This is a genomic window from Dokdonia genika (assembly GCF_042652845.1).
GTDB classification, from domain to species: Bacteria; Bacteroidota; Bacteroidia; order Flavobacteriales; family Flavobacteriaceae; genus Dokdonia; species Dokdonia donghaensis.
Window position 1 is genome coordinate 403,701 of the sequence record NZ_JBHSHB010000008.1, and the last position, 57,671, is coordinate 461,371.

Genomic DNA, 57,671 nt, shown 5'->3' on the forward strand with positions numbered 1-57,671 from the left:
TGATACGTTTTAACAGCAAAATCACTGTGGTGTCTAACAAGGGTTGGCAGAAAACACTCCAACTGGTCATTCCAGCAGAAAAAGACCTAAAACAGGACAAAATATCTATCCTGACGCCTATGGGTTCTGCCCTGATGGGCTACTCGGAGTCAGATATTATCAATTGGACACTCCCTAGTGGTATGCAAGAGCTTACAATAAAGGAAGTAAAGCAAGACGAACAACTGGAGAAAATTGAAGTACCCATTTAAAACTAGAAATTATGGAAACGGTAAACATAGAAATTTTTGCTCACGATAGTGAGGTAGAAGTAGCGCATAAAATCAATACAATGGAGTTGCACAACTGGATAAACCATCTTACGTATGTGCGTAAGGAGCTTAATAACCTCATAGGTTTTTACAACGCACAGCCTTTAGAAAAAAGGCTTGAGCAGGAAATGACAGCTCAAAAATTTGAAATGAAGCAAGTGGATAATGATGTAATCTTGAGCGAACTTATGAAGTTTAAGAACTCAAGAGGAACGATTGCTGAATGTCAAGATATGCATTGTGATATGACCTTTATACAGGAGCACGAAAAATGTAGAAGAATGTATCTCTTCCATATAGACAAATACAGAAAACTTAAGGATTCATTCTTTGCAGACCTACGGGGAAAAATGAATCTAGAAGTTAAGTCTGCCTAATTAAATTTAATGATGATGACTGCACTCAAAACTTTAAAATCAGAAGCTCAAGAATATCTAGATTCCAGTATGAGTCATATGTCCACGAGTGACCGAGTGGCGGCTTCTCGCGAGGGAAAGAGGCTCATTCTTGCCATTAATGAAATATTTAAAAAAACCGAAAACGAGGTATTGATGGATTTGATGAAGGAGCTCACGGCAAAGAAAAAAAAGATTGAGGTACGTCTAAAAGGGCGACCATAATTGCCAGTGCCCCTATTAAAATTGAAAAGTTTATATAAAAAAGAGAAGTAATAATCTCATAACACCAGAGACCATTGAATACGGCAAGAGCTTATGATACTGAGCGCTACAGAAGACTAGCTATAAAAAAAGACCTCATAGAGTTGAATCAATGGATGGAAGCCGTAGAGGATATTAATGAGGACTTAGCGCAGTTTAAAATCATAGAGCACCAGCTCGTGCAGAATAGTAGTATTGCAAGTGGAATTTTAGGCTTTCGCAGGAAGAATACGTTAGTTATGGGCTTGTTGTGTAAGTATGAGCAAGACTTGAAAAAAGAATATGAATATGGCAAAAGGGAATACGATTTACCAAGAGCCAAAGAACACGAGAAGTATAGAGATTATTTTAATGAGCTCACAATGGAATTTAAACAGTTAAAAAAGGCAATATATAGTAACCTCTGCAAATACAAGCGCAGATAAAATGTAAGTTATGAAAAGGATTCTGATACCCGTAGATAGTAGTTATAATAGTAGTAACGCCATAGATTTTGCCATTAAATTCTTTAAACGTGAGGCTTGCGAATTCTACTTTTTGAATACCTACTCCTACGATGTTAGAGGTATGGATGCGCTCAGTCTCCTTCAGTCAGATGACGACTGGTTTGAGCTTCCCAAATTAGAAAGTCAGAAAATACTAGGCTTTTTGGTAAAGAAATACACCAAAGACAATAAAAACGAGATGCATTCGTATACTGCCATCTCTGAATGTGCAGACTTAGTAGATGGCATACAAAAATCCATCGAGGAATTAAAAATTGACTTTCTTCTTTTCTCAGGAAAAAAGAAAGACGAAACTTCATCAGATAGATACAGTAGGAACACCGAACTTATAATAAAAGGTATTAGAGAATGCCCAGTAATCATTGTACCCGAGAATGCTCATTTAAAAAAGAATCAAGAGTTTGTTCTTGCATCAAGTTTTGAAGTTGGCTTACCCATAAAAGAGCTTAAAAATTGGGGGAAATTACTTCGCTTAGTTAAAGGAAAAGGAAGGATTATTGCTTTTAATAAATCTAGCGATATGACTTCTGTTCAAAAGATAAATCTTAGTCAAACGTTAATGAGACTGTATAATATAAGTGGTTCCGTATTACCCATACACTATCTAAATTCTGAAGAGGAGATAAAGCAATTTACTCAAAGGCATTCGGATTGCATTATATCTATAGCCGATAAAAAGCCAGACATCTGGAGGAAGCTAGGAATTAAAAATTCTGAGATTGTTAATCTTGGTCCGTTACATTATACACCGTTGATTGCTTTGCACTCATAAACAAAAACATCAATTCTTTTTTTTTTTTTTTGAGGCTCGAGACCTTGGCGTTCTTAGCAATATTTGCTCTGCTAAGTTGGCTAATCTTGAGCCTTTTTTTGTTTGAAAAGTATATTTTCAAAACATTTAGCACATTGCATTTTATCTCGTGAAAGTTACATTACAGACAAGAAGTTTCATTGACATTATATTGGACAAAATTCACTTCTTCTAATTGATGAATTACAATATATATCTAGTCTTAAACTTCAATTCTCGCAATTAGGTTAAAAAAGTGGTGAATTATGCCCAAGAAAGGGGATTATTATCATACAATATACCCGCAATTTAAACTCGTAAAATACTTCCATCAAAAGACTACGGCATAAAGCCAATGCTCCTTCCTACGCTTATTTATTCCGTTTCCTTTTGAGCCAAGATTTTATCTTCCGTTTGGTTTCTGCTCAAATATTGTTTAATCAAAAATTTGAGTATTATGACAACAAAAGCGAGTACCACAAAGAAGCGTAGTAGAAGAAAAGTAGCTGCCAAAAAAGAAGTGAATGGAAAGAAAGTATCAGCACTTCAGATTGAGAGTTTGCCAATTAGCAAAATTAAACCTGACCCAGAACAGCCAAGAAAGACTTTTAATGAGGATGCATTACAGCAACTTTCTAAGAGCATCGAAAATCACGGCGTATTACAGCCAATCACGGTAAGGCAACTAAATGGTCATTATGTCATCGTGATGGGCGAACGCCGATATCGTGCGAGCAAGCTGGCTGGAAAAAAGACTATACCCAGTATTGTGAGGACTTATGAAAACAATAATGTTCTTGAAGTTCAAATTGTTGAGAACCTGCAAAGACAGGATGTAGAACCTACCGAGGAAGCTGAGGCAATTGCCTATCTAAGCGAGAAATATGCACCAACAGAAATCGCAAAACGATTGGGTAGAACGGATAACTTCATCAGACAACGCCTAAAATTAGCAGGTTTGATAGAAGGTTTTAAACACTTCGTCCGTAAGGGTGAAATGACGATTTCGTTAGGTGTGGGTGTTGCACTTTTTGAACCGGAAGAACAGCAGATGATGTTAGAAACGATGGGCGAAGATTTTAATGCCCATCAAATAAATAGGATGATTAAAGACCAGACCTACGACTTGGAAAAAGCATCTTTTGATGTGAACGATAAGAAATTGGTGCCGAAATCAGGCTCTTGTGTAGAATGTCCGTTCAATGCGGCCAATCAAGGCAATTTGTTCGGCGAGGATAAAATGGTTTGTACAAAATCAGCTTGTTATGAAACGAAGAAAAGCAAGTCGTTTTTGAACCTGATTGAAAAATCCCAGAAAGAAAATATCTTGTTGATTCCCGAGATTAGACAGTATTGGGCAGATGAAGACAAAAATCAGCTCATTATTTCACAATTGGAAAAGAACGGCTTGAAAGTCTATCTTCTCGATGATGTAGAAATAATCGAAGAACCGACCAAGCCAACAATTGAGGCCATTGAAATAGAATATCAACATTACGATTATTCTGAAGATGAACTGAAGGCAGAATGGGAAGAAGCGATACAGAGCTTTAACGAAGAACAGGAACGGTTTAATACTGCAAGTGACAATGGATTTGTAAATGGTATCCTATTCAATTCTGATACCTACCAAAACAAAGAAGTATTTATCAAGATAATCGAGAAATCAAAAGATAAATCGAGTGAGTATTCAGCACCTTTGGAAAACAGAAAAATGGCTGATTGTACACCTGAAGAACAAATCATCAAAATCAACGAAAGGGAAATCCGCAAGAAGCAGATTGATAACAACAAGCAATTTGAAGAAGTTGTGGAAATGATTAGAGAGACCAAATACATTGATACCAAGAAAACACTTTCGGTTGATGAAATGGTCGCGTTCTCATTGACGTTATATGAAAACAATGTAGATTATGTTGGACGACAAAGATTTTTTTCAAAACTATTGGGCAATACGTCCAAGATAACAGATGTGGGAATTGTCGAGAATTTCAAAAAGAAGTTCAAAAAAGAAATCTTTCATAAGTTGATACGGTATATCCTAACAAAACAAGTCCATTTTGGCGAAAGCAATCACGTAAATAATCTAACGAACATTTCATTCTACACTGCGATGCAAGGTTATTACAAATCTAAGATTGCTGAGGTTGAGGTAACATACGCTGAAAAAAGAAACAAGCGTGAAGCACGTTTGAAAGAGCGAATAGCAGTTCTTGAAAAGAAAATTCAAGAACTCAACGAGTAGCTTTTGTTGTTTGAAGAAGGCTCGGCATTCGTGCTGGCTCTTCTTCTTTTTTATTCTAACTTTTAAAAGGGCTAAAAATAATGAGTGCATAATAATCAATCAATAGTAGAGCAAAGGTAAACTCGTAAAATACACCCATCAAAAGACTACGGCATAAAGCCAATGCTTCTTCCCCTACTCATTTATTCCGTTTCCTTTTGAGCTGAGATTTTAGCTTCCGTTTGGGTTCTGCTCAAATATTGTTTAACTAAAATTTCAGCATTATGAAACAAGTATCTCAAATTCCCAACATTGCCCTTCAAGAAGCAGAAGAACACTATCAGTCAAGTAGAGAGAATTACACCATTGAAGGTGCAGAAAGCCACCTGGCTTATTACAGAGACAAGCATCCAGTCTACTACGCTGTATTGTCACAAAATGTTTAATCTAAATTCAAAAGCTATGTATTTACAAAATTTACAGCAGGATAAAATCTTTGTTCCATCAGAAATGAAATCCTTAAAAACTTTGACACAGATGGAATCCCGACGAGGGCTTGAAAATGCCATAATTTCAAATGGGAAAATCGTAAATGTCGTATCGAACAGCTACGGACACATTCCGAATCAACTATTCTTCAAGAAAGCTGAAGAAATGTTAACAGATGCACAACTGAACTTTCATAAACGCACCATCAACAAAAATGACAGGTCGTTTATTACTGACTTTATCATCGACGATAAAAGTCACTTTACTGTAAAAAACGATAAGGACTTGATACTGCCAATGCTTCGGTTCAAAAATTCTTATGACGGTAGTGAAAAGACTTCTGGACACTTTGGTTTTTATAGACAGGTTTGTTCAAACGGACTACACGTTTCTCAGGCAGAAATTGAGTTTTCAATCAAGCATAGTAAGAATAATACACACTTGATTATGCCGAGACTGAACAACTTGTTCGATAAGTTTCTGGACAATGAATTCTATACTATAACCAAGAAATTCGATAAGATGAAAGAGTTTAAAATCATCGATACACAAGAGTTCGTAAAAGCAATTCTCGATAAGACAAAACTCTTTAAATATGAATGTAGCGACAAGAACAGCGACCCTTCGAAGAAATCTCGTGAAGTAATCGAAATCTTAAACTATGAAGCTTTGCTACTAAATGAAGAACCAAATCTTTGGTTAGGTTATAACGCCTTCAATGCAGTATTACACAATACGTTGAAAAAGAGCTTTGGCCAACAGGAACGATTGGATAAAAAGCTATTCGACGAAGTCTATGAAATGGCTTAGAATCTAAAGGTTTATCCAGTACCTTAAACTGGATTTTTTTACACAAGTAACTGGTTTGTAAAATTAAAGTTTCAATACCACTCAGCACATTCCCCTACATTCCACGCTTACCTGCCGAAAAAAGCAGGGAACCACTACATTACGTGAAAAGAGCTTCCTTATACATATCTTGGACACAATCCTCAATTTCAGCTTTCCATACCGTTAACCCTTCCCGATACTCTGGGAAGGAACACTTCATTCCTTAGCCAAAATTGTGAATCAAGTCCGCCTGAGTAAAAAATCAGATTGGACATTAAAACAATTTTTTCACAACAAATTAGGAAAATAATATTATATTATTTACTGCATAATAATTTAACAGCAAGCACTTAAATCAATGCAAGAGATGAGGGACAAAATCATCGAGAAATCAACAGAAATGTTCCTAATACGAGGTTCAAAGGGATTAACTATGGATACAATTGCTTATGAAATGGGGATTTCTAAAAAAACCATATATAAATACTTCAATACTAAGAGAGAACTTGTAGAAGCTGGGTCAGAATATTTATTTCATAAAATCACAGATGGCATTGATAAAATTATAGAATTGAATGAAAACCCAATTAAGGAAATGTTTCTTATCAGAGATTTCGTTTTTTATGTTTTGAAAAGCGAAAACACTTCACCATACCATCAATTCAAAAAATATTTTCCCGAAATATACCAATCTTTGATGACTCGCCAATTTGCTGAAATGGACAGGTGTATTACCAAAAACCTAAAGAAAGGAATGGAACAAGGATTGTATTGCAACGAAATTAATATTAAACTGATAAGCCGTTTCTTTTTTATTGGAGTAAACAATATTAAAGACCAGAACATATTCAATCTAAAACATTTTACAGCTCTTGAAATCAATGAGGCTTATTTAAACTTCTATTTAAGAGCCATCTGTACCCAAAAAGGATTAGACTATTTAAACAATCATAAAAATTTATGAAAATGATTCAAAAAAATAAAGAATTTCTAAAAGAAACAATTGAAGAAAAAATACCAATCCACAAGTTTCTTGGGTTAAAGTTATTGGTTCTTGAAAAAGGATTTGTAAAAGTAAGTGTTCCTTTTAGAGATGAAGTCGTAGGAGATATTAGAAGAAATAGATGGCACGGTGGTATCATTGCCACAATAATGGATTCTGTAGGAGGGATAGCAGGCGGCACCCATTTTACATCTTTTGAGGATAAATTAGCAACAATTGATTTAAGAATAGATTATCTAAAAGGAGCAGAAGCATTACCAATAATTGTCGAAGGAAAAATTGTTAGATTAGGCAATAGAATACTTGTAACAAAAATGAAAGCATATCAAAATGAAGAATTAATTGCTGAGGGAAAAGGTGTATATAATTTTATACGAATAGATAATTCAGATAGTAGTTACTCTTAAAATAGATGAAAAGATTGACCAATTAGAAAAACTTCTTCAAATAAGTCAAATCAACAATATAACCCACTCAGCACATTCCCCTGCATTTCGCGAAAAGCTACATTCCGGAAAAAGAGCTTCACTACACAAGTCTTGGACACAATCCCCAATTTTAGCTTTCCATTCCGCTAACCCTTTCCGCTTTGCTGAAAGGAACACTTCATTCCTTTGCCAAAATTGTGAATCAAGTCCGCTTTCTCATCGGAAAGCCATCACTTCGATTTTCTTAACAGGATTTTCGGCGCGGTCTTCTTGAGCCCTCACTCGAAAATCCTTAAAAACCGAACCGCTGCCTTACACATTTTAAGGGGTTTATAATGGATAATGCCTTTGTTGTTTTTCGGGGCGTCGAAAAACAGGCAGTACATAACCAATTCTAAATTAAACCCAGCCACTCATTTCGCTTAACTGATGGTACGCTCAAATCGCAACTGGCTTTAAAAGAATAGCTAATGCCCTAATGGAACTTGTCAAGACCATAGCAAGTTTTAGTGAAAAATAAGGTTTCTACTTCCTTGAAAACCCAAGGGTTTTACTACGTCGCAAACACACCTAATTTGTTCCCGAAAAGTCTTGACAAAACCCACTCTATCCATTGTGCGGTGCACAGAAGAAAAGAACAAACACCCCTTAAAATTTAATCTGTTTTAAATCAATAGGGGAAATATAAATCACTTAAATATTTTATTATGAGTACTATTAAAAATCACGTACAGTTAATTGGAAACGTTGGACAAGAGCCAACCATTACAAACCTTGAAAGCGGAAAAAAAGTAGCACGCTTTTCACTCGCCACCAATGAGTATTACAAAGATGCCAAAGGCGAAAAACAAACTGACACTAATTGGCATACGGTCGTTGCTTGGGGCAAGACTGCCGAAATTGTAGAGAAGTATGTTGTTAAAGGCAAAGAAGTTGGAATATCGGGAAAACTAAAGACCCGAAGCTACACAACTGATGCAGACGAACAACGCTATGTTACGGAAGTTGTAGCTGATGAAATTCTTTTACTTGGAAGCAAAGACGACAAGTAAATCTTAAAATGAAAGAGGGCGTAACAGTCGAAAGATGCGCCCTCTTTTTCATTATTCACACTTTAAATAATATGTACAATGAAAGCACAAGTTAACGAAATCAAAGAAGGATTGCAACATTTTCACGGAACGGAAATGTTCTATCAAATCCCATTATTAAGAACACGTTTTACAGACGGTTTAAAATACCTTGCTAACGTGGCAGATTGTTTTTGGCTCATTACAGACACGTCCGTAATCGCAAAAAGCCTGATGAACCGAAGCGAATTTATCACAATCGATTTTAAAAGATTGCCCGAAGAAAAACAAGATTTTTCGGGTTACGAAGCCGAGATAATTTACAGCGATGGCAATGACAATATTTTGGAAAAACAAGGGTATCGAGCAACCGATTTTCCGCTCGATGAACTTCGGTTATTTTTTGTGAATGATACGCTGATGTTACCAAGCGAATATTAAAATTTTGAAGCTATGGTATATATCAATTTTACAGACTTGAGCGAAGAAGCTCAAAATTGACTTTTGGAAAATTCCAAGGAAGATGTGAAACGAAAATTTGGGGATAGTATTCGCAAATACGTACAAGAAAATTATGGCTGTTATGAAACAATGATTGAAGAAGAAGCACTTCGGAATTTGTATTCTTACACCTATGTGTTTAACATATGAATTTCAAAATTAATTAGACGGACACCTCTAAAGTTTAGGGGTGTTTTTTTATGCGATTAATTCCATATCAAGAAAAAAACCGTATCTTTATTTCGCTGAAATTCAGCATTCAAATTAAAGTAGGGTTATCCACTTTTCGACTTTCGCCGATAGCCTTACACATCGAAAAATAACATATCGGAAAATTATTTTCCTAAAATGGCAATCGGTTTTTTCAACCGGATTGTATGGATTTTTGTCACGCTTGCGCGTGACGAAAAGGAATAGCAAGAGGGTAACACGCTGCGCGATGTTTCGGATTCCTTTTCGTTTTCAAATAGCTGATTATCAGCGATTTGAATATATTATAATTTCTTGACAATCAACGATTTGCGACAAACGGGCTGTTAACGCCCATTTTTAGGGATGATTTTGCGACAAATCGGCGAAATATGGACTCATTTATTGGAATTAGATTCAAAAAGGAAACTGCAAAACGTTTCCAAACGTTCTCACGCACTTACTTCAAATCGCACACCGAGGCGATGGCTACAATGCTCGATTTTTTCTTCTACAACGAAATCTCGCCAAAGGAAAAATTAGGACCGACTGGTCGAACTATCGAAGCCAAACTTTTAAAAAGAATCAATGCGGTTATTGCCATAATGCGAGACGTAGAAAAGACACAAACCAAACCTACGGTGGCTATGATTCAATCACTTTTTGAAACAGAAGAACCAGAAAAAAAACCGCTGATATTGGAAAAGAAATATGCGGAAGAAAAGAAAGAAGTGCGCTTTCGCGAAAAGCGAAACTTAAAGAACGAACTCTAATTTTTGAGCTATGTATATTACAATCACACCCCAAAAATTAGGGCCAAATTATTCTCAGAGTTCAGCCGATTTTGTTGGCTATTTAGAGAAAGAAAACGAAGGTTTAGAACAACAGGATATGGAACACTTTTTCAATCAATATGGCGACGAGATTTCCTCTGAAGAAGTGGTAAAAGAAATTGATGGAAACACAGCAAAATTGAAAAAGAAAGAACCTAAATTTTATTCGATAACGGTTAGTCCATCCAAATACGAATTGAGAAAATTACAGAACAATAGCCAAGATTTAAAAACATATACTCGTGAGCTAATGAAAAATTATGTTGCCAGTTTCAATCGAGAAATCAATGGGCGACTTATAACCATAGATGACATAAAGTATTACGCCAAAATTGAACATCAAAGAACTTTTAAGGGTACGGATTTTCAGATAAAAGAAAACCAACCATTTGCTTCAAAAATATTACAACTCAAAACGGATATTCGAAATATTCAAGAAGGACGAGCTGAAGGGAATATCAAAAAAGTAGAAAAGGAAATTGCCAAACTGGAACGCCAAGCGCCACATCAACAAAATGGAAAACGGATAGTTCAGGGAATGCCAAAGGCAGGAAACCAAAGCCACATTCATATCATCGTGAGCAGAAAAGATGCTTCAAATTCGGTCAGTCTTTCCCCAGGAAGTAAACACAAAGCTTCGGAAGTTGAGATGCACGGAAAAAAAATAAAGCGTGGTTTTGATAGAGATACCTTTTTCGCGAAAGCGGAAAAAACATTTGATAAGACGTTTGGATATAAGCGCAATTACGCAGAGACCTACAAAGCTAAAAAGACCTTTGTAAAGAACCCAAACCTATATTTTTCAGCCTTGATGAAGCTGCCAGCCAATGAAAAAGCATTAGCTTTTAAAATAATTACCAAATCAGGATTGCCCATAGTGCCAACCATTCCCGTAAGTCAGGCACAAATAGCACTTCGTGTTTTTAAGCGATTGAGACGTGGCGCAGAAGTGGCCATAAAATCGAGTTCCATCGGAATCTAATGATTATGCAGATAGATAATCTTATAACGATACTTTCAATTATTGGTCTAGCCAGTATGGTTTGCTATGTGATGTTTCGGATAAGTCGATATGCTTTCCTCATTAATTTTCTCGTGCTTTGTGCGGTGGTGTTTTATTTAAACAAGGACAACGCATTGACTCTTATTGCCCTCTATTTAGTTTGTCCTCTCATATTAATTAATATAGGAATGTATGTGTTCTTGCACAAAACAGATAATCCAAGAAATGGCGATAGCGAATACCAAGTCAACTTTGCCACCACCAAAGGTATTTTTAGATTGGATAATATTAAACGTGGTGCATCCATCATCGGTTCTGCAGGAAGTGGAAAAACAGAAAGTGTAGTTTATGGATTTTTGAAACACTTTCGTGAAAACAAATTCTGCGGAATCATACACGATTACAAAGACTTTGAGCTGACCGAAATGGCATATCCACTTTTTAGGGAAAGCGATATACCGTTTAAGGTCATTTCCTTCGACAAAATCATCCATAGGGTAAATCCTATTGCGCCTCGCTATTTAGAGAATGAGGAAAGCGTAAACGAGGTGTCGAGGGTATTGATTGAAAATCTTTTAGAACAAAGAGAAAGCGGAACCACCGGAACGACAAAATTCTTTAACGACGCAGCCGAAGGATTAATTGGCGGATTGATTTGGAAACTGAAAACAGATTATCCGGAATTTTGCACCTTGCCACATCTCATTGCGATTTATCAATTTCTTGATACCAAAAGCTTGATTCAGTTTCTGGAAAGCAATACGACATCAAGGGCAATGGCGGATGCTTTTATAAGCGGAAAGGATTCCGATAGACAAACCGCAGGTGTAAAAAGCACCTTGGCAAATGCGCTGAAACGAATTAGTACACAACGTATATTTATGGCTTTGTCCGCAGACGAAGTACCGCTAAATATAAATAGTGCTGAAAATCCCTGCGTAATTTCGATTGTGAACAACCCAAAATTCGAAACTTCGTATTCACCAGTAATCGCTACAATTATACACACTATTACAAAGCAAATGAGCGTGCGTAATTCAAAACCATCATTCTTGCTTATGGAAGAAGCACCAACCATTCGTTTATTGAATATGCATCGAATTCCTGCAACATTGAGAAGCTATAATATTTCTACGATTTATGTGATGCAGGATAAAATTCAGAATGATATGATGTATGGCGATAAGGCAAGCAAGGCGATATTGAGCAATCTGTCTTACCAATTCTTCGGAAAGGTAAACGACCCAGATACTGCTAAATATTACGAACGTTTTTTTGAAATCATCAAAGACCCGACAAAAAGTATAAGTCGAGGACATAACCTTGATTTTGATACTCGCATTACTACGGGCGAAAAAGAAATTCCAAAGATTCGGGCGGATGTGTTTTTCAGGTTGAAACAGGGCGAGTTTATTACGTATGCAGATGGGAAGGATAAGAAAGTGCAGTTTAAGTTAGCCGACATTCAAAGGGAACTTCCTAATGGAACCAATCAATTTTCTCAGGTTGATTTAACCGCTAATTTTGAGAGGGTTTATGAGGAAGCGAGGTCGATATTTAATTAGTATTGAGGTGGTACAATAGGTAGTGTAATGGGTGGTGTAATAGATTTTGAAAAAGAACTTTATTTCAAAAATCGGTTTTTGATTTAATAACAAAACCTAGTTTACATAGCGAATCCATAAATATGGAAATATTCCATATAATAGTAAAACTTCAATTATCAAAATCTCAAAATCATTTGTACCTTTGGAATTAATTTAGTATGTAACTAATTATCAGATATTTTGGACAACTTTCGATATGATTGATTTTGATATAATAGAAAATTTAGGCTTGGACAAGGCCATATCTGTTACTTCGGAATCTAATCAAATTTCTGAAAGTCAGTTAGTTGTAATCAATCAAGTAAAAGATTTTGGTATTGATGAAATTTATTTCAGTACCGATGAAAACCATAACAGTTACCCTGCGGTTTTTCTAAAAAGAGTTCAAAAATTTGATGACAGAGCTCTTCATCAAGTGGCACTTGCCCAAAAAAAAATCTGGAACTTCAAAAAGGTAATTTTTTTATACGTTTATTCGGAAACTGAAATTCGTATTTACAATTGTGCAGAGAAACCTCTTTTGATTAAATCAGATGATTTTGATTATAAGAAGGAGCTTAAAACACTTGAAATTGAGTCTTATAAGTTCACGGATAAACCAAACTCAAACAACTTCAAAATCTTTTTTCTACCATTGCTATTGATACAGGCATCATATGGACATTAGAAGAAGCGTTTGAGATTAGAAAGAAGATAAGCCTTCAACGAAGGGTCGATAAATATCTCGTGGAGAGCCTTACTTATACTGCCAAACAATTACAGGCAGAAGGATTAGAAATAAATCTTATCCATAAAATAATTATGCGTTCTCTATTTCTTTTGTATTTAGAAGATAGGGGTGCAACTGATGAAAAATTCTATTCTGAAATAAAAAACGGTGCAAAGTCTTATTTCGACATTTTGGACGATGCAGATAAAACATATTCCCTTTTTCAGAAACTGGAAGAATATTTCAACGGTAATGTTTTTACCGTAGACAGCAATGAATCAATCTCTAGAGAGCATCTACAAATCATTCGAAAGTGTTTTATTAACGGCAATGATAACTCATTTCAGCAGAATCTTTTTGAAGATTTACGTCTGTTCGATTTCAGCATTATTCAAATAGAATTGTTGAGTGAAATCTATGAAAATTTCCTTGCCGAAATAAATCCTACTTTAAAACAAGATACAGGTACATACTACACACCGCCTTCTTTAGTTGAACTCATATTAAACGAAAAATTACCAATATCTAGGACAGAAAAGAATTCTAATGTTAAGATATTAGACCCAACTTGTGGCTCGGGTATTTTTTTGGTGGAAAGTTTTAAACGTTTGGTCAAGCGTCACGAAAATGCCAACTCAGAAAAACTTACGGACTTTAATAAACTGAAGAAGTTACTAACGGATAATATATTTGGCGTAGAGATACACCCTCAATCCATAAAGGTAGCAGCATTTAGTCTTTATTTAGCTTTGGTAGACAACTTAAATCCTAAAACGATTTGGCAGAATAAGGACTATCGTTTACCTTATTTGATAAACGACCCTTCGGACGATACTTTAGTAGAACAGGGTAATAATTTATTCCGTAGCGATACCATTCAGGAAAATCCAGAGGTAGAACAAATCGATTTTGATTTGGTGGTAGGAAACCCACCTTTTGGTACAAAAAATTTATCGCAAACTATTCGGGATTACAGCGATAAACACGGTTTCGCTAAGGAGATGGTTCTTCCATTTCTACATAAGGCCACAAAATTCTCTGAAAATGGAGAAATTGCGTTGATTTTCAATACCAAAATACTCACAAATACCAAAATAACATATCAGAATTTTAGAAAGTGGCTTTTTAATGAATGCTATGTAGTGAAGATATATAATTTCTCGATTTTAAGAAATGCCCCTAAAAATTTTGGAGGTCAATTGTTTGGTTCGGCTACTGGTCCAATAAGTGTTGTTTTTTATCAAAAAAAATCACCCAAAAAGAAATCAAACACCATTGTTTATTATGCGCCTAAAACCTTTATCAAATCAAATGTAATTGAAGGAGTAAGCATCGATAGCTCAGATTTAAAGTTTCTACCACGCGAAGAATGTGAAAAGCAAGATACCAAAATTTGGAAAGTGGCAATGTGGGGCGGGTTGTCTGACTTTAGACTGATAGAAAAATTGAATTCTAAAAACTACCAGACTATTGAGCAATTTAACAAAACACATAGTATTGAATCAGGCGTTGGCTTTCAACTTTTAACCCAAAAGAAAGATGAACCCAGGCATTCTGATGTATTATCTGAGTTACCTTATTTAGACGCTAGTTCAATAGAAAGATTTTATACGCAAAGTTCGAGGTTGAAAGGCATAAAAGATTCAGTTAAAACACCCAAATCAAAATCTTTTTATAAAGCGTTTTACAATGTAAATGATATTAATGAGATAGAAAAATTTTCCCATTTCAGGCGTCTAGGAGATATTCAGGCATTTGTAAATACCCATATAGTTGTTAAAAAAGGATTAGAAAAGAATAGTGTTTGCTCATCATTAATCGATGTAGATTGTTCCTTTAGAGATGGGGTTTATGGTTTTTATTCGAGCAAAAATGACAATTCCATTCTCAAAGTCTTAAACTCATATTTCAATTCCAAGTTGAGTAGTTATTTCTTGTTTATGACTATTTCTTCTTATGGTATAGAAAGAGAGCAGATTATGAAGAACGAATACCTTTCAATTCCTATTAGTTTGAAGGAATCTGAGATTTCTAAAATTCTGAAGTTGTCTGAAAATTTTATCAAGAAAATTAAAGGTTTGGATTTTTGGAATATTGAAGAAAAGCGAAACCAATTGATAACTACTTTCAGCGAATCTGTTGAGGGAATTATTAATAAAAGCTTTGGATTGAATGAAGATGAGATTAATCTATTAAATGATGGATTAGAGTACAGTTTGGATTTATTCCATTCAAAAGCTAAATCAGAGGCTTTGAATCCCGTTCGCAATATTGAAGATTATTCTAAAAAGATTAGTGGCAAGTTGAATCAATTTTTAAATGGTCAAAATCTATTTGCAAATGCCACGGTATTTGAGACAAGTCATTTTTCGCCTCTATTGTTAATGAAAATTTCATTCGAAGAAAGTGAAAAAGAAGTTTTAAAATCTCAAGAGGATGTAACCCAAGAATTACAAAAACTAGATAAGCATTTATGGACAAAAAAAAGTACGAACATCTATTTCAGAAAAAAATTAAATTATAAAACAGGCAACGAGATTTTTATTGTTCGTCCCAATCAGAAGAGATTCTGGACTCAATCGATGGCGATTGAAGATGCATCAGAATTAATTCTGGAAATCCTTAATGAAGTATAGTAAATGGGATTAAACAAAGTAATAGTTGCCAGCTTCAAAAGAGGCTTTGAAGAAAAATGTTTTAAACTGATAACAGAATCTTATGTTTCGGCTATGGAAACCAAGGTCATCAAACTAAACTGGGATGAAAATGACATCACCTCAGAATTGCACGAACACATTAAGGAAAACCCCCTAAGATTAAAGTGGAGCATAGTTACGAATGTTGAGCAACATTTACCAAAAGATGATGTAGTAAAGGAAAAAGGCTTTGCGGCGAAACTACCAAGAATAGACCTTCGATTGGTAACCATAAGCTCATCCTTAGAGTATGAATATCATATGGAAGCCAAAAACCTCAAGGAAAAAGATTCTGGTTTAAAGCGACGTTATATTGATACTGGAATTAACAACTTTATGTCAAAGAAATATGAGAACGGATGCCTGCTAGGTTATAATCTAGAAGGCGCCTTACATAAGACAGTTTACGGAATAAATAAATTATTAAAGAAAGATAAAAGAGAAACAGAGTATCTAAAAGAACAGGAAAATCATTTACACAATAAGTACTACGAATCGAAGCATCCAGATGATTTTACTATTAAACACTTTATGTTTGATTTTACTTCTTTGAATAGTGCATAAAAAAGTTTAGAAGTTCCACATATTTTGGAACACTAATGGTAAAGAGAGTTTTAGTTTTTCAGATAAATTCCTTAGAATGACTTTTACTGCTAAAGAAACTACTGTTGAAGAAGGTGGTCAAATAGGTGGTGTAATGGGTGGTCTAAAAGGTGGTCAAATGGGTGGTCAAATCGAAAAAACTATAGATGCTATTTCGGAATTAACCCTTAGACAAAAGCAAGTACTGAAATTAATAGCCGCAGATAACCGTATAAGCCGCTCAGGAATAGCAGAAGTCCTGCATATCAATGAATCCGCAATTCAAAAGCATCTAAATAACTTAAAAGATGCTGGATACATCAAGCGTCAAGGGGGTACAAGAGGTTATTGGGAAGTTAACCTTGATGAAAATTAAAAACCATTCTAAAAAGGTCCTTTATCACGGGGCCCATTGTGAGTAACCTTCCAGACATTATTTTCTTTTATAAGCTTGAAAATACTTGGTTTAGCGTCATATGTTGTTGTGTATTTTATCCAAACGATTTCACCAACAACGGCTTCATCTATGACTTTAAAATCTGAGGGTGAGTTCTTGTCCTCTTGAAGAAGCTCTTGAATACTTGCAAGATTTGTATATCCTTCGGCAGTAGTATATTTTTTAAGCGTATGCATATCTCCGTGATAAAAGCTTTCGGCTACGACTTTTGCAGTCTCAGCTGGGGAGAGTGTCTCAGTCTCAGTGCAGGATATGAGGAGTAATACGATGGATATAGTGGCGAGTGTTTTCATAATGTCTTAGTTAGGATTATTTATAAATCTGTGTGATATGTTGAGTTCTATATTTCGTTCTCCATTACTTTCGTTTAGTTCTAAAATTGCCCGTTTATCATCACTTATCGAAAATTTTGGGATAACATAAGCGAGCTGAGCTGTTTCTCCTGCTCTAATTCTGGATGGTATTTTATACTTGAAAATAGGTTCTAACTGTATTTTTTGCAATGACTTTTTCTTTCCTTTCTGTCTTGTTTTTATGGAGAATCTTAAGAAGTTTAAGTCATAATCTAAACTGGATTTATTTTCAATGTTTATGATTAAGTAAAGTTCATCTTTGTTAAATACAATATTTTCTACGCGCAGCTCAATATTTTCAAAGCGTGATTTTATTCTGCCTATTTTCTGATTTCTCCCTAAAAGATAAGAGCAGAATTTTTTATAGTAAAATATATTAGTGTCAACCTCAATTTCAGAATGAGATTTATCTGCAATTTTAGTTGTCGCCGGTTTCTCATTACCTATACTTTCTGAAATAGGTACAAAATAATTGAGCTTATCAAGGTTGACCTTATACTTTACAATATACGAAAAAACTGAGCCATTACTATTGATAATCAGTAGATTACTCTCTTTTCCAGGCTTTGCTTGTAGTAAGCCAAAGTACTGCTCTTTCTCACGATTATAGGTAAATACAAAATTATCTGAACCTGTAATTCCCTGACGTATAGGCTTGGGAAAAAAGAGAGCGACATTCTTAAATTCATTAGCATAAATGGTATCTAGTGGTTGGGCTGGTTGCGCTTTCGCGAAAGCGTAAAAGCCAAGAAGCAAAATGAGTATCGTGGTTTTCATATGGTGGGTTTTAGAATTAGTTTGTAATTGTTGAGTACTATGATTTTTACATTTCGATTCTTCTGCTTTAACAGGTTGGTAATGCCACCCACTTGTGGAACGGACGGGATATTAATATCCTGTAAAACATCATCTACTACCTCGTTTGTCACCTCTGCGCGGAAATTATTTTCTACATAAATGCCTTCACTACCATCTTGCAGGTCATAAGCTTTTAAACTAGTAGGGGTGTGATTTATATTTTCAATTGTAATAAGCGCTCTATTGGGTTGAAAGCTAATGAATCCATAAATGGATGTGTTTTTTGCTATGGCCTTGTTATTAATAGTAGCTTCTTTAGTGAGCCGCATACGTAATCGAGAGTTAGGTTTTACAACTTGATTACCATCTACAGTCACGTAGATGTTTGAATCTGTGTGGCCCAGATTCTTTAAATCGTTAGGCATAGGAGCAGCGGCAAAAAAGAGTTGGTGTTCTAGCCCAAGTTCTTTAGCTTCAATTTTTAGTTCTCTTTTAAATTCTGAACTGTCAATCATTGGATTAATGGTAGGTTTTATACTACTCTTAAGATTATGATAGGATTTGTCCGAATATGTGATGCGACCAGCATTATAAATACTATCTACAATACGCTCTTTTTCCTTTTCTGGAAGATCTGGGTCATAGAACCCTAAAGAGTCAATAAGTTTCTCATCATAAATACTTGGAGCGTTGTTCTCTCGCACTTTTTTTAAATCATTAATAGCGTCCAGCTTAGAAGTGTATTCTTTTTGATCATCGCTTATAGCGGGCACAAGGTATTGGTCAAGATTCTCTGCATCAGTATCATCATCTCCCATTAATAGCATTGAGTACGAGATAAGAAATATGAAGATGACGGCAAGCACTGAAGCAAATACGATTTTGTTCTTTTCAATTTTCATCATTTATCTTTTTTAGAGTGTTTTCAAAGTAGTCAGTAATCAGAAGTCCGTGAGGATTGTTTGGAAAATTGCGATTTACAACAATGAGGGACCCAGTGGTTGAGAGTTCATAGGTATCTACAATGGTTCCGCGATTAATTTCAAAGATGGTAGTGGTAATAAATGAATAATAGCCTTCGCGCTCTTTAAGTTGAGAATCAATGCTTAATACTTTTTGAACTAAGGAATATTGTAGCAATCTGTTATAAACGCCGTCAGATTTCTTTTGCCTGTAAACGTTATCTACTGAACTATTTCCTAGCCACAAGGCCTTTTCTAAATTGGTCTCATAATTACTAGCGTCTATGTTATAGAAGTAGCGATGAAAGAGTTCTAAGTGCGCCAGAGCTTCATCTTGAAAGTTTGCTTTTTGGGTAACTAGTTTGAGTGGTATGATGCTCCCATCTGTATTAATAGCAAATGCATTGTTGAGTGCTTTCTCATTTGTGTTGTACGCCATCCATAACGAAAAGGAGCTTGATGCTAGTGAACAAATGATGACGCTCAAAACAATTATACGATTGAGTTTTAATACTGTAGTTATATTCTTATAGGGTGTTTTCATAGTTGAATAGATTTAATTGCTGAATAGCCTGAGAGTAAAAGAAGTGGCGCGCTTATACAGCTTGAATTTTAGAAAAACAATAAATCCAACAGATCCTAATTGAACAACCGGAGCAAAGAAGCCCTGACCCGCATCTGTACCAAATAGATTACTCCAGAAATTTGTATTGATTTCTGTATAAATAGCATTCACAAAAACATTTACTAGGAAGAAAGCAGGAACGAGCATATAGACTGCGGCATAGAGTTTAAAAAAATTATAAGCGAGGGATCTGAACTTTTCAAAAACAGCAAGACTTATGACCAATGGAAAAAAAGCCTGCATTATGCCTAAAAGAAAAAAGCGTTCTGCAAGAAATAATGGATATATAAAAATATCAATTATCCATAAAATCATACCGCCGATGAACGCTAACATCTTAAATCCGTAAAGCGGAGTTACTAGAAGCTCATAGAGCAGTGTCATTGCATTTTTTGCGGCATCAATTAAACTTATATCTTCTTCTATAGGAATTTCTTGCATTTGTAATGGGAGCAAGGCTGGAGCTGTACTGCGGTATTGTCCTTCTACAGCCACGAGTATGGAATCAAAGAACCCTAGTACTTGCGTCGAAAATATTACCAAAATGACAATAGCAAAATTCTTAGCTAGCTCTCCTGGGCTTAATCCCCACGAATACCCATCCTTGTCAGCAATACCTTCATTATACTTCTTTAAAATATTCACTAGAAAGAAAAGTACAGCAAGCGTTTTCATCCCTGCAATAGTGTATTGCGAGAAGCTACTATTTTGAATGGTTTGAAAAACTGCATCCACATATTCTAGCCCGAAACCTAAAAGAAGTATAGTGGTCATATTAATATCCTGTTTCGCGATTATTAATTTTGTCCTGCATCTTTCTAAAGGAAATGATATCTTGATAGCGTTTGGTTTTTACTGTAATGTTAGAGACCATTTCCTTAGATTCAATTTCTTTTTGTTTAAGAATCTCAGCTCGGTCGGCATCAGTCATTTTTAAGAAGTCACTAGAGAGGATTTGATCGATAAAATCCATTGTATCTAAAGAGTTTTCTAAAATAGAATTAAAGGAATTCGACACTCTTAATATCTCATCGGATTTTATGTAAGGTGAATTCAAAATATCGTATAGGTCATCTTGCATTACATTGATCAACTGTTGGTTATTGCTATTAATTTCCTCAACTGCTTTTAACTGTCGGATAACATTGGAGACTTTTTCGATACTTTCTTTAGCTTCCTTCATAAATTTAACAGACTTAATAAGTTGGTTTGTCTGTTTTGCAGATTCTACAAGCGACTTCACTAAACTTATAAAGTTAGTGTTGTCATATACCGGAGCTCCTTGAGCCTGAGTGTTTAAGCTGAATATAACAGCGATTGCGATTGTGATAATTTTTGATTTCATAATATTATGTATTAGATGTGAATTCTTTAATTGCCAGTTCCATATCATTGGTTCTTTCATAAAAGGTCATTATGGCTTCGTTTTCCGTACCATCAGTGAGATATGCTGCATACACTTCTTTTGGAACTTCAAGGCGGAAAATGTTACTTTCTTTCCCAATCTTGATAAACATCTCTGTATACTTCCGAGGACCCGAAAGGTTGTTTCTAATCGACTTTAACTGATTGAGATCGTGACTTGAGAGGTTAAGCCGTTTGACCAGTTCGTCATATCCCTTTTCATTATTAAGGCTGTAGACTACTTGTGTGTTTTCCAGAATACTAGCGGATGTTGAATTGTCTGGTAGTTGATTAATGGATTGGAGAATAATGCCAATCGCTCCATTTTGTTTACGTATCGCCTGGTAGTAGAATTCTACACTTTCGAGCACGTTGTCAAACTTCAATTGCTTTGCAAACTCATCGAAGAGGATGATTCCTTTTTCTGCTCGATTCTTCCAGATGGTGCGTTGAATTGCAGATTTTATGAGCTTCAACATTACAGAAAGTATTTCTTTGTTATCTTTTACTTCATCCAGCTCAAAAACAATAAGTCGCTTGTCTTCTATCTTATAGGTTTGGTCTTCACTTATCTCAAATAAGAAGCTGTATAGACCATCGCCAACATACTCCGACATTACGTGCAAGAAGCCCGTAACGTTGAAGTAGTCAGGATGGATTTTTAAATCTTTGAGTAGGGTAGTTTGATTATTTTCAATAAAACTATAGAAGCCATCGAGGGAATGGTTATCTGCTTTGCTTTCATAATAGTAGCGTAAGATCTTTTTGACAGATACTGACTGTGCCTTTGTAACTTTTAAATCTGAAGCAAATAGTTCAAATAGGAAAATAGATAGATCTTCCAAACGCTCTGGCGAGAGGTCACGTTTGTGGCTAATGTAAAATGGATTGATTCCTAAGTTTTTTCCACTCTCATATCTGAGGACGGTGTATTGTTCTGCATAGAGCTTTGCAAATTTGGTATACGAGCCTCCTAGATCAATAATGACTAAACGTACGCCGCTCTCGAAATACTGTCGTAGTATATTATTAGCCAGAAAGGATTTCCCTTCTCCAGTAGGAGCGAAAATGGCAAAATTCCTTGCTTTGATTCGCTTTTTACGTTCATCCCAGACATCTTTTAATACAGGAATGTTGTATTGTCTATCGTTAAAGATGATACCAGTTTCGTCAGATTTGTAGTTTGTATTATTTATGAATAGACACAAAGCGTGCTTTAAGTCTGTCACATACATATCTGCATTTGAGAAGTTAGAAGAGAAGCAGCAGTAGCTATTTAGAATGTAATTCTTCCGTTCTTCTCCACGTGGGTAATAAGGAATAATATCAAGCTCCTTGAACTCTGTTTTGATTCGAGAACCTATTTGTGTGAGGTTCTCTGGATTTTTATCCCAATAAATAACATTCAGATGACCGCGAATAATTCTGGCATTATCATCTGCATTTATTTGGCTCAGGATATGTTCTATTTTTCCTAAGACTACTTTATTCTGTGATCCGAAGTTTGAACTTTTGTTAAGCTCCTCTACTTTTTTATCTAGTAACTTTCGCCATTTTTGTTTGTCGTCTAGATATAGAATTTGATTAACAATGTGATTCTCATTAAGCGTAAGCCCTAAACCATCAATAAACCCTTGATGAAACACAAAATCGTCAGATGTGAATTTCTCATTGGTCTTGCTACTCTGTACACTTTCGCCAAAGCACAGTTCGCTATTGATGGCCAGGGCATCAAAATAGTTTTCGCCTATATTGACGCTTTTCTTTTCGAGTAGGATATCAGTATCAAAGCCTTCATTGAAACCATTGAAATAGGTGTTTGTTAGTTCCTGTATCTCTTTCGCTTTAAGCGAAATAAAATTCATCTTTCTACTATTATTAATGAATGATATAGAATCATTTACGGCTCCTATAAATCTGGAAACGGTGTTGTCCATTTTTTGAACAACTCCCTTACTTGTCTTTTTTAAGGGGTTGACATATTTTGCATTGTTCAAAGATTTGTTCTTCGTAAGAATGAAGTATATAAGGCAGCGATGTCTCATATACTCACGCCCTTTAAAGTGCTCGTGAGTTGCTTTTTCTAAAAAAGTAGTATTAGGTAATTGGCTAGCGGTATATTCTTTCTTTAGGTAGATATCTTGTTTATGGACTACTGTGCCAATAGGTAATGACTTAAGTGCTTGAAACCAGGACCCGTGCATATCTTCAAAATCTTTTTCAGAGAGCGAGTAGATCTCAGGGAGGATTCCTTCATAGCACAATACGACGTTGCCATTATTAGCAAAGATGATATTGTCTTGAATATCTATGATAGGGTTGTATGCAGAAAAATCAATCTTCTTCATAATCTAGGAATGAGGTTTTCTTGTTGCTAATAATTAGAGGGAAGGAATTGCCCAGTTGGAAAAGCTGAGGGTTGCTGTTAATGCGACCTAGAGCTACGTACAATGCAGAATTAAAAATCATAGTGCCTATGACTGTAGGAAAGCTGAATGAGAAAATTATAACAAGTAGTGATGCTAGTATGGAGACCATCATTAGTGCAAAGAGGGAAATGGGCAATCCAAAGATGACTGCCCGTTTTCTAATGTTCTTGTAAATCTCAAAGCGCTTCATTATACAACGATGCTTATGAGATAAGTGAAGATGCCTACAACAGCTCCTGCAATAAGTACAAAGACAAGTACCCTAGTAATCCCTTTCTTTAAATCTGCATTTTCTCCAAAGAAGTGTCCTGCATTAAATAGAAACCCTATTAAGAAGATTACGCCGAGTAAAATCGGAAAGATGGTTCTTATAGTATCTCCTACATCATTTACGGAGTCTTCAATTCCTCCTATTTGAGCAAAGAGTGATGTCGATAGCAACGAGAGAGATGTTGCGAGATAGATAGATTTTTTCATAACGTAATGCTTTAGATTTTAAGTTCATTTTCGTTACTATAAATTTACATATATTTGATTTTAATTAACTGAAAATCAATATTTTATATATAAAATAAATTTTAAATTCAATTGTATCTATTTGAGTTTAAATGAGTTTAAAATTTATTTATTTTGAGAATTATTTGAACGATAACGAGAGAAATAGAAATGAAAAAAGTGTTCAAAAACGTCAGTTTTATGTTTTTACTACTTCAGTTTTGTGTTGTTTTCGCTCAAGGCGAAAGGATTAAAAAACGAATTGTAATTGATCCTGGACACGGTGGTTTTGATTCTGGAGCAGTTGGAATAAATGGAGTGCTTGAAAAGGATATTGTGTTATCAATTGCTGAAGAAATAATCGCGCTTAATAATAAGTCTGGGGAGCCACTTGAAATTTATTTGACCAGATATAGTGATACACTTATTTCATTGTCAAATAGAACGAGACTCGCTAGGACTCTAAAAGCTGATTTGTTCTTGTCCTTGCATTGTAACCATTCAGATAATCCAAATGCGCGTGGTGTAGAGGTTTATGTTTCTATAAAGAAATCCAAATATGCTGTTGATGCAACTTGGGTTGCGTATGAATTGCAGAGAGTTTTTAAAAGGGAATTAGGGTTTGAGAGTAGGGGAGTAAAGTTTGGTGATTTTTTGGTGTTGAGGGAAAGTGCGGACTATTGTCCGATTGTACTTTTAGAATTGGGGTTTTTGAGTAATGAGAATGAAGTAGCTTTTTATTCTATAGAAGAAAACAAACTTTCAGTTGCCATATCAATTTTTGGTTTTTTTAGAAAATAAAATTTAAAATTATGAGCGAATTATTTTTAGAAATTCTTAAATGTATAAAAGCATTAATATTTTGGTACTACAAAGAAATTATTCTTCTGATTAAAAAGTAGAATCTATTTTTTGATATCAGAGTTTTTTATTTGTCACGGACTAGGAGGGTGTCCTTGTAATCTGTTTGAATATTATTATAAAAATATTCAGACAGAGTTTAAGTTACACTCCCTTGATTGAAGATAAAATATGGGATTATATATTTTGGCTTATTTAGTTTCACGCATTTGTTAATAAAGTATCAAAACATCTGATATTCAATAGGTAAATTTCTTACTTGATGGAATATTTTTACAATGAATTATAAGTAAACTATATCTATGAGTCAGAAAACAATACTTACTGATGTCCAATTTCATTTTTTCTCTTTAAAATTTAAACCACTTGCAAATGTTCGTGATAGTTATACGTCAGGTGGTATTTGTAAAGAGGTTATATTACATCTCACCAATATCAAGAAGCACGGGGAGGCTATACTTTGCGATAGAAATGAAAAGAGAACTAAAAAAAGTTCTAGGGAGGTGTTTATTTCATCAGCAAGTTTTGACTATAATGAGAGAAGGGCGAAAATGACTATGGCCCTTATAAGAAAAGGTAAAAGACCAAAATTAATGCAGAAAGGAACTTTTAAACTGAAAAGCATTAAAGATTTAGGTGATATTGTAGAAGTCACGCACTTTTTCATAGATATAAGTGGAGATAATAATGTTATCTGTACTGAGAGAAATCCAAATGGACCAAATATTCACGACATAACTTATTATTTACAAAAAATCGCCAAAGTCGATTTGAGTCTAGCAAGAACTACTGAATTGATTGTTCCGAATACAGGAACTATTGAAAATTCAATGGATAAAATCAAAAATGTCTTGAAGTTTGATGTTAAGATTAGACCTTCAAACCTAGATTTTATTGAAAGTAAGTTTAAAAATAATTATTTCAGTGGTTTTGAGATTTTGTCAAAAATTTACTCTCCTGAAGCTTTTAGAATTGAAGCTTTTTTTAAGAAAAATGGTCGGAAATTGATAAAAAGGAAGGAGAATAAGATCGCTACAAGTATGTTTAAAGAAGCTCTTTCAATTTTTAATTCAGATCCAGAACAGACTGAGTTTTATGAAAATTTTGATGTGGTATATGAAGATGCAAAAGGAATTGAAGATACCTTCAGTCTTTTAAAAGATAAATATATTATAACTTATAAAATTGAAGCTGATAAGGATTTATCTTTGAAAGAGAGTTATGCTTATATAAGTAAAGATATAACTGATTTTGTTAATAGAAATGAAAACTAAAATTTTAAATTTATACTTTAGATTTCCACTTGTAATAGATTATTTCTTTGCTGGGTTAGTTTCTTGTGTATTATTTATATTAATTGAGTATTCCAATTTTTTAATATTCAACAAACAAAATGCAAATGAATTGCTTTCAGACCTTGCAAATATAAGTTTGACGAGTACAGGATTTATTTTGACTATACTTACTGTCTTAATTACATTTAAAGCCAGTAGTGTGAGAAAAGTTAAAATTTCTGAATATACAGCCCCGCTAGATTTATTCTTTGAAACACCAATGTATCAGGAGACAACCAAACACTTAAAAAATTGTATAAAATCTCTGCTTTTTATATCAATTGGATCATACTTTGTTAAGATTTTTCAATTGAATGATATTTTTATACTTGTTTTAGCTGGGTTCATCTTAACCATATTAGCATTGACGCTATTTCGTTGTATAATTATTTTGAATAATATCTTGAAACTTCAGATTAAGAGGAAGCCTTAATATTTTATTTAGAGCTTATGTTTATCCTTTAAATATAAAATTTTGAATTCACTTCCTCTTATCCCCAGCCCTTTCATCAAAGGCTATTAAATTAAATAACTCTCTCATCCGGCTACGTACACGATTTCCGTAGCGGTCTTCGAGTTCTTGAGCATTTAGATTTGTAGTAGCGTGGGTTTTTATTTTATGCTTAGTATTAAGGTATAAATCGTATCGAGAAAGAAGTACCTCTCCCATTACGTTTAAATCTTTACCATAAAAACGTCCAGCGGGTTCTACTCCTAAGTCGTCAAAACAATAAAATTTAGTATTCCCGTAATCCTCTATGGTTTTAAATCCTAAGTGATTAAACCCAAATGCCACATTTCTGCAAGGGATCATTTCATAAGGTCTCTGGAAAGGAACAATGTACCTGAGTAATTTCATTAGGCTGGTTTTACCACATCCCACAGGTCCGGATAGTAAAATTCCTTTATTAATATCTATTTCATAAGCGTCACAGTTTTTTTTATCCTTGATAAAATACGAGCACAGCTGCATTAAAATACGCCTATCTTCATTATAAATCCTGAATTTCTCACCAAAAAGTAGTTTACCTTTTACATTCAGATAATCCAAAATTTTTGGAAAGTCATAAACAACACTTTTACCATCAAATTTTCCAAGTGAGTATTCTACACCACCTTCAATAATTTTAGAGGGGTTGTCCATAATCTTTCTTTTTAGTAGTCCGCAAGTTGTCTGTGATTTGGGACCCTTGCTTTTTATTTGACCTGTTTTCTTTTTCAAATAGTTCTGTCCTATCCATCCAATTTACGGCGAGTGAGCGCCAGTCACGTATGGACTCTCCATCACCTGTTTTCCATTCTCGTTGAGAATAATGCTCATAAAATTTCTTTGCTTCATCAGCATCAAAGCCTCTTTCTTGAAAAAATAGAATAAGTGCCTGACTGCCCTTTGGCTGTTTAGTTAAGTTTTCTTGTTTAGTAATGTTTGTATTAGATACCAGAGCTTGTCCATTTTTGGGATGGCTCCCGCACAGAACTTGTTCAATATTGGGATGGTGCGGTACTATATGAGGTACATTTGTGGGATGGTACTGTTCAGCAAGTTGTTCTAGTATAGGATTGTACTGTCCCGTCACTGTCTCATCAGTTGGACTTAAAATGGCCATCTTCAACTTGCTGCCTTTGTATGGATTGTTCGATGGGAAATAAAACAGATAGTTCCAGGAGTCTAGGTTTGTGATACATCTGTGATATGTGGATTTAGAACCTATCTTTGCAGCGCGCATTATGTGTAGTCTGCTCACATAAAATTCATTTGCAAAACGACTACTATTCCATTCTTGGAAAAGTGCCATATATAAACTTATGTGCGATGGATTGAGGCGGTCATCATCGTAGAACTTTTCAAAAGCCGCATTGAGGAGCCTTATATAATTCATAGTTTAACTTTTTGAATTTGAAGCTACCCGGTTTGCCTTCATTACTTTTTCAATTTCACTCACCTCATAAAAAATTATTCCTCCTACCATTGTAAAAGGGATTATACCATTTGATCTAAATCGTTGTAAGGTTGCGTGACTAATCCTGAGCATTTTTTTAACATCACCAGATTTTATATATCTGTTGGAGAGTGAGGTGGGACTTTGAGCAATGAGGTATTTAATGTCCTCTAGCAAATCCATTTTGAATTCTCTTAAATCATCCGATGTAATAATTGTAGCAGGCATAATTAATATAATTTATGGCTATTAGGTAAGATTATATAAGAGTATAATTCTTTACTTTATTAGCCTGTTAGAACTTAATTACTACAAATTTGTATCTAAAAAGTTAGTTTAAGTCACAAGTTGAACCCGACTACTGAAAAATAATATTGGATAGTTTATTAGGTGATTATTACAAATTTGACTTGAAATTATGCTTTCGCGAAAGCTTATTTAGTAGAAAATCCCTCTTAAGATCAAAAAGCAGAAGATTGACCGAGTACGGAAATGAAACTTTATTCCTCAGAGCTGTCCATTTGAGAAATTAGGCTAGCTGAAAGGTTATCTAAAAATTTTGTACGGCTATTTTTACGAGCTTTAATTTCGGAATATGTCTTGTAAAAATCGCCTAGTTCATATTTGAAGATTTTTGAAAATACTGCTGCGATATCCTTTATCTCAATATTACCATTATTAATTATACGACCTGTATAAAGCGCATATATTAATTCAGTAAGAGCTGCTTTAGAACCTGTCCATTCCAGTTGTTGCAAGTTTTTCCCTATCAATGTGTCAATTTTGCTTGTAGAAAGGAGCTCCTGTTTATAATCGAGAATAAAATCAATATACTTTTGATATGCTGTTAATTTACTGAGGACTAAATCCCGTGCGGTTGAAAAGATAGGATCTTTGTAATATGGTTCTGAATTTTCAAAGTTAACAACCGATGAAGATCTTGTAAAATAGTAGGTGTCTAAATCAAAGCGATTTAAGCGGATATAATTGTCAAATTCTCGATGTGTAGTGAAAAATTCGTTTATTAAAGTAAGCTTATTATTGCAATATGAGAGTTGAGCGTCCTTACTGCTTTTTGGCTTGTTGAAATAAAAATTTTTAAGGCTTACTTGAAAGACCAACTCAGTTTGAGGAATTTGCTTTTGTTGTTTAAAAAATATTATTTCATCCTCTTTTGATTTAAAAGCAAATTTGTCAACATATCTTCTTAGTAGATTTAGGTAATTCTGACATAAATCAATCGTTGCAATCACCTCGTGCAATGGATCATTCTCTAAATCTTTCTTTTGATTTAGTTCATTCTGAAATTTACTTAAAATGGAAGTAATAGACACTTTTGATTGGTTTGAGTATAAATTAGTCCAATTGAGGCTATAATTTATCTTTCAAAAGTCAGTTCATCAACTAATTTATAAATCTCGGGTATATTCGATATCGTTTTTTAAGTATTCAGTACAAACAGTTACTTGATGTTCATTGAAATTTCTATTTTGAATCATTAAGTGATTTTTGTACAAAGTTCTGAATGTCAAAAAATTATAGTAATTTTAAGGAGTTATACAACTAAAGCTTGTTCTCCGAGCAAAACAATTATTTTCTTCACATAGGTTGTTAGTTGCATAAAACTAAGGGTGACTGTTTATGTTCAATGTACGATTGACCATCTTAACTTTATTTCTTAGTCCTACGGTCTACCTTTTAGGACAAAATCCAAATGTCATAATTCCAGACTCTTTAAAAACTAGGTCTTTTGAGTTGCTAATGAGTAACTTTTGGGATGAATATGAAAATACCTTAACAGCCGAAACTATTGCTGCTGCTTATAATCAAAAAGCTAGGGGATCAAATAATAAGCTCGAACTGGTAAGATCTTTCGATCTCTTAGCAAGACTTTACACAGAAGAAACTAACATAACATATGCAGACAGTATATTACTATATTCAGCAGATTTGGAGAGTAGTTCATACCCTAGCGTTGGATATTCGCTAAAAGGTTACAATTATTACTCGCTTGGAGATTACGAAAAAGCACTTGATAATTATCTTAAGGCTTACGATTCTGCAAAAGAGAAGGGGAATGAATATCAGCTTATAGAGATAACTCAAGTCATAGGAGCATTAAAAAATAGATGGGGAAATTATGAGGAGGCTCTCGAAATTTATAAAGAACACTATGGACTTCTTAAATCGCTAGATAAGGCAGGTACAGATTATCGAGAAGATTATTTAATCACTTTATACAATTTATCGTTATCGTACCAGAGAAATAAAAAATTTGATTCTTCTTCAATATATATTCAAAAAGGAATCGAAGAATCCTTAGAAGGTAGAGATTCATTATTTCTGATAGACTTTCGACACGCAGAGGCTGTGAATCTATATTTGACATCAGATTTTGTTGCTGCGCAGGATGCCTTTTTGAACTTAACATCTAACGCTAACGACACTTTTAAAGAATCTATAACAAACTATTATTTAGGACAAATGGCTTTTAAAGCAAATAATGCTACACTTGGAATAGAATATTATCAGAAAGTTGACTCCGTATTTAAAATTAATAATGAGGAGTATCCTGAATTACGTAATGTATATGAGTCTCTTGTTACATATTTCCGTCAGAAAAGTATGCCTGCTAAGGAGTTAGATTATATAAGACAGCTTCTTAAAGTAGATAGTTCATTAGCTAGAAATAGGGAATACCTCAATCAAACAATTATAAAAAAATATGAAACACCTGAACTTATAGAGGATCAAAAAAATCTTATCGAAGAACTTAATGGAAAAAACAAACGTACTTCTAGAATGACTTACGCATTTGGTGCTAGCTTGATAATTCTTTTTATACCCTTGGTCTACTTTTATCGAAGAAGTATAGTAAACGCCCGAAGATTTAAAGAGCTTCAATCTAAACGAGAACAACATAGTGAAGAAATTTCTTCACATAAAAACTTGATTACCGACGAAATAGAAATTTTAATTATCCAAAAGCTTGAAAAATTTGAAGCAAATCTCGGATTTACAGATGAAGATTTATCCCTTAATAGACTAGCAAAGGAAATAGGTTCCAATTCTACTTACGTTTCACGAGTTATAAATGATACAAAAGGAAAGAATTTTTCTAACTACATAAATGATCTTAGAATAGAGCATATTTTAAAGAGATTAGACGAAGAAACAATTTTAATTAATTATAAAATTCAATCTCTCGGTGAAGAAGTAGGTTTTAAAAATAGTGAAGCTTTTTCAAAAGCATTTTTCAAGTACACTCAGATAAAACCTTCCTTTTATCTCAAAAAGCTTAGAGAACAACAGAATATAAGAAACACGTAATTTATAAATAACGACTTCACCTTCAGTTAATTGAGTTGATATAAGTTTATAATAGTATAAATTACATCAAATTAATCTTAACACAATTTATTATGAAAACAACTTCAATTAATGATTTTAAGGACAAAGAAATCAAAAACACAGCTACAATTTCAGGAGGAACTGGCGGCGATGGTACGATAGATAAAGATAAAATCAAACCACCTAAGCACGGTACTGGACAATGATTATTCATAATCAAAAGGCGCATTTCATAATATTAAAAGTATTGGTGGAGTGCGTTTTAACTTCTAAGAATTATGCCCTTGCAATTGTGTTCTTTGCTGCCTCTTGTCAAACTCAAGAGGTCACTTTGAAATACCCAAAGGCGCCTAAAACCAATTCAACTACTTCATACTTCTCAGAAACTATTTCAGACCCGTATCAAGTTTTAGAAAATGAAAGCGATTCTATAGTTGATATATGGTATCAGAAACAAAATCAGCTAGCAAATAATATTCTAGATAAAGTTTCTGGTAGGAAAAAAATGCTAGCTACTTTTTTAGAGTATGATGATAGAGTTACAAACGTTATTCTAGATAATAAAATAACTTCAAATGGGAATCATTTTTATCTTAAAAGGGGTAAGAACGAAAATATCGCAAGCCTTTATTTCAAGAAGAACTATGACAGTGAGGAAGTTTTACTTTATGACCCAAAAATATATAATACTGAAGTTGAAAATAGTGTGATTAGCTATTTTAAACCTTCTTGGAATGGAGAAAAAGTAGCAATAGCAGTTACCAATTCTGGAAAAGAGATTTCAGATGTTATTATTTTAACAGTAAGCGATCAATCCATTGCTCCACAAGTGATACCTAGGGCTAGACCTGAATCTTTTTTAGGAATATCGTGGTTACCTGACAATTCAGGATTTACTTTCTTGCAATTTGGCAACAGTGAAGCAGAACTCAATCTCAGTGTTTTATATAAACTTGGAGAGCCAGTAGAGAACGTTAAGCCTATTTTCGGAACCGGAGTTCAAAGCAATATTACTATCGCCTCTACAGGGGTCTATCCAATCACAAAAATCTTTAACAAGACTGATCCTTATGTAATTGGATATATAGCAACAGTAGAGAACTTTTGGGACGCTTATGTTGCTGATATGGATGACTTTATAAACGGAACTCCAAAGTGGACAAAATTCCACTCAAAAGCTGAGAGGCTCTTTACGGATTCTGGGAGATTTATAGGCGATAATTATATTATTAAAAGTGATAGAGATTTCGATTCAAATGCTCTTTATGAGATTGATCTCAAAAATTTAGCTTTCGCGAAAGCAAAACTTATCTGTACCCCACCGAATAACGAAATCTTACAAAATTTTGTAATTAAGAAGGATGCAATTTACTACACTACAACCAACAATGGTGTATCCACAAAATTGTACAAATGCAAAAATGGTAAAAGCGAAATAATTTACTTGCCAAATGACGCGGGTACAATTTATCTTCTAGATAATCCTGCAGATGACTCATCTCTCTATGTCAGTCTTTCAGGTTGGACTATGAATAATCAACGCTATTTATATAATTTAAAGAGTGAAGAGTTTGTTCTAATGCCACTAAGTACAAGAGCTGAGTATCCAGAGTTTAGTAAGATAATATCAAAAGAAATTGAATATGAATCGCACGATGGGGTTTTAGTTCCATTATCGATAATTTATGATAAGAATATAGTATTGGATAAATCTAATCCAACCTTATTTTATGGCTACGGCTCCTATGGAACCTCAATAGAACCATTTTATTCCACTACGTTTCTACACTGGATAAAAGAAGGTGGAATTTTATGTATTCCTCACGTGCGCGGTGGCGGTGAAAAAGGAGAGCAGTGGCATCAGGACGGAATGATGAATAAGAAAGAAAATACTTGGAAAGATTTAATTGCAAGCGCTGAGTATATGATTGATAAAAACTATACTTCTGCTGAGAAAATTGCAATATATAGTTCAAGTGCTGGTGGCATAATGATAGGGAAAGCTGTTACAGATCGACCCGAATTGTTTGCTGTGGCGATTGCAGAAGTGCCCATAATGAATCCTATAAGAAGTGAGGCTAGAAAAGGAGGTGGAGGATCTAATATGCTTGAGTATGGGTCTATAAGCGATTCTATTCAGACTAAAGGATTAATTAAAATGGACCCATATTTAAGTTTGAAATCGGATGTAGAGTATCCGGCCTTTCTATTAACAGCAGGTGAAAATGATCCAAGGGTTCCAAAATGGATGCCTGGGAAATTTGCCGCACGAGCTCAAGAATACTCATCTTCACCAAGACCAATTCTATTCAGAATTGATAGTGACTCAGGGCACGGTACAGTAGATGAAAAACTCAAGTATTACCAAGAATATGTAGATGTATTTTCTTTTGCTTTTTGGCAAACTGGTCATAAGGATTTCTTCTTAAAAGACTAAAAGCTAACAAAATAATGTTGAAATGTGAAAAGTTTTCCCTTCTATCCTCAATTAGAATCTAAGGACTGTGGTCCCGCCTGCTTGCAGATGGTTTTAGAATTCTACGGATTGAAAGTGGGACTTAATAGGCTCAGGGAAATTTCTGAAACCAATAGAAGTGGTTCCAATCTTTACTTCCTTTCTCAAGCTGTCGAAAAATTGGGATTTAAATCTTTAGTAGTTAAGCTCAATATCTCAGAAATCAAGAAAGCTCCATTACCAGCTATTCTTCATTGGAATCAAAATCACTTTGTGGTGATTTATAAAATTAGTCATAGAGTTGGAAAGGTGAAATATCATATTGCAGATCCAGCCATTGGAATGTTACAATTAGAGGAAAATGAACTTCAAAATCATTGGCTAAATTTTAAAAAGACTAATAAAGAAGGAATAGTCTTTCTTTTAGAAAAGCCACTCAATTTTAGTAAGGAGAGCAACATAGAAAGCAAGAGAAACCAATATGAATTTAAAAGTATACTGACTTACCTCTTGCGCTTTAAGCCTTTTATATGGCAGTTAATGGTAGGTCTAATCATAGGGAGTTTATTACAACTTGTGATTCCATTCTTAACACAGAGTATCGTTGATATCGGTATTAGAGGTCAAAATTTAAATTTTATATACGTGATATTGGGAGCTCAAATTTTTCTGTATTTGGGAAGAATATCCATTCAAGTAATTAGAAATAGGATTCTTCTACATCTAAGTATACGGATCAATATTGCAATGATTTCAAGCTTTTTTATGAAACTAATGAAATTACCTATTTCTTATTTTGATAAAAAGCTTACTGGCGATTTACTACAAAGAATCAATGATCACAGAAGAATTCAGAACTTTATAGCAGTATCATCACTTGACGTTATTTTTTCAGCAACAAGTATTTTTATATTGAGCATTGTATTGGCTTACTACAGTCTCCTAATTTTTACTGTTTTTTTTTTAGGAAGCATCTTGTACGGTTCTTGGGTAATTCTTTTTTTAAAAAAGCGAAAGGTTATAGATAATACTCATTTTAATATCCAAAGTGAGGATAATAGTAAAACTTTAGAGCTCATAAATGCGATGCAGGATATTAAACTATTCGGTATCGAACGTACTCAACGTCAATCGTGGGAGCAAATACAAGCTAAACTTTATAATACCAATCTGGATGCGCTCAAAATAAGTCAGTATCAAGACTTCGGTGCAGGACTTTTAAACGAAGTAAAGAATTTGATAATTATTGTTATTGCAGCAAAATTAGTCATTGATGCTCAAATTACTTTAGGAGTTATGCTAGCTATATCCTACATAATTGGCCAGCTTAATTCTCCTATAAGCTTGTTATTAAATTTCATAAGAGACTTGCAAGACGCTCTGATTTCATTTAGAAGAGTATCTGAAATTCATAATTTGGACAATGAAGAAAAAATTGTAGATAATATTAATGCTGATTCAGTACAATTAGGAGATATAGATATAGTCAATATTAGTTTTCGGTATCCAGGGATAAAAAGATGGGCTATCAAGGATTTGACTATAAATATACCTAAGAATAAGGTAACTGCTATAGTCGGTCACAGCGGGAGCGGTAAAACTACGCTTCTAAAACTTTTACTTCACTACTACAACACTTATGATGGGAAAATAAAAATAGGTAACACATCCTTAAACCACATTTCACCTGCTAAATGGAGAGTTAATTGTGGAGTTATACTTCAAGACAGTCACATTTTTAATGAGACAATACGCTATAATATAACTTTAAGTCACGAGAATATTAATAAAAACAATTTTCGGAACGCTATTAAAATATCAAATATCGAAGAATTTGTTGATGATCTTGCTTTAGGTTTTGCGACTAAAATAGGAAGGGAATTCACAAGCTTAAGTAGTGGGCAATACCAACGTATTTTGATAGCTAGAGCAATATATAGAAACCCAAAGTATTTATTCTTTGACGAGGCAACTAGCACACTTGACACTGATAATGAAAGACTAATTACTGATAGACTGAAAAAATTCTTTCAAGATAAAACAGTAGTCATAATTGCTCATAGATTAAGTACAGTTATAAATGCTGATCAAATTTTAGTTTTAAATAATGGAGAACTAGCAGAATCAGGAACACACGATCAGCTTATAGCACAAAGAGCTAACTATTATAGCTTAGTCAAAAATCAATTAGACTTGAGCAGTTAATGATTGACAGTGATATAAATATTGATGAACTCGAAGTAAGCTCCAATGGGTTTATTGAAACTGCACCAAAAAGACTTGTTTGGTACGGTTACACTATAATTGTTGTCATTTTTATAGGCCTGTTAATGTCCGCTACTGTTATTAAGTACCCAGTTGTAATTAATGGAACTGTTAAAATTACTACGCTAGACCCTCCTGAAAGAATTAAATCAAAAAAAGGTGGTATCGTACAAAAACTTTTTATCTCAAATGGAGATAGTATTAAGAGTAACCAGGTTCTTCTTGCGTTGCGTTCAGAAGCAAATTTCTATGATATAGAAATTTTAAAAAATCGATTAAAAAATTTACGGTTTCGCAATAACGATACTGTTGTTGATTTTATACTGAAAAGAGATTTAATATTTTTAAAACAATTAGGCAACCTAGAATTAGGTACTATTAGAGGTGAATTAAATACTTTAGAGAACCTCCTATCTGATTATATTAGAACAGAGGAATTTCCAATACAAACTGTAAAACTTTCTTCATATAAAGGTTTAACAAGTAGTTCTGCTGAAGATATACGTCTGCTTAAAAGGAACCGTAATCAGATTTTAAAAGAATTAATAATTGCCGAGCAAAATGAGAAAAGGTATAAGAACTTATATGAACTTGGTGTGGTGTCTCAAATAGAGCTTGAAGCAACCCAGAAACACACATTAATTATTGAACAGAAATTAAACATTAATTCCGTAAAAATTTCAAGCGCAGGTAATAGTGTACTAGAATCTAGTGCAAATGAATTAATTCTAGGTTTAGATTATAATTTACAGAAAGCTAGAAAACTAGCCGATATTCAGACTAGTCTCAAAGAACTGGAAACAGCCATAGAGCTATGGGAAGAAAAATTTTTACTGCGAGCACAATCTGAAGGAAAAGTTCATTTTTTGGAAAGGCTAAACGATAATTCGATTGTCGAAACGGAAAAGGTCATTATGCTAATAGAAAATTTAAACATTAATCGCGAGCTCGTGGGAGAAATATTAGTATCACCATCTAATTATGGTAGAGTAAGATTAGGTCAAAATGTTGAAATTATTTTAGAGAGTTATCCGGAGGGAGAATTCGGTTTTCTGAGAGGAAAAATTATGCAAATTTCAGATGTACCTAATTTAGAGTCGCAATATAGTATTATGGTAAAGCTAGAAAATGAACTAAGAACTTCGGCAAATAAAGTTATTCCTTACAGAGAAGGATTGGCGGGTACTTGTGAGATTATAACTCAAGAGATTAGTTTAATGAAGAGAATGTTGCAACTTTTAAATAGATGAAATCAATTTTAAACCAAAATGAGCCTTAAGAACTGCAAAATTGTTAAAAAATGTTAAAGTTGTACCTATGTTGTACCTAAAATAAAAAAGCAGTCGCAAATAACTGCAACTGCCTGATTATCAAGTAGCGAGAGGGGGGCACGATCCCCCGACCTCCGGGTTATGAATCCGACGCTCTAACCAACTGAGCTACCTCGCCATCTTACTTAGATTTTTAAATTACTGGTTAAGTAAAATTATGTTTTTAAAGATAAAACTATAAAAGCATCTGTCTAAGCGGGTGCAAATATAAAATATAATAGCGGTAGTGCAAACCTCTTTCTCAAATAAAATTAATTTAATTGCTTTGTTGTAGACTTTAATATCAATATATTGTCGTTTATAATTATAAGTTTATATGAGCGATAAAAAGAAATATGTGATAGAGTTTGTTGTAAGAGCGTCTCCTTCACTATTATACCAATATATGGCAACACCATCAGGAATGAGTGAGTGGTTTGCAGATAACGTAAATTCTAGAGGTGAGTTTTACACTTTTATCTGGGATGGAAGTGAAGAAAAAGCTAAGCTTTTAAGTAAAAAGAGTGGAGAGTACATAAAATTTCAATGGCTAGATGACGAGGGAGAGGAGTATTTCTTCCAGTTGCGTATTCAAGTAGACGAGATTACAAAAGATGTATCTCTTATGATTACAGATTATGCCGAAGAAGATGAAATAGATGAAGGTAAAATGTTTTGGGAAAATCAAATTTCAGAACTGAAACAAGTAATAGGCTCAGTTTAACTAGTGTCTAATTAATATCTTTGCACCGCCTTACAATAGGCGGTTTTTTTATGATTAATCACAACGGAACAATATCGGCAGTAACAGAAGCTAGGCTTGACCCATTTAATAGAGGTTTTCTCTATGGTGATGGACTCTTTGAAACTATAAAAGCAGTAAATGGTAAACTTCTCTTTTGGGAAGATCACTACTTCAGGCTTATGGCCTCTATGCGCATCTTGCGTATGGATATCCCTATGGAGTTTACACCAGAGTACCTAGAAGAACAGCTCAAAAGCACGATAGATGCCGCCGGATTACTCAATGAGACAGCTCGAGTACGTATTACAGTCTATAGATCTGGAGACGGCACTTACCTCCCAGAAGAGAGAGGTGTGGGGTTTTACGCTTTCGCGAAAGCGCACTCAGAACCATTTTACCTACTCAATGATGCACCTTATGAAGTAGAGCTTTATAAAGATCACTATATAAACGCAGATCTTATTTCTACACTTAAAACGACTAATAAAATCGTGCACGTGACAGGTAGTATTTATGCGCAAGAAAATGGTTATGATAACTGCCTGCTTGTAAATAGTGATAAAAATATTGCAGAGGCATTACAGGGTAATCTCTTTCTTGTAAAAGGTACAACTATAAAAACTCCACCGCTTGCCGATGGTTGTTTACGTGGTATTATAAGAAAACAATTAATGGGTATTATAGAACTTATGGATGAGTATACGCTAGAAGAAGCGTCTATCTCTCCTTTTGAACTGCAGAAGGCAGATGAGCTCTTTATAACAAATACGATTAAGGGAATACAGCCTATTACAAAGTACCGTAAGAAACAGTACACAACAAATACTGCAGAGGCATTGCTTAAAAAATTAAACGTAAAAGCTCGCTTGGGTTAGTTATATTGAGGATTTGCAGGAGCATTAGACCATAATGCATAAGATCCACCCAGTTCTCTCAACTTATCACTCCATAATGCAAGGTGATTACTCTTAAGGAGTTCTTTGCACAAATTATTTTTTGTGATAACCCAACTGTGCTCACTTATTTCTTGATCAAGTTGTTTACTTCCCCAGCCACTGTAACCTAAAAAGAATTTTATGTTATCGCAGCTTATTTCTTTTGCGAGTATAAGATCTACAGCACGTTGAAAGTCACCTCCCCAGTATATTCCAGAAGAGATCTCTTGACTTCCTTCTATAAGCTCTGGCGCTGTGTGTAGAAAGTATAAATTTTCTTGCTCTACAGGACCTCCATTATAGATGGGCATCTCGCAATCTTCCATTCCTTCTATTAAATCTGCTAGGGTAACATCTAGAGGTTTGTTAAGTATAAAACCTACAGATCCCTCCTCATTATGGTCTGCTAGTAGAATTACAGATCTGGTGAAAGAAACATCTCCAAGTACGGATGGCTCGGCAACTAATAATTGTCCTTTGGTCGGTAGTTTAGTCATATTTATCGCCTTTTGTATACTAAAGCTACCTATTTTTTATAGCAATACAAATTATTTATCATTAAAAAATAGTTGCATAAAATTTATTTTTAAAATATTGAAAATCAATAAAATACAATATTTGGAATCAATAATTTGTTCTTGATAATTATTTATTAAACTATGCGCACATAGTATAACGGTGTTAAAAGAGCGATTTTTAATAGGTTAAAACCTAATAATGTCTACTCATACTAGTGTTAAGAGTGGACTGCAATAGCTATTTTTACGATAAAAATTGACTTTTGAAAGCAAGCTATAAAAAACATATACTAGAGTTTAAAAGACCTAGTGGCACCTCTAGAGGTGTATTACGCACAAAAGAGACCTGGTATTTAATTATAGAAGATGGCAACAATTATGGTGTAGGGGAGTGCGGTATTTTAAGGGGGCTTAGTTATGATGATGTTCCAGAATATGAGTCTATGCTTAAATGGACGTGTGATCACATCTCACAGGGTCCAGATAAATTATGGGAAGCACTAAGAGATTTTCCCAGTATACAAGCTGGTGTAGAAATGGCATTTATGTCTCTTAAATCACAAAATCCTTATCATATATATCCCTCGCCATTTACAAGAGGTGAAGAAGCAATCTCCATTAATGGCTTGGTATGGATGGGCGATGAGTCCTTTATGCGGGAGCAAGTCTCAGAAAAAATAGCACAAGGTTTCAATTGCATTAAAATGAAGATAGGAGCGATAGATTTTAAAGAAGAGCTAGCTATCCTATCTGCCATACGTAAAGATCATAGTGCAAGTGAGCTTACATTAAGAGTAGATGCAAATGGAGGTTTTACAAAGGAAACGGTTCAAAGTGTATTAGAAGAACTTGCAGCTCTTGAGATACACTCTATTGAGCAACCTATCGCTACAAAGCAATGGGATGATATGGCTGCACTCTGTGCGAGCACGCCAGTACCTATCGCGCTAGATGAAGAGTTAATAGGTGTAACAAACCTTGAAGATAAGCACAAGGTGCTAAACAGTATTAAGCCACAATATATAATTTTAAAACCTAGCTTTGTAGGAGGTTTTAAAGGAAGCGAGGAGTGGATAGAAGCTGCAAATAATCGTGACATAGGCTGGTGGATAACCTCTGCTCTTGAGAGTAATATAGGGCTTAATGCCATAGCCCAGTGGACGTATAAACTAGGTGCGCAAGGACCTCAAGGTCTAGGCACGGGGAGCCTATTTACAAATAATATATCTTCGCCACTAGAAGTAACAAACGGAACCTTAAAAATGAACCCTGAGCTATCTTGGGATTTTAAAATATAATTTATGTTTATAGAGCAAGCCTATAAAGGAGAAAACGAAACTTGGAAATTTGTCATAACCTGTATACTTACAATGGGTATTTTTATTTCAAACCTGTTGTTTTTCCTTTTTGTAGATGTAGACCCGCAAGCTGCGATGGATGATATGATGCGACTTTTTAAGTCAAAAAATTTATTGCTCGCATTTAACCTTGCCGTATTTATTCCTATTCTGGCAGTGCTGTTTTTACTAGTGTGGGCACTACATAAACGCAGTATATTAAGCTTAACAACAGCAAGAAAGAAAGTAGACTGGAGTCGCATTTTCTTTAGCTTTATGATGGTGTTTATTTATACAGTGGTAAGTTTTGGGATTGTATATTATATGACACCAGAAGATTATGTACTACAGTTTGATAGTTCTAAGTTTGGTATACTCGTTCTTATAGGTTTAGTGTTTTTTCCTTTTCAGATAGGTCTAGAGGAGTACCTTTTTAGAGGGTATGTGATGCAACAAGTAGGTATAATGGCGCGCAATAGGTGGTTCCCACTTGTATTGACATCGGTACTTTTTGGTATTTTTCATTGGGCAAATCCAGAAGTGGCAGAGCTGGGGGCAATCACTATGGTCTTCTACATAGGTACTGGCTTACTATTAGGTATAATGACACTTATGGATGATGGTATGGAGTTAGCTCTAGGTTTTCATTTTGGTAATAACTTACTAGCAGCAACATTACTTACCTATGAGTACTCAGCATTGCAAACAGATGCTATTTTTAAATCTGTAGGTCAGGCAGATACGGGTGTGGAGCTCGTACTACCAGTACTTATAGTCTACCCTATATTTCTTTTTATACTAGCCAAAAAATATAAATGGTCTAACTGGAAAGAAAAATTAACAGGTGCAGTACACCCACCAGCCACTACTATTTCATAATTTAATACAAGGTTTACATCTAACTAACTTATATTTTACAAGTAAGACTTATTTTTAATGCATATGTTATATGCAACAGATAGACATAAATTTTTGCACCCTAAGTTTAAACTTAACGGATCTTCTCATACAAAGGCCACGCTCAAGGCGCAGGCCTATGGTTTTATAAAAGAAGGAGAACCTTATGAGGAGTCTGTAGGCGAGTTTTTACTAGAGTGGCTTGATAAAAAGAAGTACGTAACCGTACAAACTTCTGGTTCTACCGGTGACCCTAAGCCTATTAAAATAGATAAGCTTCATATGATTAATAGTGCTAGAGCTACGGCAAAGCACTTTGATGTTTATGAAAAAACCACAGCTCTTTTATGTTTGCCAGCACATTATATAGCAGGTAAAATGATGCTTGTACGAGCAATGGTTTTAGGCTGGCGTATTGATATGGCACAACCTAAGTCAAATCCGTTAGATAATATATATAGGAGGTACGACTTTTGTGCTATGACACCTTTTCAACTAGATAACTCCCTGTCTAGATTGCATCTGCTCTCTAAACTCATTGTAGGTGGAGGAGCAATTTCACCAGCGCTTAAAAGTAGAGTGCAGGGACTTGCAACTAAGATTTATGAAACTTACGGAATGACAGAAACCGTAACTCACATAGCCGCGAGGCGTGTCAACTCAAAAAAGAATAAAGACAGCCTTATACCTTTTAAAGTACTAGATAAAGTAACTATAGAGGCAGATGAGCGCAGTTGCTTAGTAATAAAAGCACCGTACGTGAGCTCAGATCCTGTGGTGACTAATGATATTGTAAAAATTATGACCTATAAAAAATTTATCTGGCTAGGTCGCATAGATAATGTCATTAACAGTGGTGGTGTTAAATTACATCCAGAGCAAGTAGAAGGAAAACTAGCTACCTATATAGATGTACCTTACTTCATTACAGGTATGCCAGATGATCGTCTGGGAGAACAGTTAGTTCTCTTTGTAGAGCAAGAAGAGCCATACGATTTTCACATTAGTGAAGAAGATATGAAGGTGTTTAAGCCTTATGAGTTTCCTCGTAAAATTATTTCGGTTCCTCAATTTCAGCGCACTAGCACTGGTAAAATTCAGCGAGGTCAGACCTTAACAAAATACCTAGATACGATATAGGTTTTAAGTACGCTTTCGCGAAAGCGTAATCACATTCATACCACTTTACTCAACACCAAGGCTCGTTTACTCATTACTAATAGGGTGTAAATCACATTTGAGATAAGTTTATACTGAATATAAAACCAAGTAAGTATGAAATATCTAGCACAGGCAGTAGTCCTTTTTGTAATGATGCAAATGACTGCGCAGACTCAAGATCAAACCCAAACAACTGTACTCAAAGCCGAACAATTAATCACCTATGCGGCAGATAATTATCCGGCAGATGATCCGGTTCAGGTTTATATACTTGTAGAGACGGGCAGTGCAGGTATACATCAAGATCATAAATTTTATATTGAGCAAGGTGTAAAACTACTCACAAAGAGACTTGAGCCAGAAGATAAAATTGCTATAGGAACCTATGGTGCTGTTAGTGCAGTTGTATTACCGTTTACAGAGGTAAGTGTAAGCAAAGTGATAGAGGAAGGCGTGCAGAAGTTGTTTTCTGGCTCATTTAAAGAGGTTAGTGGGGCAGATGGTATAGCTCTGGCATATGATCTTACAGAGGCAAATTATGATGAAGATGTAGTGAGTAATGTGATAATGATACGTGGTAGTGGAGTGCACCAAGAGCCAGCACAAGCAAAGTCTGTTACTAGTGTTTATAAAAAAGTAAGTGAGACAAATCTTGTAGCACAAGAGGTTGAGGTAGCCAAGGTTACAACGACACCAAAAGAAGAGAGACAAGCGCAAAGAGTACAACGCAAGCAGGCAAAAGCAGCAGAGCACAAAAATCTAGGGGGTGCTATTGCACTCACGGCACTTACTATTTTGCCAGAAATTTTAGATGTAATTAAGGATTAGAAATAGTTAGGCATCATTATTGAAAAGAGAAAAGAAAAAATAAATATGCATATTTGCACAAAATATAGAACAATGATTTTTCGTTTATTCGCACTTATCTTTTTAATCGCTGGCTCGTCTACCATATATGCGCAAAACCTCGGAAGCATACAGAGAGGACAACGTGGATACTCACCACCCGCAAGACAGCAAGACGCTGGAGAACCGGAAAAACCAGACGTAAATTTACTTAGTATAGAACGTGCAGATATGTATCAAGAAATACTAGATATAGATGTCTTTACAAAAGAAGTACTTAAAAGTTACCTCAAAGATTATTATACAGCCACTGTAGATATAGGGTATGATGAGAATCTCAAATTTGATGCAAAAAGAGAGCTTATTAATGCAGAGCGCAAAAAATTTGAAACGTCTTTAAAAGAAGTTTTTACAGAAGAGCAAGTAGAAAAAATCCTTACCGAAGAGGAGTTTGGTAAAGAAAAAAAGAAATACGATAAAGAGAAAAGACAAGAGAAGCGCAAGAAGAAAAAGCGTAAAAAGAATAAAGATGACGATGGTAAATAGTATTTATTAATCTCTGTTTATAAAAAGGAGCATTTTTTTTAAAATGCTCCTTTTTGTTTTTAGTACATTTAAGTCCATAAAACAGATCACCTTATGAGAAGATTAATAGTACTCGCTCTTTTATTTATAACAACCATTAGCACCAGTCAAGTTTTATCAGAAAGAGATAGAGCAACTGTAATAGATGAGGTGCTGGCAGATAGGTTTAATAACTTACTCCCTAAGCTTATGGATCGTGCAGATATAGATATGTGGGTGGTTATCTCTAGGGAGTATAATGAAGATCCGGTACTTAAAACAATGTTACCATCTACCTGGCTCAACGCCCGTAGGAGAACAATCTTAGTTTTTTACAGAGATAAAGAGGCAAACACGATAGAAAAACTAGCAGTAGCTCGTTATAATGTGGGTAAAAATATTATCTCTGCCTGGGATAAAGAAAAGCAACCAGACCAGTGGCAGCGACTACTAGAGATTATAGAAAAACGTAACCCTTCTAAAATAGGTCTCAACTACTCAGATAATTATGGACTCGCAGATGGTATTGTAAAAACAGATTATGATGCTTTTATAAGTAGACTAACTCCAACACAACAAGCAAAAGTAGTCTCTGCAGAGCAGCTTGCCGTAGGCTGGTTAGAAACTCGTACTGCTCTAGAAGTAGGCTACTTTGAGCAGCTAGTAGATATAACACACGATATTATAAAAGATGCCTTTAGCGCAAAGGTCATAACGCCAGGCGTAACTAGTACAGATGATGTGGTCTGGTATTTAAGACAGCGCGTTACAGATATGGGACTTGAGACCTGGTTTCACCCTACGGTAGATATACAACGCTCAGAAGAGAAGCTAGAAAGTCACATCGTTTCTTTTTCAAACAGGCCAGAGGGCAAGATTATACAAAAGGGAGATTTAATACACTGTGATTTTGGGATCACTTACTTACGTCTCAATACAGACTGCCAGCAGCACGCTTATGTGCCAAAAGATGGTGAGACAAAAGCGCCAGACTTCTTAATAAAAGCCTTTAAGGACGGTAATAAGATACAAGACATACTCACCTCAAATTTTGAAACGGGTAGATCTGGCAACGAGATTTTACTCGCTGCACTTAAAGAAGGTAAAGAAGCAGGCTTGAGACCATCTATTTATACGCATCCGCTAGGGATGTATGGTCACGCTGCGGGGCCTACTATAGGTATGTGGGATTCTCAAGGTGGTGTGCCCGGTACTGGTGATTACCCGCTTTATGAAAATACGGGCTACGCCATAGAGCTTAACACGACGGTAAAAATACCAGAGTGGAATAAAGACATACGTATTATGCTAGAAGAAGCAGGTTTTTGGGGTGAAGACGGTTTTAGATACGTCTCTGGACGACAAGAAGAACTTATGCTTGTAGACTAGTGGTAAGTGCGCTTTCGCGAAAGCGTAATTAAATCTCTTTCATATCATCTAATATAAGTGATTAGTCTAGCTATTCTTTACCACGTGGGTGAAATTTTGCCATCTCACGGGCGAGGTCATTACGGTCTACGTGCATATAGATTTCTGTGGTGGTGATACTCTCGTGACCTAGCATTTGCTGTATACTTCTTAAGTCGGAGCCATTCTGTAACAAGTGGGTAGCAAAGCTGTGTCTAAACGTATGCGGACTTATATTTTTCTTTACACCCGCCTTGACTGCAAGATCTTTTATGATGGTAAAAATCATTGCCCTGGTGAGCTGTCTCCCACGTCTATTTAAAAATAAAATATCTACGTGCTCTGGTTTTACATCTATATGATTTCGCAATTCATTACGATATATATTAATATACTTCTGGGTATGCTCGCTTATGGGGACAAAACGTTGCTTATCTCCTTTACCTACAACGTTTATAAACCCTTCTTCAAAGTATAGATCAGAAAGCTTAAGAGAGATAAGCTCTGTCACACGAAGCCCGCAAGAATAGAGTGTCTCTAGCATTGCTCTATTGCGTTCTCCTTGAGGTTTACCTAGGTCTATGGCGTCTATAAGGGCGTCTATTTCTTCTTCAGATAAGGTGTCTGGTAGCTTGCGACCTATTTTTGGCGATTCTATAAGTTCTATAGGGTTATCTGTGCGATAATCTTCAAATACGAGATAATTAAAAAATCCTTTAAGACCAGAGATAACACGTGCTTGTGATCTCGCTTGAACTTCTTTTGCAATGGTATATACAAACTCTTGCAAATCTTCACGTGTAATCTGTAAAGGGTCTATAGGTTTGTCTAGTTGCTCCAGGTAGCGTGTGAGCTTTTTTAGGTCACGGGCATAATTGTCTATCGTATTGTCAGACAGGCTACGCTCTATGCGTAGGTAATTTTTATAATTAGTTATTGCGGTCTCCCATTTCACGTAAGTGAAAATACAACCTCACATTAACTTTTAAAACCTATTAAGGCATTTTGACCGTAAAATTCATTTAACAACTGTTTACAATGGGCTTAACACCATATTAACAACTCGCTGGGTAGCTTTGTATAAAATTTAAAAAAAGAAATCAAATGAAAAAATTAATTGTAGCAGCAAGTGCCATTTTATTATCTGTAACAGCAGTACAGGCCCAAGAAGAGGTGTCGTTTGGAGCAAAAGGAGGCGTTAACTTTGCAACCGTAGGAGGTGATGATTTTGATGATCCAGATGCGAGAACAAGTTTTCATATAGGAGGATTTGTAGAGGTGCCATTGACAGATAAATTTTCACTTCAGCCAGAGGTGTATTATTCAGGGCAAGGGTATGATATCCAAAGCAATGACAATGCAGATGATATAGAGTTTCAACTAGACTATATAAATGTGCCTGTACTCGCAAAATATTATTTTGTAGATGGGTTTTATGGTGAAGTAGGGCCGCAAATAGGGTTTAACATAAACAGCGAGATTGACTCTAATCCTGATGGAGACTCTGGCGATATAAACTTTAATAGTGATGCCATAAACACTATTGATTTTGGCGTTGTAGGTGGTTTAGGTTATAAATTAAACAATGGTTTGTTTTTTAATGCACGTTACAATCTAGGTCTTTCTGACGTTTTTAGTAGTGAAGATCTGGGTGGTTTTGATATAGACGCTCGTAATAGAGTATTTATGATAGGAGCTGGATTTGCATTTTAAAAATTAATAGAGATAAATGTAGAAGAGCGCCTCGATATGAGGCGCTTTTTTTATGCGTGAGATTACTGTATTTTTATGCTTTCGCGAAAGCGTAAATCACAACAATATTTTATGAAAATTCTTATAATAAACGGCCCTAATCTTAATATGCTAGGGAAGCGCGAACCAGAAATTTACGGTTCTGAAACTTTTGAAGATTATTTTACGCAATTACAGTTTAGGTTTAAGGACACGGAGCTTAGTTATTATCAAAGTAATATAGAAGGTGAGCTTATCTCAAAATTGCACGAGGCAAATGAAAGCTTTGATGGGGTAGTGCTCAATGGCGCGGCTTATACACATACTTCTGTGGGCCTAGGAGATGCAGTGGCGTCTATCTCGATTCCGGTGATAGAGGTGCATATCTCAAATACTTTTGCGAGAGAGGAGTTTAGACATCACTCATACCTATCTAAGTATGCTAAGGGTATCATTGTAGGTTTTGGGCTTAAAAGCTATGATCTTGCAATTGAGAATTTTTTAATGGAACAAAAACAATCCAGTTAGTAGAACATAAAAAAAGCCTCGCATTGCGAGGCTTTTTTTGTTGTTAAAATATAAGTGGCTTATAGGTGAATTACTTCATCATAAGCATCTGCCACGGCTTCCATCACGGCCTCACTCATAGTAGGGTGTGGGTGAATGGTTTTAAGTACTTCGTGACCTGTAGTTTCTAGTTTACGACCTAGTACAGCCTCTGCAATCATATCTGTTACACCAGCTCCTATCATATGGCATCCTAGCCACTCTCCGTACTTTGCGTCAAAGATTACTTTTACAAACCCATCTTTTGCACCAGAAGCGCTTGCTTTACCAGAAGCAGAGAATGGGAATTTACCCACTTTAAGTTCATAACCAGCTTCTTTTGCTTGCTTTTCTGTCATACCTACAGATGCAATCTCTGGTGATGCATAAGTACATCCTGGGATGTTTGAGTAGTCTATTTTTTCGGCGTGCATACCTGCGATTTTTTCAACACAAGTAATCCCTTCTGCAGAGGCAACGTGTGCGAGTGCAGGTCCAGGTGTTACATCACCTATCGCGTAGTAACCTGGCATATTAGTCTGGTACCAGTCGTTTACAATGATTTTATCTTTATCTGTAACGATACCTACATCTTCTAGCCCTATGTTTTCGATATTAGTTTTAATACCTACAGCACTAAGAACGATATCTGCCTCTAGCGTTTCTTCTCCTTTTTTAGTCTTTACAGTTGCTTTTACTCCAGATTTAGTTTTTTCTACCCTCTCTACAGATGATCCTGTCATTACTTTTACACCCGCTTTTTTAAGAGAGCGTTCAAATTGTTTTGAAACATCCTCATCCTCTACTGGTACAACGTGAGGCATATACTCTACAATGGTAACCTCTGTTCCCATTGAGTTGTAAAAGCTTGCAAACTCAACCCCTATGGCTCCAGAACCTACAACAATCATAGATTTAGGTTGCTCCTTAAGTGTCATTGCCTCGCGGTATCCTATTACCGTCTCACCATCTTGTTTAAGGTTAGGTAACTCACGTGAGCGAGCTCCCGTTGCGATAATAATATGGTCTGCGCTATATTCTTTACCGTCTACATCTATCTTTTTACCTGGCTTTATTTTTCCAAAACCATTGATGACGTCTATTTTATTTTTCTTCATTAAGAACTGAACACCTTTGCTCATTCCCTCTGCAACACCACGACTACGTTTTACAACTGCGGTAAAGTCTTTATCTACACCTGTAGCCTTAAGACCATAATCTTCTGCGTGGTTTAGGTATTCAAAAACTTGAGCACTTTTAAGAAGTGCTTTTGTAGGGATACATCCCCAGTTCAAACAAACGCCTCCTAGGCTTTCTTTTTCAACAACCGCTGTTTTTAAGCCTAACTGGCTTGCACGTATTGCTGTTACATATCCGCCTGGACCACTTCCTAAAACGATTACATCATATTTGCTCATATCTAGAATTTTTTAAGTCTAATTATTGGAGATCAAAAATACGGATTATCCCGTCATATATAAAACACAAAAACCGAAGCTCTAACCTTCGGTTTTTTATTAATTTAAGTTCATTTACTTAGAGTGCTATTTTTCAAAATCTATGCTTAAAGAGTTTACACAATAGCGCTGCCCGCTAGCTGTAGGTCCATCGTCAAAAACGTGACCTAGGTGTGAACCACAGTTTGAGCATAATATCTCTGTACGTATCATACCGTGTGTGGTATCACGTACATACTCTACCGTACCAGGTATAGACTCATCAAAGCTAGGCCACCCACAACCACTGTCAAATTTACTTGCACTTTCAAATAGCTTCTGGTCACAAGCACCACAGTGATAGGCACCTTCTTCATTATGTAAATTATAGGTGCCGGTAAAAGGACGTTCTGTGCCCTTCTCTCGTAATATTTTATAACGTTCTGGACCTAATTCTTCAAGCCACTCTGCTTCGGTTTTTTGTATAGAATATGCCATTATTCTTATTTTGAAGATGGTACAAATACAAGTGCATCACCGTTTATACAGTGTCTTTTTCCGGTAGTTGCTTTTGGACCATCGTTAAAAACGTGACCTAAGTGACCTCCACAAGTTGCACAATGCTCTTCTGTTCTGGTATACCCTAGATTGCGGTCTGTACTGTAAGCTATGTTACCTTCTATACCTCTATCAAAACTAGGCCAGCCTGTACCACTGTCAAATTTATGTGCTGTTTTAAAAAGTGGTGTATCACAACCAGCACAGTGAAAGGTACCTGCCTCCTTTATATAGTTAAGTGGGCTAGATCCTGGTCGCTCTGTACCCGCCTGGCGTAGCACATAATATTGCTCTTGGGTGAGTTGCGCTTTCCACTCAGCATCTGTTTTTGTTACCTCAAAAGTTTCTTTTTTAGTCTCTTGAGCAGATCCCTTGCAACTGGTAAATAGTGCTGCAAATGCCATTAAAATAAATACCTTTTTCATTGTATGTTCTTTTTTATGTAAAGTTACTGTAAAGCTATAAAGTGAGTCGTTAATGAACTCAGAAAATTACATCCCTTAAATGTAACTGTGAGGGTGTACGCTTTCGCGAAAGCGCAGAAATAGCAAAAGATTGACGTATTTAACCATATTTTATTGCAAAGGATGCCTGTAGATTAAATACTTACGTTAAATTTAACAAGACTATTACTAACAATCTCTCTATGAAAATACTTCACATAAGCGCCGAGTGTCATCCTGTTGCAAAAGTAGGAGGTCTGGCAGATGTTGTGGGAGCACTGCCAAAATATCAAAACCGCATAGGCCATAAGGCTGCCGTTATTATGCCTTATTACAAAACAACGTGGGTAGAGCGCGCTACCGGTAGAGTGGTTTTTACGCACCAACTTGTAGTAGATGGCACAACGTACCTAGCAGAAGTTATAGATGTAGATAATGAGTTGGGCTTCCCGCTATTTGTGATACGCGTGCAAGGCCTTACAGATAGGGCTGGCGTGTATGGTCATCAAGATGATGCGCTGCGTTTTATCGCTTTTCAGCGTGTGGCTTTGCAATGGATACTCACCTTTGAGACCTTACCAGAAGTAGTACACTGTCACGATCATCACACAGGTTTTATCCCGTTTATGATGCAGTATTGTCCAGAGTTTGACAAGTTAATGTCTGTCCCTACAGTACTCTCCATACACAATGCCCAGTATCAAGGTAATTTTGATAAAAGCGGTGTTGCGATGTTACCACGCTTTCGCGAAAGCAGGTACGGACTCCTCGACTGGTATGGACAGATTAATCCTCTGGCCGCTGCGATAAAATGCGCCTGGAGAGTAAACACGGTTTCTCCATCATATATGGAAGAATTAAAAGAGCAGGCAAATGGACTGGAAGGTTTACTAAGAAGCGAGTCTCAAAAATGCGTAGGTATTCTCAATGGCATAGATACCGAAACTTGGAATCCTAAAACAGACGAATATTTAGTTAAAAATTTTACCATTAGATCAAGAGCTGCTGGCAGAAAAGCAAATAAAGAAGCTTTATGTGAAGAGTTTGGACTTGATGCCTCAAAACCGCTTTTTGGTTTTATAGGCAGGCTTGTATGGGAAAAAGGAGCAGACTTGCTTCCAGAAGCTATAGAGCAAGCGCTCAATGAGTATGACATAAACATCATTTTACTAGGTAGTGGAGCATCAGATATTGAGGGACAGTTAGAACAATTAAAATTCACCCATAAGGGAAGGTTTAATGCCCATATAGGGTATGAGGAGCGTATGTCACACCAGGTCTATGCCGGAGCAGATTTTCTCTTAATGCCTAGTAGAGTAGAGCCTTGTGGTCTTAACCAGCTTTATAGCTTGCGTTATGGATGTGTACCCATTTTAAGACGTACCGGAGGGCTTAAAGATACAGTGGTAGATATAGGAGATGGTGGTCACGGTCTATGCCACGACCAGACTTCTGTGTTTGATATTGTTTATAGTATAGGCAGAGCCGAAGTGTTTTTTAGAGAAGAGAAACAGTTTAAAACAAATCAAAAACAAATGATGGAGATAGATCATAGCTGGGAGAATACAGCAGGAACTTATGTGACTCTCTATGAAGAATTACAACCTAAGCCAGTAGCAGTAAAAACAGGCAAGTCAATAAAAAAATAGCAAGTAATCCAACCTCAAAAAACGATTAGAAATGAATAAAAAAGTAGTAGCCATTATATTAGGAGGCGGTCAAGGAACAAGACTATATCCACTCACAGCAGAGCGTTCAAAACCTGCCGTGCCTATTGCTGGGAAGTATCGCCTTGTAGATATCCCTATCTCAAACTGTATAAATTCTAATATAAAGAGAATGTTTGTGCTCACGCAGTTTAACTCTGCCTCGCTTAATAAGCATATCAAACATACCTATCAGTTTTCTTACTTTTCTGAGGCTTTTGTAGATATACTTGCAGCAGAGCAAACACCGCATAATAAAGGTTGGTTTCAAGGTACTGCAGATGCGGTAAGGCAAAGTTTACACCATTTTAAAGGGTACGAGTCTGAGTATATAATGATACTCTCTGGTGACCAGCTGTACCAGATGGATTTTAATGCTATGCTTGAGGCGCATATAGAAGCAGATGCAAAGATTAGTATCGCATCCCTACCTGTTAATGCAAAAGATGCTACTTCTTTTGGGATTCTCAAAACCGCCGAAGATAATACGATAACATCCTTTATAGAAAAACCATCTGCAGATTTACTTCCAGACTGGGAGTCACCAGTCTCAGATGCTATGGCAGCACAAGGTAAACACTACCTTGCCTCTATGGGTATTTATATCTTTAATAAGGATTTGCTTATCGAGTTGCTAGAGGGAACAGATACAAATGATTTTGGTAAAGAAATCATTCCTCAGTCTATAGAGAATCACAAGGTGTTAAGTTATGCTTACGAGGGATACTGGACAGATATAGGAAATATAGATTCATTTTTTGAAGCAAATATTGATCTCACATCAGATTTACCAAAGTTTAATTTATTTAACAAAGGGCAAAACATCCTTACACGACCTCGTGTATTACCTCCCACAAAAATCTCTGGAACTACACTTGAAAAATCTATCGTAGCAGAAGGGAGTATCGTGCACGGCAGCCGTATTGAGAACTCTATTATAGGTATACGATCACGTATAGGAAAAGGCACTGTTTTAGAAAGTTGTTATGTGATGGGAAGTAATAGATTTTTAGACCTAGAAGAAATAAATCAAGCCAGAGCAAAGGGAGTACCTCACGTAGGAATAGGTGATCGCTGCTTTCTTACCAATTGTATTGTAGATAAAAACGCAAAAATAGGTGACGATGTGCGCATCACTGGTGGTAAGCACCTTGAAGACATTGAGACAGATACTTACGTAGTACGTGACGGTATTGTTGTGATTAGAAATGGGGCTACCATACCTTCTGGAACTATTATTTAATGAGCAAGGTACTAGCACATAGCTTACTTACAGATTTTGATATTAATCTTTTTAAATCAGGCAAGCATTATAAACTATATGAAAAACTGGGAAGCCACATTTGCGAGCGAGCGGGTGTAAAGGGAACCTACTTTGCAGTATGGGCACCTAGTGCTCAACAAGTATCTGTAGTAGGAAATTTTAATCACTGGCAAGATGGAGAGCATAAGCTTAACGTGCGATGGGATAGTAGTGGTATTTGGGAAGGCTTTATACCAGATATCGGCCACGGAGAGTTATACAAATATAAAATTCACGCTACGCACAACGGTGTCGTGACAGAAAAGGCAGATCCTTATGCACGTAGAGCAGAGCACCCTCCACAAACAGCATCTGTAGTTTATAAAACAAGCCACACCTGGAAAGATAAAAAGTGGATGGATAAGCGTCATAAACACAACGGCCTAGATGCGCCTATTTCTGTTTATGAGCTACACCTGGGCTCCTGGCGTCGCAAGCAAGAAGAGGGTAATCGCAGCCTGAGTTACTCAGAGCTAGCAACAACACTTGTAGACTATGTAAAAAAGCTAAATTTTACTCACGTAGAGTTTATGCCTATTATGGAGTATCCATATGACCCTAGCTGGGGATATCAGGTAACTGGTTATTTTGCACCTACCTCAAGATTTGGATATCCAGAGGAATTAATGACACTCATTGATGCCTTGCACGCAAGTGATATAGGCGTAATTTTAGACTGGGTGCCATCACATTTTCCAGAAGATCCACACGGGCTGGGTAACTTTGACGGGACAGCCTGTTACGAGCATCCAGATAGAAAGAAAGGATATCATCAAGACTGGAAATCACTCATCTTTAATTATGAACGCAACGAGGTACGTAGTTTTCTCATAAGTAACGCAATGTTCTGGCTAGAGCAATACCACGTAGATGGGCTCAGGGTAGATGCAGTGGCATCTATGCTATATCTAGATTATAGTAGAGAAGATGGAGAGTGGGAACCTAATGATCAAGGAGGTAGAGAAAACCTAGCCGTTATCTCTTTACTAAAAGAACTCAACGAGGCGCTTTACGGTGCTTTTCCAGATATCCAGATTATAGCAGAGGAGTCTACCAGTTTTCCTATGGTGAGCAAGCCTGTCTTTTCCGGAGGCTTAGGCTTTGGTATGAAGTGGATGATGGGGTGGATGCACGATACACTTAACTACTTTAAGAGAGATGCTATTTACAGAAATCACCATCACAATGAGATTTCCTTCTCAATGACTTATGGTTTTACAGAAAACTTTATGCTACCATTATCACACGATGAGGTTGTATACGGCAAGGGTTCTATATTAGGTCGAATGCCTGGTGATGAGTGGCAACGCTTTGCAAACCTTAGATTACTCTACACATATATGTATACTCATCCAGGAGCAAAGTTACTCTTTATGGGGAGCGAGTTGGGACAAGGTACAGAGTGGAATTTTCAAGATCAGTTAGACTGGTATGTGCTAGATTATGAAATACACAGCAATATGCAAAAGGCTTTTGCTGCTATAAACGGATTGTATACAAGTACACCTACACTGTACGAAAAGCAGTTTGATCCCGCAGGTTTTGAGTGGATTGCTCACGATGATAGTAAGAATGCCGTACTAAGTTACATACGTAAGGGTAACGACCCAAAAACGGTGATTGTGTGCGTGTTTAATATGACACCAGTACCGAGAGAAGATTACCGCATTGGAGTACCATTTTTTGGACGCTTTCGCGAAATTTTCAATAGCGACGCGTTAGAGTTTTCGGGTACAGGGGCTTATAAAAATGTAGACCTAACTGTTATAAACGAAGGCTGGAACGGAAAAACACATAGTACATCTATTACAGTACCGCCCTTATCGGGAGTGATTTTTGAATTAAAGGCAGATTAATAATGCCATAATAATAGGGTTAAAAGAGATTGAATGTGATATAATTTTCGCGAAAGCGGAAATCAACGTAGCTTATTATAGTACGAAAACGTTAGAGTTAATAAGTATTTAAGTATTAGCGAGGTAACTCAAAGAGTTAACCTTATTTTGAAATCTCCAAATTTTAGAAATATGATTACAAATACAGAGTTGCAGCAAAAAGGCAACCAGTTTCCAAATAAAGTCGTTGATTTTAAAAAGGATGCAGATATATTATATTTTACAACCGAAAATGAAGTAATTCTCCAGCTCACGGTATTGCGTGACAGTGTGATTAGATTTCGTTTTGGAACAGGTGGTGTCTTTGAGCCAGACTTCTCTTATGCGATAGATGAAGATGGTATAAGAGGGTACAACCACCTCGAGCTTGAGGAAGATGATGCTTATTATTTTGTGCATACTGCAAAGCTCAAAATAAGGATAGAAAAAAATAGTTTACAAACTTCCATATTTGACATAGAAGGTAATCTTATAAATGAAGATGAGTTAGGTTTTCACTTTGAGGAGAGCTTTGAATACGGAGGGAATATTGTAAAAATGAGTAAAAAGGCACAACACGCAGAGTCCTATTATGGGCTGGGTGATAAGCCTATGCACTCAAACTTAAGAGGAAAGAGAGTGCACAACTGGGCGACAGACCAGTATGCCTTTGGCAAGGATCAAGATCCTATTTATAAGTCGGTTCCTTTTTATATAGGTCTTACTCAAAAGAGGGCTTACGGGATATTTTTTGATAATACGTTTAAAACGTTTTTTGACTTCTGTCAAGAGCGTATGGGTGTTACAAGCTTCTGGGCACAAGGTGGTGAGATGAATTACTACTTTATTTATGGTCCAGAAATGGCAGATGTTGTAGGTAGTTATACTAACCTAACAGGAGTGCCAGAGCTACCACCATTATGGGCACTGGGTTATCACCAGTGTAAGTGGAGTTATTTTCCAGAAAGTAATGTAAAGGAGGTAGCAAATAAGTTTAGAGAACTAAAAATACCTTGTGATGGTATTTATCTAGATATCGATTATATGGACGGCTGGAGATGTTTTACTTGGAACAAAGACTACTTTCCAGATCCAAAACGTATGGTAAAGGAGCTTGCAGATGACGGCTTTAAAACAGTTGTTATTATAGACCCAGGTATTAAGATAGACAAAGATTACTGGGTGTATCAAGAAGGGATAGAAAATGACTATTTCTGTAAACGTGCAGATGGTCCTTATATGAAAGGTAAGGTATGGCCAGGTGAATGTAACTTCCCAGATTATACAAATCCTGAAGTACGTGACTGGTGGGCTGGATTATTTAAAGAACTCATACAAGAAGTAGGTGTAAAAGGTGTGTGGAATGATATGAACGAGCCTGCAGTGATGGAGGTTCCAGGAAAAACCTTTCCTGCAGATGTGAGACATAACTATGATGGGCACCCTTGTAGTCATAATAAAGCACATAACATTTATGGTACACAGATGGCGAGAGCCACTTATGAGGGTGTTAAGAAATTTGCCTACCCTAAGAGACCATTTGTAATCACACGATCTGCTTACTCTGGCGCGCAGCGCTACACAAGTAGCTGGACGGGAGATAATATCGCAAGCTGGGAGCACCTATGGGTAGCAAATATACAGGTACAGCGTATGTGTATCTCTGGTATGAGCTTTACCGGAACGGATATAGGAGGCTTTGCAGAGCAGCCTACAGGCGAGTTATATGCAAGATGGATACAGCTAGGTGTTTTTCATCCATTTTGTAGAACACACTCTTCTGGTCATCACGGTGATCAAGAGCCTTGGACTTTTGATGAGGGTGTGACAGACATTGCACGTAAGTTTATAAGCTTACGATATAGGTTACTACCCTATTTATATACAATGTTTTATGAGTATATAAAGAAGGGGACCCCTCTACTAAAGCCTCTTGTATATTTTGATCAAGAAGATGCACAAACGCACTATCGTACAGATGAGTTTATCTTTGGGCATCACATCCTTGTATGTCCTATTTTAGAACCTAATGCAAAAGGTAGACGTATGTACGTGCCTAGAGGAGAATGGTATAATTACTGGACAAAAACTCCTGTAAAAGGAGGTAAGGAGCAATGGGTAGATGCAGATATAGATGAAATCCCAATGTTTGTAAAAGAAGGAACTATCTTACCTAAGTACCCTATCCAGCAAT

58 protein-coding genes and 1 tRNA gene (2 of these 59 cut by a window edge) are annotated in these 57,671 nt (G+C 35.7%); 41 read left to right on the forward strand and 18 right to left on the reverse strand.

What is annotated here, in order from left to right; genetic code table 11:
• The 19 genes from ACFO5T_RS05805 to ACFO5T_RS05895 all read left to right on the forward strand — a co-directional run.
• Positions 1 to 251, forward strand: the 3' portion of a protein-coding gene (locus tag ACFO5T_RS05805) for a GreA/GreB family elongation factor (protein ID WP_380032764.1). 169 nt of this gene lie to the left of the window's left edge; 251 of the gene's 420 nt are visible here — the last part of the coding sequence; its start codon lies off the left edge, out of view; its stop codon occupies positions 249 to 251.
• Between the two features lie 11 nt (positions 252 to 262).
• Entirely contained in the window at positions 263 to 688 is a 426-nt protein-coding gene (locus tag ACFO5T_RS05810; RefSeq protein ID WP_380032766.1) for a hypothetical protein, read from the forward strand.
• Between the two features lie 15 nt (positions 689 to 703).
• Entirely contained in the window at positions 704 to 931 is a 228-nt protein-coding gene (locus ACFO5T_RS05815) for a hypothetical protein (protein WP_380032982.1), read from the forward strand.
• A gap of 74 nt (positions 932 to 1,005) precedes the next feature.
• A complete protein-coding gene (locus ACFO5T_RS05820; RefSeq protein ID WP_380032768.1) occupies positions 1,006 to 1,395 on the forward strand; it encodes a hypothetical protein in 390 nt (129 codons plus the stop codon).
• Positions 1,396 to 1,405: 10 nt separating this feature from the next.
• The gene (locus tag ACFO5T_RS05825) at positions 1,406 to 2,248 is read left to right on the forward strand and encodes a universal stress protein (RefSeq protein WP_380032770.1); all 843 of its coding nucleotides are present in this window, start codon (positions 1,406 to 1,408) and stop codon (positions 2,246 to 2,248) included.
• Between the two features lie 475 nt (positions 2,249 to 2,723).
• The gene (locus ACFO5T_RS05830; protein WP_380032772.1) at positions 2,724 to 4,511 is read left to right on the forward strand and encodes a ParB/RepB/Spo0J family partition protein; all 1,788 of its coding nucleotides are present in this window, start codon (positions 2,724 to 2,726) and stop codon (positions 4,509 to 4,511) included.
• Between the two features lie 263 nt (positions 4,512 to 4,774).
• Positions 4,775 to 4,936, forward strand: a complete 162-nt coding sequence (locus ACFO5T_RS05835) for a hypothetical protein (RefSeq protein ID WP_380032774.1) — start codon at positions 4,775 to 4,777, stop codon at positions 4,934 to 4,936.
• Between the two features lie 16 nt (positions 4,937 to 4,952).
• Complete coding sequence (locus ACFO5T_RS05840; protein ID WP_380032776.1) at positions 4,953 to 5,789, forward strand: DUF932 domain-containing protein; 837 nt, start codon at positions 4,953 to 4,955, stop codon at positions 5,787 to 5,789.
• Positions 5,790 to 6,177: 388 nt separating this feature from the next.
• On the forward strand, positions 6,178 to 6,774 hold the full coding sequence (locus ACFO5T_RS05845) for a TetR/AcrR family transcriptional regulator (protein WP_380032984.1): 597 nt from the start codon (positions 6,178 to 6,180) through the stop codon (positions 6,772 to 6,774).
• Complete coding sequence (locus ACFO5T_RS05850; protein WP_380032778.1) at positions 6,771 to 7,220, forward strand: hotdog fold thioesterase; 450 nt, start codon at positions 6,771 to 6,773, stop codon at positions 7,218 to 7,220. Before ACFO5T_RS05845 ends, ACFO5T_RS05850 begins: the two co-directional genes overlap by 4 nt.
• A gap of 728 nt (positions 7,221 to 7,948) precedes the next feature.
• Positions 7,949 to 8,293, forward strand: coding sequence for a single-stranded DNA-binding protein (locus ACFO5T_RS05855; protein WP_380032780.1), 345 nt, complete (start codon positions 7,949 to 7,951; stop codon positions 8,291 to 8,293).
• Between the two features lie 78 nt (positions 8,294 to 8,371).
• Complete coding sequence (locus tag ACFO5T_RS05860; RefSeq protein ID WP_380032782.1) at positions 8,372 to 8,752, forward strand: DUF6876 family protein; 381 nt, start codon at positions 8,372 to 8,374, stop codon at positions 8,750 to 8,752.
• 641 nt (positions 8,753 to 9,393) lie between these two features.
• Positions 9,394 to 9,774, forward strand: coding sequence for a BfmA/BtgA family mobilization protein (locus ACFO5T_RS05865; protein WP_380032784.1), 381 nt, complete (start codon positions 9,394 to 9,396; stop codon positions 9,772 to 9,774).
• A 10-nt stretch (positions 9,775 to 9,784) separates the two neighbouring features.
• Positions 9,785 to 10,816 carry a MobB family relaxase gene (gene mobB / locus ACFO5T_RS05870; RefSeq protein ID WP_380032786.1) on the forward strand — a complete coding sequence of 344 codons (1,032 nt, stop codon included), beginning with the start codon at positions 9,785 to 9,787 and terminating at the stop codon, positions 10,814 to 10,816.
• Positions 10,817 to 10,821: 5 nt separating this feature from the next.
• A complete protein-coding gene (locus tag ACFO5T_RS05875; protein WP_380032788.1) occupies positions 10,822 to 12,402 on the forward strand; it encodes a type IV secretory system conjugative DNA transfer family protein in 1,581 nt (526 codons plus the stop codon).
• A gap of 238 nt (positions 12,403 to 12,640) precedes the next feature.
• On the forward strand, positions 12,641 to 13,111 hold the full coding sequence (locus ACFO5T_RS05880) for a hypothetical protein (RefSeq protein ID WP_380032790.1): 471 nt from the start codon (positions 12,641 to 12,643) through the stop codon (positions 13,109 to 13,111).
• Positions 13,112 to 13,170: 59 nt separating this feature from the next.
• On the forward strand, positions 13,171 to 15,789 hold the full coding sequence (locus ACFO5T_RS05885; RefSeq protein ID WP_380032792.1) for an HsdM family class I SAM-dependent methyltransferase: 2,619 nt from the start codon (positions 13,171 to 13,173) through the stop codon (positions 15,787 to 15,789).
• A 3-nt stretch (positions 15,790 to 15,792) separates the two neighbouring features.
• Positions 15,793 to 16,413 carry a hypothetical protein gene (locus ACFO5T_RS05890; protein WP_380032793.1) on the forward strand — a complete coding sequence of 207 codons (621 nt, stop codon included), beginning with the start codon at positions 15,793 to 15,795 and terminating at the stop codon, positions 16,411 to 16,413.
• A 76-nt stretch (positions 16,414 to 16,489) separates the two neighbouring features.
• A complete protein-coding gene (locus ACFO5T_RS05895) occupies positions 16,490 to 16,807 on the forward strand; it encodes a winged helix-turn-helix domain-containing protein (protein WP_380032795.1) in 318 nt (105 codons plus the stop codon).
• Positions 16,808 to 16,815: 8 nt separating this feature from the next.
• Here ACFO5T_RS05895 and ACFO5T_RS05900 read toward each other — a convergent pair whose 3' ends face one another.
• Genes ACFO5T_RS05900 through ACFO5T_RS05930 form a run of 7 tightly spaced genes read right to left on the reverse strand, consistent with a single transcriptional unit; the run spans position 16,816 to position 23,378 of the window.
• A complete protein-coding gene (locus tag ACFO5T_RS05900) occupies positions 16,816 to 17,181 on the reverse strand; it encodes a hypothetical protein (protein ID WP_380032797.1) in 366 nt (121 codons plus the stop codon).
• A 6-nt stretch (positions 17,182 to 17,187) separates the two neighbouring features.
• Positions 17,188 to 18,018 carry a DUF4138 domain-containing protein gene (locus ACFO5T_RS05905; protein ID WP_380032799.1) on the reverse strand — a complete coding sequence of 277 codons (831 nt, stop codon included), beginning with the start codon at positions 18,016 to 18,018 and terminating at the stop codon, positions 17,188 to 17,190.
• On the reverse strand, positions 18,015 to 18,941 hold the full coding sequence (gene traM / locus ACFO5T_RS05910) for a conjugative transposon protein TraM (RefSeq protein WP_380032986.1): 927 nt from the start codon (positions 18,939 to 18,941) through the stop codon (positions 18,015 to 18,017). Before traM ends, ACFO5T_RS05905 begins: the two co-directional genes overlap by 4 nt.
• Positions 18,931 to 19,545 (reverse strand): conjugal transfer protein TraK, encoded by a 615-nt coding sequence (locus ACFO5T_RS05915; protein WP_380032801.1) that lies wholly within the window; start codon positions 19,543 to 19,545, stop codon positions 18,931 to 18,933. The genes traM and ACFO5T_RS05915 overlap by 11 nt, the downstream gene beginning before the upstream one ends.
• A gap of 12 nt (positions 19,546 to 19,557) precedes the next feature.
• Positions 19,558 to 20,400 (reverse strand): hypothetical protein, encoded by an 843-nt coding sequence (locus ACFO5T_RS05920; protein ID WP_380032803.1) that lies wholly within the window; start codon positions 20,398 to 20,400, stop codon positions 19,558 to 19,560.
• A 1-nt stretch (position 20,401) separates the two neighbouring features.
• Positions 20,402 to 20,971: a conjugal transfer protein gene (locus tag ACFO5T_RS05925; RefSeq protein ID WP_380032805.1), complete on the reverse strand. Its 570-nt coding sequence runs from the start codon at positions 20,969 to 20,971 to the stop codon at positions 20,402 to 20,404.
• 4 nt (positions 20,972 to 20,975) lie between these two features.
• Positions 20,976 to 23,378, reverse strand: a complete 2,403-nt coding sequence (locus tag ACFO5T_RS05930) for a TraG family conjugative transposon ATPase (protein WP_380032807.1) — start codon at positions 23,376 to 23,378, stop codon at positions 20,976 to 20,978.
• Between the two features lie 80 nt (positions 23,379 to 23,458).
• Between ACFO5T_RS05930 and ACFO5T_RS05935 the strand changes: the two genes are divergently transcribed.
• The gene (locus ACFO5T_RS05935) at positions 23,459 to 23,632 is read left to right on the forward strand and encodes a hypothetical protein (protein ID WP_380032809.1); all 174 of its coding nucleotides are present in this window, start codon (positions 23,459 to 23,461) and stop codon (positions 23,630 to 23,632) included.
• A 16-nt stretch (positions 23,633 to 23,648) separates the two neighbouring features.
• Here the strand turns inward: ACFO5T_RS05935 and ACFO5T_RS05940 are convergent, their stop codons facing one another.
• On the reverse strand, positions 23,649 to 23,936 hold the full coding sequence (locus ACFO5T_RS05940) for a hypothetical protein (protein WP_380032811.1): 288 nt from the start codon (positions 23,934 to 23,936) through the stop codon (positions 23,649 to 23,651).
• A gap of 219 nt (positions 23,937 to 24,155) precedes the next feature.
• On the opposite strand from ACFO5T_RS05940, the gene ACFO5T_RS05945 reads away from it, so the two are divergent.
• Positions 24,156 to 24,755 (forward strand): N-acetylmuramoyl-L-alanine amidase family protein, encoded by a 600-nt coding sequence (locus tag ACFO5T_RS05945; RefSeq protein ID WP_380032813.1) that lies wholly within the window; start codon positions 24,156 to 24,158, stop codon positions 24,753 to 24,755.
• A gap of 362 nt (positions 24,756 to 25,117) precedes the next feature.
• A complete protein-coding gene (locus ACFO5T_RS05950; protein ID WP_380032815.1) occupies positions 25,118 to 26,089 on the forward strand; it encodes a hypothetical protein in 972 nt (323 codons plus the stop codon).
• Between the two features lie 541 nt (positions 26,090 to 26,630).
• On the opposite strand, the gene ACFO5T_RS05955 is transcribed toward ACFO5T_RS05950, so the two are convergent.
• The 4 genes from ACFO5T_RS05955 to ACFO5T_RS05970 all read right to left on the reverse strand — a co-directional run bounded on the left by ACFO5T_RS05955 (position 26,631) and on the right by ACFO5T_RS05970 (position 29,423).
• A complete protein-coding gene (locus tag ACFO5T_RS05955) occupies positions 26,631 to 27,293 on the reverse strand; it encodes an ATPase (protein ID WP_380032817.1) in 663 nt (220 codons plus the stop codon).
• The gene (locus ACFO5T_RS05960) at positions 27,277 to 28,029 is read right to left on the reverse strand and encodes a hypothetical protein (protein WP_380032819.1); all 753 of its coding nucleotides are present in this window, start codon (positions 28,027 to 28,029) and stop codon (positions 27,277 to 27,279) included. The genes ACFO5T_RS05955 and ACFO5T_RS05960 overlap by 17 nt, the downstream gene beginning before the upstream one ends.
• 3 nt (positions 28,030 to 28,032) lie before the next feature.
• The gene (locus tag ACFO5T_RS05965) at positions 28,033 to 28,317 is read right to left on the reverse strand and encodes a helix-turn-helix domain-containing protein (protein ID WP_380032821.1); all 285 of its coding nucleotides are present in this window, start codon (positions 28,315 to 28,317) and stop codon (positions 28,033 to 28,035) included.
• Positions 28,318 to 28,589: 272 nt separating this feature from the next.
• Entirely contained in the window at positions 28,590 to 29,423 is an 834-nt protein-coding gene (locus ACFO5T_RS05970) for an RteC domain-containing protein (RefSeq protein ID WP_380032823.1), read from the reverse strand.
• A 307-nt stretch (positions 29,424 to 29,730) separates the two neighbouring features.
• Between ACFO5T_RS05970 and ACFO5T_RS05975 the strand changes: the two genes are divergently transcribed.
• The 5 genes from ACFO5T_RS05975 to ACFO5T_RS05995 all read left to right on the forward strand — a co-directional run bounded on the left by ACFO5T_RS05975 (position 29,731) and on the right by ACFO5T_RS05995 (position 37,410).
• Positions 29,731 to 31,419, forward strand: a complete 1,689-nt coding sequence (locus ACFO5T_RS05975; protein WP_380032825.1) for a tetratricopeptide repeat protein — start codon at positions 29,731 to 29,733, stop codon at positions 31,417 to 31,419.
• A 92-nt stretch (positions 31,420 to 31,511) separates the two neighbouring features.
• The gene (locus tag ACFO5T_RS05980; RefSeq protein ID WP_380032827.1) at positions 31,512 to 31,646 is read left to right on the forward strand and encodes a hypothetical protein; all 135 of its coding nucleotides are present in this window, start codon (positions 31,512 to 31,514) and stop codon (positions 31,644 to 31,646) included.
• Positions 31,643 to 33,877, forward strand: a complete 2,235-nt coding sequence (locus tag ACFO5T_RS05985; protein WP_380032829.1) for a prolyl oligopeptidase family serine peptidase — start codon at positions 31,643 to 31,645, stop codon at positions 33,875 to 33,877. The genes ACFO5T_RS05980 and ACFO5T_RS05985 overlap by 4 nt, the downstream gene beginning before the upstream one ends.
• A 24-nt stretch (positions 33,878 to 33,901) precedes the next feature.
• Complete coding sequence (locus ACFO5T_RS05990; protein ID WP_380032831.1) at positions 33,902 to 36,100, forward strand: peptidase domain-containing ABC transporter; 2,199 nt, start codon at positions 33,902 to 33,904, stop codon at positions 36,098 to 36,100.
• Positions 36,100 to 37,410: a hypothetical protein gene (locus ACFO5T_RS05995; protein ID WP_380032833.1), complete on the forward strand. Its 1,311-nt coding sequence runs from the start codon at positions 36,100 to 36,102 to the stop codon at positions 37,408 to 37,410. Before ACFO5T_RS05990 ends, ACFO5T_RS05995 begins: the two co-directional genes overlap by 1 nt.
• Positions 37,411 to 37,535: 125 nt before the next feature.
• Here ACFO5T_RS05995 and ACFO5T_RS06000 read toward each other — a convergent pair.
• A tRNA-Met gene (locus ACFO5T_RS06000) sits at positions 37,536 to 37,609 on the reverse strand.
• A gap of 198 nt (positions 37,610 to 37,807) precedes the next feature.
• Here ACFO5T_RS06000 and ACFO5T_RS06005 point away from each other — a divergent pair.
• Together ACFO5T_RS06005 and ACFO5T_RS06010 are read left to right on the forward strand one after the other, a co-directional pair.
• On the forward strand, positions 37,808 to 38,194 hold the full coding sequence (locus ACFO5T_RS06005) for an START-like domain-containing protein (RefSeq protein WP_021778541.1): 387 nt from the start codon (positions 37,808 to 37,810) through the stop codon (positions 38,192 to 38,194).
• A gap of 50 nt (positions 38,195 to 38,244) precedes the next feature.
• The gene (locus ACFO5T_RS06010) at positions 38,245 to 39,090 is read left to right on the forward strand and encodes an aminotransferase class IV (RefSeq protein ID WP_380032835.1); all 846 of its coding nucleotides are present in this window, start codon (positions 38,245 to 38,247) and stop codon (positions 39,088 to 39,090) included.
• On the opposite strand, the gene ACFO5T_RS06015 is transcribed toward ACFO5T_RS06010, so the two are convergent.
• The gene (locus ACFO5T_RS06015) at positions 39,087 to 39,647 is read right to left on the reverse strand and encodes a YqgE/AlgH family protein (RefSeq protein ID WP_375252351.1); all 561 of its coding nucleotides are present in this window, start codon (positions 39,645 to 39,647) and stop codon (positions 39,087 to 39,089) included. The two genes, ACFO5T_RS06010 and ACFO5T_RS06015, sit on opposite strands and share 4 nt — an antisense overlap.
• A 284-nt stretch (positions 39,648 to 39,931) precedes the next feature.
• On the opposite strand from ACFO5T_RS06015, the gene ACFO5T_RS06020 reads away from it, so the two are divergent.
• The 6 genes from ACFO5T_RS06020 to ACFO5T_RS06045 all read left to right on the forward strand — a co-directional run bounded on the left by ACFO5T_RS06020 (position 39,932) and on the right by ACFO5T_RS06045 (position 45,862).
• On the forward strand, positions 39,932 to 40,966 hold the full coding sequence (locus ACFO5T_RS06020; protein WP_380032837.1) for an o-succinylbenzoate synthase: 1,035 nt from the start codon (positions 39,932 to 39,934) through the stop codon (positions 40,964 to 40,966).
• Between the two features lie 3 nt (positions 40,967 to 40,969).
• A complete protein-coding gene (locus ACFO5T_RS06025) occupies positions 40,970 to 41,884 on the forward strand; it encodes a CPBP family intramembrane glutamic endopeptidase (protein WP_021778545.1) in 915 nt (304 codons plus the stop codon).
• A gap of 57 nt (positions 41,885 to 41,941) precedes the next feature.
• Entirely contained in the window at positions 41,942 to 43,042 is a 1,101-nt protein-coding gene (locus tag ACFO5T_RS06030) for an AMP-binding protein (RefSeq protein ID WP_380032840.1), read from the forward strand.
• A gap of 135 nt (positions 43,043 to 43,177) precedes the next feature.
• The gene (locus tag ACFO5T_RS06035) at positions 43,178 to 43,891 is read left to right on the forward strand and encodes a vWA domain-containing protein (protein ID WP_375252350.1); all 714 of its coding nucleotides are present in this window, start codon (positions 43,178 to 43,180) and stop codon (positions 43,889 to 43,891) included.
• Positions 43,892 to 43,963: 72 nt separating this feature from the next.
• Complete coding sequence (locus ACFO5T_RS06040) at positions 43,964 to 44,455, forward strand: hypothetical protein (RefSeq protein WP_375252349.1); 492 nt, start codon at positions 43,964 to 43,966, stop codon at positions 44,453 to 44,455.
• A gap of 93 nt (positions 44,456 to 44,548) precedes the next feature.
• Positions 44,549 to 45,862, forward strand: coding sequence for a M24 family metallopeptidase (locus ACFO5T_RS06045; RefSeq protein WP_380032842.1), 1,314 nt, complete (start codon positions 44,549 to 44,551; stop codon positions 45,860 to 45,862).
• A gap of 70 nt (positions 45,863 to 45,932) precedes the next feature.
• On the opposite strand, the gene xerD is transcribed toward ACFO5T_RS06045, so the two are convergent.
• Entirely contained in the window at positions 45,933 to 46,835 is a 903-nt protein-coding gene (xerD, locus tag ACFO5T_RS06050; protein WP_380032844.1) for a site-specific tyrosine recombinase XerD, read from the reverse strand.
• Positions 46,836 to 46,984: 149 nt separating this feature from the next.
• Here xerD and ACFO5T_RS06055 point away from each other — a divergent pair, with 149 nt between their 5' ends.
• Together ACFO5T_RS06055 and aroQ are read left to right on the forward strand one after the other, a co-directional pair.
• Complete coding sequence (locus tag ACFO5T_RS06055) at positions 46,985 to 47,593, forward strand: porin family protein (RefSeq protein WP_380032846.1); 609 nt, start codon at positions 46,985 to 46,987, stop codon at positions 47,591 to 47,593.
• Positions 47,594 to 47,704: 111 nt separating this feature from the next.
• Positions 47,705 to 48,139, forward strand: coding sequence for a type II 3-dehydroquinate dehydratase (gene aroQ, locus ACFO5T_RS06060; protein ID WP_380032848.1), 435 nt, complete (start codon positions 47,705 to 47,707; stop codon positions 48,137 to 48,139).
• Between the two features lie 59 nt (positions 48,140 to 48,198).
• On the opposite strand, the gene lpdA is transcribed toward aroQ, so the two are convergent.
• From lpdA to msrB (ACFO5T_RS06075), 3 genes are all read right to left on the reverse strand, one after another.
• Positions 48,199 to 49,575 carry a dihydrolipoyl dehydrogenase gene (gene lpdA, locus ACFO5T_RS06065; RefSeq protein ID WP_380032850.1) on the reverse strand — a complete coding sequence of 459 codons (1,377 nt, stop codon included), beginning with the start codon at positions 49,573 to 49,575 and terminating at the stop codon, positions 48,199 to 48,201.
• Positions 49,576 to 49,701: 126 nt separating this feature from the next.
• Positions 49,702 to 50,091 (reverse strand): peptide-methionine (R)-S-oxide reductase MsrB, encoded by a 390-nt coding sequence (msrB, locus tag ACFO5T_RS06070; protein WP_021778554.1) that lies wholly within the window; start codon positions 50,089 to 50,091, stop codon positions 49,702 to 49,704.
• 5 nt (positions 50,092 to 50,096) lie between these two features.
• Positions 50,097 to 50,576, reverse strand: a complete 480-nt coding sequence (gene msrB, locus ACFO5T_RS06075; protein ID WP_038597101.1) for a peptide-methionine (R)-S-oxide reductase MsrB — start codon at positions 50,574 to 50,576, stop codon at positions 50,097 to 50,099.
• Positions 50,577 to 50,797: 221 nt separating this feature from the next.
• Between msrB (ACFO5T_RS06075) and ACFO5T_RS06080 the strand changes: the two genes are divergently transcribed.
• The 4 genes from ACFO5T_RS06080 to ACFO5T_RS06095 all read left to right on the forward strand — a co-directional run.
• On the forward strand, positions 50,798 to 52,243 hold the full coding sequence (locus tag ACFO5T_RS06080; protein WP_380032853.1) for a glycogen synthase: 1,446 nt from the start codon (positions 50,798 to 50,800) through the stop codon (positions 52,241 to 52,243).
• 31 nt (positions 52,244 to 52,274) lie between these two features.
• Positions 52,275 to 53,543 (forward strand): glucose-1-phosphate adenylyltransferase, encoded by a 1,269-nt coding sequence (locus ACFO5T_RS06085; RefSeq protein WP_375252594.1) that lies wholly within the window; start codon positions 52,275 to 52,277, stop codon positions 53,541 to 53,543.
• A complete protein-coding gene (gene glgB / locus ACFO5T_RS06090) occupies positions 53,543 to 55,459 on the forward strand; it encodes a 1,4-alpha-glucan branching protein GlgB (protein WP_375252593.1) in 1,917 nt (638 codons plus the stop codon). The genes ACFO5T_RS06085 and glgB overlap by 1 nt, the downstream gene beginning before the upstream one ends.
• A gap of 171 nt (positions 55,460 to 55,630) precedes the next feature.
• Positions 55,631 to 57,671 carry the 5' portion of a glycoside hydrolase family 31 protein gene (locus ACFO5T_RS06095; RefSeq protein ID WP_380032855.1) on the forward strand. It continues 362 nt past the right edge of the window, so the window shows 2,041 of its 2,403 coding nt (coding positions 1-2,041); its start codon is at positions 55,631 to 55,633; the stop codon falls past the right edge of the window.

Coding starts and splice junctions, on each gene's coding strand:
- aroQ (WP_380032848.1), top strand. CDS start 47,705: ATGAAAATTCTTATAATAAACGGCCCTAATCTTAATATGCTAGGGAAG.
- ACFO5T_RS05930 (WP_380032807.1), bottom strand. CDS start 23,378: ATGAAGAAGATTGATTTTTCTGCATACAACCCTATCATAGATATTCAA.
- ACFO5T_RS05950 (WP_380032815.1), top strand. CDS start 25,118: ATGAGTCAGAAAACAATACTTACTGATGTCCAATTTCATTTTTTCTCT.
- ACFO5T_RS05865 (WP_380032784.1), top strand. CDS start 9,394: ATGGACTCATTTATTGGAATTAGATTCAAAAAGGAAACTGCAAAACGT.
- ACFO5T_RS05900 (WP_380032797.1), bottom strand. CDS start 17,181: ATGAAAACACTCGCCACTATATCCATCGTATTACTCCTCATATCCTGC.
- lpdA (WP_380032850.1), bottom strand. CDS start 49,575: ATGAGCAAATATGATGTAATCGTTTTAGGAAGTGGTCCAGGCGGATAT.
- ACFO5T_RS05880 (WP_380032790.1), top strand. CDS start 12,641: ATGATTGATTTTGATATAATAGAAAATTTAGGCTTGGACAAGGCCATA.
- ACFO5T_RS05985 (WP_380032829.1), top strand. CDS start 31,643: ATGATTATTCATAATCAAAAGGCGCATTTCATAATATTAAAAGTATTG.
- ACFO5T_RS06045 (WP_380032842.1), top strand. CDS start 44,549: ATGAGAAGATTAATAGTACTCGCTCTTTTATTTATAACAACCATTAGC.
- ACFO5T_RS06010 (WP_380032835.1), top strand. CDS start 38,245: ATGATTAATCACAACGGAACAATATCGGCAGTAACAGAAGCTAGGCTT.
- ACFO5T_RS05840 (WP_380032776.1), top strand. CDS start 4,953: ATGTATTTACAAAATTTACAGCAGGATAAAATCTTTGTTCCATCAGAA.
- ACFO5T_RS06030 (WP_380032840.1), top strand. CDS start 41,942: ATGCATATGTTATATGCAACAGATAGACATAAATTTTTGCACCCTAAG.
- glgB (WP_375252593.1), top strand. CDS start 53,543: ATGAGCAAGGTACTAGCACATAGCTTACTTACAGATTTTGATATTAAT.
- msrB (WP_021778554.1), bottom strand. CDS start 50,091: ATGGCATATTCTATACAAAAAACCGAAGCAGAGTGGCTTGAAGAATTA.
- ACFO5T_RS05960 (WP_380032819.1), bottom strand. CDS start 28,029: ATGAATTATATAAGGCTCCTCAATGCGGCTTTTGAAAAGTTCTACGAT.
- ACFO5T_RS05810 (WP_380032766.1), top strand. CDS start 263: ATGGAAACGGTAAACATAGAAATTTTTGCTCACGATAGTGAGGTAGAA.
- ACFO5T_RS05875 (WP_380032788.1), top strand. CDS start 10,822: ATGCAGATAGATAATCTTATAACGATACTTTCAATTATTGGTCTAGCC.
- ACFO5T_RS05965 (WP_380032821.1), bottom strand. CDS start 28,317: ATGCCTGCTACAATTATTACATCGGATGATTTAAGAGAATTCAAAATG.
- ACFO5T_RS05995 (WP_380032833.1), top strand. CDS start 36,100: ATGATTGACAGTGATATAAATATTGATGAACTCGAAGTAAGCTCCAAT.
- ACFO5T_RS06040 (WP_375252349.1), top strand. CDS start 43,964: ATGATTTTTCGTTTATTCGCACTTATCTTTTTAATCGCTGGCTCGTCT.
- ACFO5T_RS06055 (WP_380032846.1), top strand. CDS start 46,985: ATGAAAAAATTAATTGTAGCAGCAAGTGCCATTTTATTATCTGTAACA.
- ACFO5T_RS06080 (WP_380032853.1), top strand. CDS start 50,798: ATGAAAATACTTCACATAAGCGCCGAGTGTCATCCTGTTGCAAAAGTA.
- ACFO5T_RS05915 (WP_380032801.1), bottom strand. CDS start 19,545: ATGAAAACACCCTATAAGAATATAACTACAGTATTAAAACTCAATCGT.
- ACFO5T_RS06015 (WP_375252351.1), bottom strand. CDS start 39,647: ATGACTAAACTACCGACCAAAGGACAATTATTAGTTGCCGAGCCATCC.
- ACFO5T_RS05955 (WP_380032817.1), bottom strand. CDS start 27,293: ATGGACAACCCCTCTAAAATTATTGAAGGTGGTGTAGAATACTCACTT.
- ACFO5T_RS06005 (WP_021778541.1), top strand. CDS start 37,808: ATGAGCGATAAAAAGAAATATGTGATAGAGTTTGTTGTAAGAGCGTCT.
- ACFO5T_RS05945 (WP_380032813.1), top strand. CDS start 24,156: ATGTTTTTACTACTTCAGTTTTGTGTTGTTTTCGCTCAAGGCGAAAGG.
- ACFO5T_RS05920 (WP_380032803.1), bottom strand. CDS start 20,400: ATGACCACTATACTTCTTTTAGGTTTCGGGCTAGAATATGTGGATGCA.
- ACFO5T_RS05980 (WP_380032827.1), top strand. CDS start 31,512: ATGAAAACAACTTCAATTAATGATTTTAAGGACAAAGAAATCAAAAAC.
- msrB (WP_038597101.1), bottom strand. CDS start 50,576: ATGAAAAAGGTATTTATTTTAATGGCATTTGCAGCACTATTTACCAGT.
- ACFO5T_RS05825 (WP_380032770.1), top strand. CDS start 1,406: ATGAAAAGGATTCTGATACCCGTAGATAGTAGTTATAATAGTAGTAAC.
- ACFO5T_RS05835 (WP_380032774.1), top strand. CDS start 4,775: ATGAAACAAGTATCTCAAATTCCCAACATTGCCCTTCAAGAAGCAGAA.
- ACFO5T_RS05905 (WP_380032799.1), bottom strand. CDS start 18,018: ATGAAAACCACGATACTCATTTTGCTTCTTGGCTTTTACGCTTTCGCG.
- ACFO5T_RS05940 (WP_380032811.1), bottom strand. CDS start 23,936: ATGAAAAAATCTATCTATCTCGCAACATCTCTCTCGTTGCTATCGACA.
- ACFO5T_RS05925 (WP_380032805.1), bottom strand. CDS start 20,971: ATGAAATCAAAAATTATCACAATCGCAATCGCTGTTATATTCAGCTTA.
- ACFO5T_RS05895 (WP_380032795.1), top strand. CDS start 16,490: ATGACTTTTACTGCTAAAGAAACTACTGTTGAAGAAGGTGGTCAAATA.
- ACFO5T_RS05855 (WP_380032780.1), top strand. CDS start 7,949: ATGAGTACTATTAAAAATCACGTACAGTTAATTGGAAACGTTGGACAA.
- traM (WP_380032986.1), bottom strand. CDS start 18,941: ATGAAAATTGAAAAGAACAAAATCGTATTTGCTTCAGTGCTTGCCGTC.
- ACFO5T_RS05935 (WP_380032809.1), top strand. CDS start 23,459: ATGCGACCTAGAGCTACGTACAATGCAGAATTAAAAATCATAGTGCCT.
- ACFO5T_RS06025 (WP_021778545.1), top strand. CDS start 40,970: ATGTTTATAGAGCAAGCCTATAAAGGAGAAAACGAAACTTGGAAATTT.
- ACFO5T_RS05850 (WP_380032778.1), top strand. CDS start 6,771: ATGAAAATGATTCAAAAAAATAAAGAATTTCTAAAAGAAACAATTGAA.
- mobB (WP_380032786.1), top strand. CDS start 9,785: ATGTATATTACAATCACACCCCAAAAATTAGGGCCAAATTATTCTCAG.
- ACFO5T_RS06035 (WP_375252350.1), top strand. CDS start 43,178: ATGAAATATCTAGCACAGGCAGTAGTCCTTTTTGTAATGATGCAAATG.
- ACFO5T_RS05815 (WP_380032982.1), top strand. CDS start 704: ATGACTGCACTCAAAACTTTAAAATCAGAAGCTCAAGAATATCTAGAT.
- ACFO5T_RS05890 (WP_380032793.1), top strand. CDS start 15,793: ATGGGATTAAACAAAGTAATAGTTGCCAGCTTCAAAAGAGGCTTTGAA.
- ACFO5T_RS05975 (WP_380032825.1), top strand. CDS start 29,731: ATGTTCAATGTACGATTGACCATCTTAACTTTATTTCTTAGTCCTACG.
- ACFO5T_RS06085 (WP_375252594.1), top strand. CDS start 52,275: ATGAATAAAAAAGTAGTAGCCATTATATTAGGAGGCGGTCAAGGAACA.
- ACFO5T_RS05860 (WP_380032782.1), top strand. CDS start 8,372: ATGAAAGCACAAGTTAACGAAATCAAAGAAGGATTGCAACATTTTCAC.
- ACFO5T_RS05845 (WP_380032984.1), top strand. CDS start 6,178: ATGAGGGACAAAATCATCGAGAAATCAACAGAAATGTTCCTAATACGA.
- ACFO5T_RS05830 (WP_380032772.1), top strand. CDS start 2,724: ATGACAACAAAAGCGAGTACCACAAAGAAGCGTAGTAGAAGAAAAGTA.